A 57671-nucleotide genomic window follows, 5' to 3' on the forward strand; every position below is an offset into this window, starting at 1 on the left:
TGAAAAATAAGTTAGTTAATATATCTAGTGAAGCGGAAGTTCCTGAAGCGATAAATAATGAATTGAGAAAACTTTTAAAAGAAGGCAAGGATGTTAAAGCAGTTAAAGAGGCGAGAGTCGCTTTAGGACTATCATTACTAGAGGCTAAACAACACATTGATGCACTTAAATCAGAGAATAAATAGCTGAAATTGCCAAAGGCTGCAGTAGGGTAGTCTTTTTCTTTTTGTGAAAAATCATTAATAATGTGTAATAGAGATGTTGATGAAAATAGCTCTATTAACAGTCTTATTTGCATTCTCGAGTTAACGTATTGGAATTGCGCATAAACCTAATGTAGACTTATACCATTACAATATTACAGGGAGTGTTTTTATGAATTACTTCGTTAGAACGTGTGATCAACAGAGAATGATTGATCAGCTTACCCCATTGATTCCAGTATTTCAAAAAAGGGAAGCTTTATTAGATAAGAGAAATGCATATCCTGTTCAAAATATAGAGGATTTAAAAAAGCTTCAATACCACACACTTACGCTTCCAGCTGAATTCGGCGGACAAGGCAAGGGCTTATATGAATATATTCTCATGCAGGAACTAATTGCAAAAGGTTGCGGAGCAACGGCGCTCTCCATTGGATGGCATGTTGGGACAATATTGGAATTTAATGAAAACAGACATTGGAATGAAGACGTTACAAAATGGCTGGTTGAAGAAATAAAAAACGGAGCGCTTATCAATGCTGCTGCGACTGAAAGGGATGCAGGCAGTCCGACTCGTGGTGCATTGCCTCGTACTACAGCTGCTCTGTCTGGAGATGAATGGGTGATCAAGGGAGAGAAAACGTACACATCTCTTGCTCCTTTAATTGATTACTTTTTTGTTACTGCCACTATTGACGGAACAGAAGAGGCAGCGATGTTTGTTATCCCTGCTAAATCGAAAGGGGTATCAATTCGGGAAACCTGGGATAGCGTGGCGATGCGCGGAACAGCCAGTCATGATCTAGTTCTAGAAGATGTTGTGATCCCAAGAGAGTATATGCTTAGAAAGCTTGATACAAAAGTAAAACCGTCTCCAGCTGGATGGCTTTTGCATATTCCAGCATGTTATATCGGGATTGCGGGTGCAGCACGCGATTATGCTGTGTCATTTGCTGCTTCTTACGTGCCGTCTTCGCTTGGGAAACCTATTGCAACGTTGCCTTCTATTAAGCACCAAATCGGTGAAATGGAAATAAAGCTGCTTAGCGCTAGACAAGTATTATTTCATACCGCTTTACTTTATGAGGAAGCAAAAAACAAGGAACAAGTTAAGGAGCTTTTGCAATCGGCTAAAGTAATGGTAACCAATGCAGCCATTGAAATTGTTGATCTCGCTTTGCGTATTGTTGGCGCAAGATCGATGTCCGAATCGAACCCAATGCATCGATATTATATGAATGTACGAATGGGACTCCATAACCCGCCAATGGAGGATATGGCAAAAATGAATCTCGCTGATACAGCGATTCGCTCTCTTCAGAATCAAGAAGGCTAATTGTAAAAAGAGAAAGGATGAATATGAACATAAAGAGCTTAAGCGCCTAGTTGTCTTTTCGAACTATATCAGATAGATAGTAGAGGAGTGATAGGATGGCGAAGATTGGGATCGATTTAGGTGGAACAAAACTTAGAGCAGCAGTACTTTCTGAAGAATTTGAGGTTGTGGAATGGTTTGAAAGTCTTTCTGAGGTTCAAAGAGGACCTGCACATACGATTGCTCTCATGATTTCTATGATTCATCAAGGGATGGAAAAGCACTCTATTTCAGGAATCGGCATTGGTGCACCGGGACCTTTGGACAACAAAAAGGGTATTTTATTAGAATCACCTAATTTTCCTGGCTGGAAAGAGGTTTCAATTGTTGATGAGCTGAGTAATGTTTTTTCATTACCAATTCAATTAAATAATGATGCTCAAGCTGCGGCTCTTGCTGAAGCCATTAAAGGAAATGGCAAAGGATATGAAAGTGTATGGTACACCACGGTCAGTACGGGAATCGGCTCTGGCTTTGTTATTAATGAAAGGTTGTTTAGTGGAGCAGCAGGGTGTGCAGGTGAAATAGGGAATATGATAATCCAACCTGGTGGAAGAGAACAATCGAATTTAAATGCTGGGGCGCTTGAAGCGTATGCGAGCGGAACGGCAATCGGTGAAATTGCAAAAGAACGCTATAATTGGCAGGGCGGAGCTGCTGAAGTAATGGAAAGAGCTATAAAGGGGAACGCAGAAGCAATCGGCTTAGTAGATGAGACAATTGGAGCTCTTGCGATTGGGATTGCAAATATTGTTCATACAATTAATCCAGCTGTGTTCGTTATTGGTGGAGGTGTCATGAAGCACCATGATTATTTGCTGCCTCTTCTTCGCCACAAGACCATCCCACTATTATACCCGAGTATGGTGAGCTCCTTTAAGCTGGTTCCGGCGGCTCTGCAAGAGGAGGCTGGGGTAATCGGAGCGGCTTTGTTAGTGAATCATAGCTAAAATGAAGGTATTTTGGGAGGAGCTTTCATGAATCCTTTGTTGGCAAGAATCGTACTTCTTTTGGTCTTAGGAATGCTCACATTAGCGGCTTTTGTGTTCTTTTTCTTTACGTTGTTTCAGGGGAGATGGTTTTTGTTTATGATAGCTGGATTGCTCATGATCTTTGGAGCTGTTTATTTTTCAAAAACAATTGGTTCGTTTTTTAAGCAAGGCAAGGATTAACAAAGCTTAAAAAAACACAGGACCACCCTTATTAATAAACAAGCTGCATCCATTTGATTGGATGCAGCTTGTTTTAAACGATTGGTTAACAGATTGTATCCTTTGGTTTAGGATTCGTTAATCCAAACAGAGGGCGGATAAATAAGGCAAGTCCTGTACCAAGCATGGCCATGATCACCCAAACCCAGCCATGTAAGCTGAATGAAGAAATTCCTCCGAAATATGCGCCTATGTTACAGCCAAACGCAAGACGCGCTCCATATCCCATCAAAAGTCCGCCAATTATAGATCCAACGGCAATGCCGGGCTTGATTTTTTTCGGCTTGAAGGCTCCAGTAGCCGTTGCTGCAATAAAAGCACCGAGCATAATTCCAAAGTTCATAACACTTGTAGAGTCAGCAAGAACGGTTTGTGAAAGCTGTGCTGCATTATTGCCAGTCGTCCAGTAGCCCCAGCTTGACACGTCCACTCCAACGAATTCTAATGCCTTTGAGCCCCATAGTGCAAAAGCAGATGTGATTCCCCAAGGATTTCCGCGAATGGTTAAGGTTAATGCGTTTAAAACGGCTAATACAATGGCAGCTGTTAATAAAGGCCATGAGCCTCTAAACACTTTTTTCCATCCTGTTGTAGTAGGAAGAGGCTTCATGACAGGAGGATTTTTTCTTTTAGCATACTGAACGAGTCCAAAGTATATAACGGCAAAAATGATCATTTGAACGGCCCATGCACCGAAAAATCCGAGATTTGTTGACTCGGCTAAAGAAAGTGGTGGAAGTGCCCATGTTTCTTCCATCCAGAAGGTAAAATGATAGGCACCAACAACAGAACCGATAATAAATCCTAATAGTGTGATCAGCATGGAGGATTGCCCTCCGCCGACACTATATAATGTACCAGATGCACAGCCGCTGCCCAATTGCATCCCGATTCCAAAAATAAAAGCACCAAATATTACGCTGATTCCAACAGGGGATACATATCCTGCCGGGGTTACGCCTGTAAAACTAAATCCAGTTCCAAGTATAAGTGCGAATAATGTAGTCGAAACAGCAAACATGACCATATGTGCTTGCAGTCCTTGAACATTTCCTACTGCCATAAGTCTGCGAAATGCTGAGGTAAAGCCAAATCGTGCATAAAGCAGCGTAAGTCCCAAGGCCATTCCAATTATGTACAAAATACCTTGTGTCCACGTTGTCGTTGAAACAATTAGAACAAATAGAAAGATTGCTGCGATGATTCCTAATGTGACAAGCGGCTTTTGAATTGGATTTAACGGTGCGACAACGGTCGTAGCGCCTTTTTTCCAATTGCTAGGAAGCATAGTTGAGTTTTGTGCCATTTTTTTCTCCTCTTTTCCGATAAGCTAACTAAGTTTAAAAATTTAACACATTAAATCAAAAAATGAAAGAGTGAATGCTTGAATACTAAAAAATGGAGCCCATTATTGGGCCTCATTTTAAAATACACAATTAAACAAAGGTTTGAAAAATGTCCTTTCACTGCGCTTTATAAACTTCTTTATTTGCTATGTTATTGATAATATCAATATTTCGATTTACAGCCACTCCTACACTTATATGCCTTGTAAACTATCGTTCTTCCGAATTGTCTCAAGTATTTATTACGATTACGTCGTAATGAGGAACAGTCACATTTGTATGGTCGATTACATCAATAACCCGACGGCCAAAACCGTAATTATCGAGTTGATTCATAACCCATGTAGCATAATGATTATACTCTTTTCGAGGCATTTCAAATTCCTTAAAAGAGAAAAATTTATATAATCGAATGTGTTCATGCAAATAGTTGAGGAATAAAAATGACTTTTAGGATTTGCATAGCTTACTAGATCAGCAAGGAAAGAAACTTGAAGGTTGGTACCATCAATTAACATTCCCGGATATGACTCGAATGTATTCTCCTGCTCAAAAAAGACTGCATCAAAAGCATCAGCCTCCTGTATGGCCGCAGCCATTTGGAAATGATAAGGTTCAATTCTGATTAAATCTATCATATTCATTTTCAGGACACTTCCTTTGCTGAAAAGTAGATAATATATTGTTAGGATAGCGAAAAATATGAAAATTAGTACGGCTAAGTCATGTAAGAATAGGGGAAGGAGAAAAAACATGGTAGATTAAAATAGGCTATATGCTACAATAAAAAATAAAGTCCGAGGAGTGAACGATGGATGGAAGCATTGGGGAAATTACCTGAAGCAATTCGCGCAGATGATATGCTAAATGGTGTAGAAGAATTTATTATAGTAGCCAATAAAGATTACACAATTTCCTGGTTGAATCCAAGAGCGGTTTCTATAATGAAACGGCTGATTATTCTGTTTGGACTAGAAAATGTAGAACAGCTTATTGGATTAAATATGGATGTTTTTCACCATAATCCAGGGCATCAGCGAAAAATGATGAAAAACTTAAAAGAGACCCATCGTGTCCAAATAAATATTAAAGATAAATATATTGCTGAAACATTAATCAGCCCAATTAAAAACAAGGATCAAGAGATCCAGGGATATTTATTAATGCTACTAGATGTTACTGAACAAGTAAGAGAAGAAAAAATAAAAGAACAGCTCATTCAAGCGCTTTCTGTTCCAATCATGAGAATTTGGGATGATATTGCTGCTCTTCCGATTGTAGGTACACTGGATCATATACGTTTTGATCGAGTAATGGAAGCAATCCTTAATACATGTGTAAAGGATAGAATTAGTCATTTTTTAATTGACTTAAGCGGTGTTGCAGAATTGGATGAGGCAAGTACATATCGATTATCTCAAATGACATCATCCCTTCGATTGATAGGAACTCAGTGCTATCTCGTTGGAATTGGTCCAGAGCTTGCAACAAAGATGACAGGTCAAGCGAGTAATAGCAAAAACTTTAGAAATATACGAAAAGCACTCCAAGTTATTTTAGAAAAAAATCCTGGTACATAAAAAAACGATTCTGTCCTTTTTGGATAGAATCGTTTTTTTACGTACCAGATCCAAAGAAATTAATTTTGAAATGTATCACAGGCTGATGATCCATAAAAGCATGGCTGTAATAAGACCTGTCCCTGCAAATCCAGTTAACACATCATATTTATTATAAGCAATTTTTTCTTCATTCATAATCATCTTCTCCCTTCGTTCTCTTTATTAGACTATTCCTTTATTGGTTGCATTTTAAACATTTTACAATTATAATTTTTCAATTTTATTATTTTAATAGGGCAGTGAAAAAAAGGTTTCAATAACAGGAATAAAGGTAAAAGTACATACAACAATCCATAAGGAGGAGTTCAAATGAGTGATCAAAGAGGACTTGGCGATAAAGTGAAAGGTGCAGTAAACAAAGCAAAGGGTGAAGTAAAGGATCAGGTAGGAAATGCAACCAATGACCGATCTTTGCAAGCAGAAGGTAAAAAGGATAAAGTGAAAGGTGATGCGCAAGAGGGAATAGGGAATTTGAAAGAAAAATAGCATTAATCAAGTAAACGATTAAAGTAAATGAAAGCTGGAGCTTGTCTAATAAATGACGATTTATTAGACAAGCTCTTTTTATTTTTGACTTTGTTAAACGTGTCTATTGATTGCAGCACGCAGGCGCTCGCTTTCCGCGGGGCGGACGGTGAGCCTCCCAGGTCGCAGACACGCATCTGCTTAAATCTCACATGTCCCGCTTCAGTCCGCAGGAGTCTCGCATATCCTTTCTTCCAATCAACGCTGTGCAAAAATCAACAATGGACTTTAACATAGCTTTATTTTTAGAGGAAAAATAAATATTTGAGTATAGCTAACCTGAGGATATTGATAGTATGGTTGTCAATATTTCAGCCCATTTACGACCTTCATCGCTTCGTGATAGTTTTCAGTATACACAGAAGAGGAAAGACCGTACTCTATATTATTACTCAATTAAATTGCTTCATCTATCGTTTTGGAGGTTACAACTGGAAGAACCGCCCGAAGATTTCTTCTTTAATAATTTTCATATCATGAGTAGCATTCACGATCAGTGTCGGCTCGTAGAAAAAACCGATCGAGTCGTTTTCCCAAATAAAAGCACCCTTGTGCCTTCTTGTTTGGCTTCTTCAACCATTTCATGAACAGTATTGAGCCTATCCTCGCTGACAAGAGGACCTAGATCAAGATTGTCTTCTTCATTTGGATTGCCTGCTTTTTCTTTTTTCATTGCATTCTCGATTTTTTCGATGAATGATTCGGCAACAGCCTCTTAAACAAAGACACGTTCTGCGTTTGTACAAGCTTGTCCAGGGCTTGTGTTCGATCATACCTAGCTCCTCCTCTAAAAATTATAATAGTCCATGTATTCCACTTTTTAAGATAAGAAACATAATTGAGCACATTTATCATTGAATGGTCGGTTCTAGTCTGATTTCTACATTTCCTCTTAGAGCTCTGGAAATCATACAGCTTTCTTCAGATTTCTGTATATAGCGAACTATGCGATCGTAGTGATCGTTCCCCCCATTCATGCGCACGTATGGCCGGTGAATAATCGTTTTATATGTGATTACACCTTTAACAACTTCTACAATGCCTTCAGACTCAAGTGACATTTCTGCAACATCAATTTTCGCTCGTTCAAGCATTGCTGCCAGCGTAATAATATAGCAGGTGGCAGCTGCTCCAAGTAGCATTTCATCTGGATTCGTGCCAATACCTGGACCTTCCATTTCTGAAGGGATGGATATCTTTGTTTTAAGGTTTTCAGTTGAGATCGTTCCTACACTATTTCTGCCTCCTGGCCAATCGGCAGTTAAATGAAATGAATGTAAGGCCATTCGATTCGCTTCCTTTCATTTTAGCTATGTTAAAGTCCATTTTTGATTTTTACACAGTGTTGATTGTAGCGGAACGCGAGCAACTGCTTCGGAAATCAACAAGCACGTTTAACAAAGCCTGCATTTTAAAAAATACTTCTCATCATTTTATCATTTCTGCGTGATACGATCATAATTGAGGATTATAAAATGTGAGGTTTATTACTAATTAGAATGGGAAGATTTTTGATCGCCTGTGCTACAATATCGACAAACATAAAAAGAGGCAGGGGAGCCGAAATGCAAGAAAAAGAAAAAATATTAATTGTAGAAGATGAGGAGAAAATTGCAAGAGTCCTAGAGTTAGAGCTGGAGTATGAAGGATACGAGGTGACGAAAGCAGCCACTGGATTTGAAGGATTAGAGAAATATAGAGCACAGGAATGGGATCTCGTTTTACTTGATATCATGCTGCCTGAAATGAGCGGGATTGAAGTACTTAGAAGAATACGAGCAGATCAAAAATTAACACCAGTCATTCTATTAACAGCGAAGGATTCTGTAGAGGATAAAGTGTCAGGCCTAGATCTTGGCGCCAATGACTATATGACGAAACCATTTCAAATTGAAGAGCTGCTGGCAAGAATTCGAGCGGCGCTTCGATTGCGTCCGGCGCGTGCTGGTGAGATAAATCCGAATGAAAAGGAGTGGCTAAAGGTTGCAGACCTTCGTTTAAATGAAAAAACAAGAGAGGTCAATCGGGCTGAAACTTCGATTGAGCTTACCCCTCGTGAGTTTGATCTGCTAGTTTATTTAATGCGCAATCAGCGTCAGGTGATGAATCGTGAGCAAATTTTAAACGCAGTATGGGGCTATGATTATTTTGGTGATACAAATGTAGTAGATGTATATATCCGTTATGTCAGAAAAAAAGTTGATTATGGCCAGCAAACAGCACTTATACATACGGTTCGCGGCGTTGGCTATGTGATCAAGGAGGTCTAATGAAGCTTCAAAACAAAATTCATCTGTATTCTTCTGCTGTATTCGGGATTCTATTAGTTTTGTTGAATGTTTCAATTTATTTATTATTTAGCAGCTTAACGTTAAATAGTGAGCTTGAGCAAACAAAATTTGCGGCAGTAAACGTATTACGTGGAATTAATGCTACTGCAGGAGATATACCAACTGATGAGCTTCTGCGAGCATATGTGCCAGCAAACGGGATAGTTCGAATTGTATCTGATTCGGATGAATTAGTAGGTCAATCTTTATCTCCCTCTGAGCTTGAACTGGGTGGGGTTCCTAATACATTTTATTCAGAAGAAGTAAATGAAATCTTTCCATTTAATAGTAAAAATTATGCATTTGTTTCTATTCCGATCATCTGGAACGATGGCAGTGTTTTTAGTCTTCAATTTATGGAAAGCCTGCAATCGACAGAAGACAACCTTCAAGTGCTAAGAAATATCCTTATTATCGTGACGCTGTTAGCGATGATCCCGGTTGTGCTTTCTGGACGTGTTTTGAGTAATATCATTGTTCGTCCGATCACATCCATGATCCAGACGATGAAGGAAATCCAGCAAAGCGGACAATTCAAACGAATTCAATTAAAAGAGAAATCAAAAGATGAGCTTAACGAAATGGGCAATACATTTAACAGGATGATTGAATTACTTGAATCAAACTATGATAAACAGGAGCAATTCGTATCCAACGCTTCTCACGAACTCAAGACGCCCTTAACAGTCATTGAAAGCTATGCCAGCTTATTGAAAAGAAGGGGAAAGGAACGTCCGGATTTATTTGATGAATCGGTAGAGGCTATTTACTCAGAGGCGATTCGTATGAAGGATATGACTCAGCAGCTTCTGCTTTTAGCAAGACAAGAAGAGCAGTGGAATGTAACAATAGAATCATTAAATCTCAATCAGTTAACCGAAGACTCTATTAAAGCTTTTCAGAATGCCTATCAGCGTGAAGTGGAGCTGGTCATGCTAAGTGAAATTGACATTATGAGTGACCGGCAAAAACTGAAACAACTCATCTTTATTTTTTTAGACAATGCAAAAAAATATAGTGATGAACGGATTACAATTTATGTTGGACAAACAGGTCATGAAGGGTACATTCGAATTGAAGACAAAGGAATTGGTATTCCAAAAGAGGATCTGCCTAAAGTATTTGATCGATTTTATCGAGTTGACAAAGCGAGGAGCAGAAAATCTGGTGGGTCAGGTCTAGGATTATCTCTTGCTAGAGATATTGGGGATGCGCTAAAGGCCAAAATAGAACTTGACAGTCTAGAAGACGTTGGTACAACTGCAACGATCTTTCTGCCAAAGCAATTGGAGCCATCAATTCATCAAAAAGTTTGAAGAAAAAGATGAATATTCTCATTAAAATCTAATATTTTGACCCTATAATGTAAGTATATTGGTAAATGAGGTGAAAAAATGAATAAGCAACGTCTCATTTGGATGGGGGGAGGAGCACTTCTAATTGTTGTATTATTTATCATCGTTCAGCAGCTTATGACAGGATTTGCTTCCGCTTCACCCTTGTCAGAGAAAGAAGTGCAGGAAACCATTCAAGAACGTTATCCAGTTGATGAAATACAACAACTTTCTCTTAATGGCACGACCTATACCATCCAGTTTCTTTCAAGAACGGGATTATACGAGGTAAAGGTGGATGCTGAGTCGAGTGAAATTACCGCCTTAACCTTGCTGGAAGAAAATGATGCCAGTAGTCAGCCGGAAGGTAGAGCGGATACTAAGGAAGATGTGAAAAAAGAAGAATATTTAACGGAGCAGGCGATTAGTGACATTGTTAACCAGCAGATAAGTGGTGAGGCGAAGGTGGAATTAGTAACAGGGCAGGACCCGCACGTCTATAAGGCTGTGGTTCAAGGTGACAATGAAACCACAACACTTACAATAAATGCAGCGGATGGAACGATTCTTACGACCTTAGTAGAGAAAAGTCCAGAACCTCTACCTGAAACGCCTCGCGTGTTAACAGAAGAAGAAGCAGTTAATATAGCCTTGAACCGAGTGAATGGTGAAGTAGAGGGTGTAGACTTTGAACCTTTAGAAGAAGGCTCTTATTATTTAGTGGAAATTGAAACGCTAGATGAACAGGAAGTAATTGTTCAAATTAATGCGATATCTGGTGAGATCAAATCATTAACTTGGGATGAAGATGGCGACGATGACATTGATGACGACCAGGATAATTAATTTTTTCATGGATTGAGAAAGTATTGTCAATCATCAATAGGGCATTTTACTTTCAAGTAGCTCCCATGACCAAAAATAGTGATGGAAGACACCGTTTTTAACAGAACGGTGTTTTTTGCATTTCAAAACTATTCGGAATCGGATAAGGCGTATATTAGTTTGGATAATGAACTCGTAATTTGATACTCATCTACTCAAACCTAAAATAAAGGAGGATCGTCTATATTTGCTAGCCCTTTTTCGGAGGCAAGAGTGGGAGAGTCAGGGAAATCGTTGTTCCTTGTCCAACTTTACTTGAAATATCCAGTGATCCATTATGGTCTTGAATGATTTTTTTTGTAATCATCATTCCAAGGCCGGTGCCTTTCTCCTTTGTTGTAAAGAAGGGATCTCCAATCCGGTTGATGATTTCTTCTGGAATTCCAACGCCTGTATCTGTAATGGCAATAGAGACAAAGGGTTCACCTAGCTGCATAATCTTTTTGTTTTGAAGGCTGATTGTAATTCCATCAGGCATAGCATCAGCAGCATTTTTATACAGATTAAGCAATACTTGCTTTAATTGATTCTCTTCACATCGCAATAGAATATTTCGATAAATGAAAAAAATCGTAAGGATACTTGTAGAGATGCTGGTCAGTAAAATAATGAATCTGTTTTGATATAAGGAGGCTAATATAATGCAAAAGTAAAAAAATAATAGATTTACGAGGCATTGGTAGTACCAATAAAAATAAATAAGGTACGCATAGATGCTGAAAGGATTAACCACATTCCCATACTCGGTTTAGGCATTAACTTTATAACTAAGGATAAAGATAGAACAACTAGCAGCAGTACAAGGGGAAATACGGAACTTGTCTGAGCAACAATGAAAAACGATAAAACCTGAAGAGCTTAGGCAAACCATACAATTTTGAGCAAAAGCCAATTTCGTTCCTTAACAAAATCTTCCTATTTCAACAAATTCACATCCTATGCAAATAGTTGTATTGTGAAATCCTGGGTAAGTTGTTTTAATACGTTATATCCAAAAGCTGCATCATATATTTTTCTGTAGCAACGGTTTGAATGTAGTACACTAAAGACATTGAATGAATTATTTCGTTACTAATTCAAAAGGAGAGTATACATAATGACCTACCCAAATGCAAAAGATACTATGCTGACCATAAAAGAGCTTGTCACTATACCAAGTCCTTCTGGACATACAAAACATGTCATTGATTACGTCCAAGGGTGGTTCAAAGAGCGCGGAATTGATTCCATCACAAATAATAAAGGTAGTCTATTTGTCACCTTGAAAGGGCTAGATACCTCCAAACACAGAGTTTTAACTGCACATGTAGACACCTTAGGCGCAATGGTCAAAGAAATTAAATCAGATGGTCGTTTGAAGCTATCCATGATCGGAGGTTTTCGCTGGAATGCTGTTGAAGGAGAATATTGTGAAGTTGAAACAAGCACTGGTAACATAATTTCAGGAACTATTTTAATGCATCAAACATCTGTGCATGTGTATAAGGACGCCGGGACTGCGGCACGTGATGAGAAAAATATCGAAATTAGACTTGATGAAAAGGTTCAGTCCGCTGATGAAACTTTAGCGCTAGGTATTCAAGTGGGGGATTTTGTATCATTCGATCCTAGAGTGCAAATCACAAAAAGCGGCTTCATTAAATCCAGACATCTTGATGATAAAGCAAGCGTAGGAATGCTGATGAGAGTGATCGAGCACCTCCACGAGAATAATACAACAATCCCTTATACAACACATTTCATTATCGCAAATAACGAAGAAATTGGATACGGCGGGAATTCAAATATTTCAGAAGAAACGGTTGAATATATTGCTGTTGATATGGGAGCACTTGGGGATGGTCAGGCGTCTGATGAATATACGGTTTCAATTTGTGCAAAAGATGGAAGTGGCCCATATCATTATGGTTTGCGTAAGCATCTGGTGAAGCTTGCAGAAAAGCATGATATTGAGTACAAAGTAGACATATACCCATACTATTCATCGGATGCTTCTGCCGCAATCCGTGCCGGCTATGATATTAAACACGGATTAATTGGAGCTGGAATCGATTCGTCACATGCCTATGAACGAACGCATGAAAGTTCATTGTATCATACAGAATCTTTGATCTATGCGTATCTACTATCAAATTTGGCATCAGAATGATGGAGGAATGAGGCTATTTTATCGGACCAAGGAATGATTTTTATGAAAAGCGTTCCCTCTACTACTCATCTGGGCGAACATCCGTTACAATAAATTGTATATTGATTGATACTATGGAGAGTGCGAGGAATCAAGATGAATACACAACTATTATTTGACTCATTAAAAATAAAAAGCATTATTGGCTCATTACCCGAATCCGTTGATCATATCGAGGTTGATTCCAGAGCGGTTCAGCCGAACACCGTGTTTTTTTGCATAAAAGGACATACGACTGACGGACATGATCATGCTCAAAGTGCGATTGAAAAAGGTGCAACAGTAATTGTTGCAGAAAAAGAGCTTGAACTTGATGCAGACCAAGTGGCACTAGTTGTGGTGAGAAACACTTCACGCGCGTTAGCCCATATAGCGAATCATTTTTACCAATTTCCTTCAAAAAATATGAACGTTATTGGTGTGACAGGTACAAATGGAAAGACATCCGTTACAAACTTAATTCATCAGCTTATTCGAAGAGGCGGGGAAGGTTCCGCACTTTCAGGAACGATTGGGTTTGATTTGGATGGAACGCTTTATGCAAGTGCGAATACAACAAGTGACATTATTACAACACAGCGTATGCTCGTGAAAGCGCGAGAGGCAGATGTTTCAAACATGGTCTTTGAGGTTTCATCTCATGGGCTAATTGAAGGTCGATTGTGGGGAGTTGATTTTGATGTCGTAACCTTCACGAACCTAACTCACGATCATCTTGATTTCCATGGAACGATGGAGCATTATGGATATGCAAAAGGTCTCCTTTTTTCACAGCTGGGCCAAGATTTAACAAAGCCAAAATATGCTGTCTTAAACGTAGATGATGAATGGTTTGATCAGTATGCATCCATGACGCCGTTTGAAGTGATAAGCTATAGTATGGAGAAGCCAGCAGACTTTTTTGCAACGAATATTGTTTATTTAGATGACAGAACCGAATTTTTAATGCATTCACCTGAAGGAGAGTTTCAAGTAGAAACGCAGCTTCTTGGAATCTTTAATGTATCGAATGTGCTGGCAGCTATTGCGACTCTATATGCAACAGGTGAATCAGTCTCTTCTTTGGTGGAACGCTTGAAGGAGATTCCGCCGATTTCTGGGAGAATGGAACTTGTTCAAACATCAGCACCTCTTTCAATCTACATAGATTACGCTCATACGCCTGATGCAATAGAAAAAGCCATTCAATCCGTTATGCCTTTTAAGAAAAACCGTATACTTTTCCTAGTAGGCACAGGAGGGAACCGCGATAAATCTAAGAGACCGACAATGGCCGAGAAAGCATCTTTAGCCGATTATGTAGTACTAACAACTGATGATCCACGCTATGAAAGCTACGACAGCATATTAACGGATCTCGAAAAAGGAATGAAGCATGAGCAGTATGCCCTGATTGGTGATCGTGAAGAAGCTGTTCGCCATATCATGGAGATTGCTGAACCAGATGATATCATTATTTTTGCGGGTAAAGGACACGAGGACTACCAAATCATTGAAAACACGAAATATCCTCACAGTGACAGAGAAATCGCCCTCTCAGTAGCTGAAACTCGTTTTTAACATGAAAAAAGGAGCTTCCGAAAATGATCGAAGCTCCTTTTGTTGTACCTTGCGGTTAAAAGAACATTCCAGCAATCGAGGCTGAAAGCATGGAAGCAAGTGCACCAGCTAGTACTGCACGAAGACCAAGACGTGCGATATCCGGGCGACGCTCTGGTGCAAGATTTCCCAGTCCTCCTAGTAAGATACCAAGTGAAGAGATATTAGCAAATCCACATAGTGCAAATGTTATAATCGCAACGGTCTTATCTGAAAAATCCCCCATAATTGGAGCGAAATTTGCATAAGCAACAAACTCGTTTAGCGCCAGCTTCTGACCGATCAGGTTTCCCGCTTGAACAGCTTCATGCCATGGTACACCAATGGCAAATGCAAGCGGTGCAAAAACATACCCTAAAATGAGCTCAAGGGAGAAACTGTTGAATCCAACTAGAGCACCAATCCAGCCTAAAATACCATTTAGCATGGCCACAATGGCGATAAAGGCGATTAACATTGCTGCTACATTCAATGCAAGCTGAAGGCCTGTACTTGCTCCTTTAGCTGCAGCATCTACCACATTGGCCGCGTCATCATCTGCGGCCATTTCAAAATCCTCCGGATCTGGACGGTCGTCTGTTTCAGGGACAAACATTTTTGACATGACAAGACCTGCAGGAGCTGCCATGAAGCTTGCTGCGATCAAGTAATCTAATGGGATACCAAGAAGAGCATATCCAACCAGCACAGAACCAGCTACAGAGGCCAGTCCACCAGTCATCACAGCAAAAAGCTCTGAATTCGTCATCTTCCCAATATATGGTTTGATGACAAGGGGTGCTTCAGTTTGTCCGACAAAAATATTAGCAGCTGCCGACATTGACTCTGCCTTTCGAGTTCCGAGAAGCTTTGAAAGTCCTCCGCCAAGAAGTTTTACGAAAACTTGCATGATTTTTAAATAATACAAGACAGAAATTAAGGAAGAGAAGAAGATAATGACGCATAATACGTTAATCGCAAAAACAATTCTGTTTTCTTGATAAACAAATCCGCCAAGTACAAAATTGATTCCTTCATTGGCATATTGAATAACTGAACTAACACGATTGGTCATCCATTGAAGTACACCGCTTCCGAAATCAGTTTCTAGAACGATGAATGCAAAGAATAGCTGAATGCACAGCCCGACTAAAACTGGTCTCCATTTTATGTTTCTTTTATTATTTGAAAAAGCAAAGGCAATGGCAAGAATAACAATAATTCCGGCAAGTCCCCATAGTATGTTTATCAAATAAAGCCACTCCATTCTTTATTATACTTGTCAAAACACTTTTCCCATTCTACAATGCTAATGCAAGCGATTCAATCACGTTTATGAAAAAGTCACATAAATGTCAGATGTCAGACTACTAAGGGGGGGAGAAGATGAAGATACGTAACAGCATTTCAAGCCATGCGCAAAGAAAAGTATTTATTCACGAAAATAAAAAAGAAGAAACTGTTCTTGTAGCTATTCCTTCATTATCATGGTCTATTTTATTTTCCTACGAAGAGTATGGGGATCGCTTAATTACTGCCTTAAAGGAATCGCTTAAACATCCAGCGGGGGAAGAGTCTGAAGAGCTTGCGCATCGCATTGCTCAGTGGACAGGAGAAATGTGATGAAGCTTAAAAAACCAGTGATTATTCTGGACCCCTATATCCAGCGTAATAAATCGTATTAAGTACTTAATTCTTGTTTAAGTTTATTATTGATCATAAACAACAAAAATATCCCGAGAAATGAATCTGTGATTGTTCATTTCTCGGGATATTTAAACGGAAATTGCAAATTTAATTACATTTTTTCACTATATACACTCCTGAGCTCAGTATTGACAACTATGCACTCTACATAATTTTGAGCTTCACGATCGAAGTGGCATGTACATGTGATCAAATTTAATCGCTTCTTTGAGAAAATACCAAATATTTCTTGAATAGGTGCATGGTTACGGTCATATATTTCTGAATTGGTGACAGTAAACGTTAATGATTTACCGTCTTCATTCTCTACGATGATCTTATCTCCTCGTTTGAGTTCTTTTATGTCCCAATAGATACCAGGTGATTTTTCACCATCCACATGACCGGCAGTACAGCATTTCGCTCTGCATCTGGTTCAAACCACGCAATCTCTTGAGCATTATCAGGGACCTCCATTAAACTGTTTTCATCCAGTCCATATGGGTTCACCTTGGCATCAACATAAATGGATAGAATGATAAGCCTTGAAGGTATGATTCTTATATGCTGGTCAAGATTAAATGGATTTTGCTTTGGGGTTATTGTCTGAAAATGAGTTGACTGATTTAATTCTGGCTCTTTATCTAAAAAGCTAGAAGGGTGAGATGAAATTATTGCTTCTCTTGATTGAGCAGTTGAATCTTTCGGTAACGAAGAGAGCAGTCCCGCTCGCGCACTAAGAAAGAGGACAAGTCCCGTGAATAAAAATGTATATTTTTTAAAATGGTTATTTACCCGCTAACGAGCTGTAAATAGAATAGCTGGTCCACAAGTGCAATTGTTATAGACCAAGCAATTGAATTGTTTTCAGTGGCCATTCTGCCCCATTCCTGTCTCAGGCATGTCAGCTCGTGGGCTGTTAACAAGAGCAATTCAATGGAATCAAGGGTATTCACTGCATAGACACTGTAAGCTGTGCCTGCATCCAATACTGTTTCAGAGAGATCAATAATTTGTGTTCCGTCTGGTGTACGCACTTTAAGATCATACGTACTGGCTTCTAACTCTGCAAAATCTGTAACACCTTGGAATGATGCCCCACTAAATACTGCCTCTCCTCCAAGCAGCCCTACATCAACAGCTGGTGCATCAGGGGAAAAGTGGGCAGCACGGACCATTGTCGTTCTATTGTCTACCATCAAATCATCTTCTGTTGCATTTAGTTTGATTCAAGAAGGTTAATGGCTGAAGCGGTGTAATAATGCCCGGCTTCTACAGTCAAAGTCTTTGAGAATAAAACAGTTGAAGTATCTCCAGCAGGAAATAATTCTACTTCATGTTCACCAGCGGGAAGGGGGAAGTAATTTGTGTAGGCTTTAAATTCTGCTCCCTCAACAACAGCCGTTCCGTTTACATAGACATCTACTGCAGGTGCATCGGGGGAAGCATGTAAAACACGTACCCAGACTTCTTCTCCATTAGCAGACACAGCGCCTGCCATAATGGCTGCCATCATAATAGCTGCAACAATTGAAGATAAAAACATTTTCCATTTCTCCACGCTCCTTTTTTTGTCGTATTAAGCATCATGAACATAAAATGAATAGAATAACGGGATATTAAAATCCATATTTTTTGCAAATTTATGTTCTTTCATAAACAATTCCCTTAGTTTGATTGCATTCCGCGTGATGAAGGACTATCATTTAATGAGGATAAGTTTACAACAGAACGAGAGGATATTAGACGATGACAACATTACAGCAAGAAGTATTGTCCAGAAGGACGTTTGCAATTATTTCTCACCCGGATGCGGGGAAAACGACTTTAACAGAACAACTGCTGTTATTTGGCGGTGCAATTCGCGCTGCAGGAACAGTTAAAGGAAAGAAAACAGGTAAATATGCTACATCAGACTGGATGGAAATCGAAAAGCAGCGTGGAATTTCGGTCACATCTTCTGTTATGCAATTTGATTATGACGGAAAGCGTGTAAATATACTGGATACGCCAGGTCACCAGGATTTCAGTGAAGATACGTATCGAACACTTATGGCAGTAGACAGTGCAGTTATGATTATTGATGCAGCAAAAGGGATCGAAGCCCAAACGTTAAAACTTTTTAAAGTGTGTAAAATGCGCGGTATACCGATCTTTACCTTTATAAACAAGCTTGATCGACAAGGGAGAGAGCCTTTGGAGATCATGGAGGAACTTGAGGAAGTTCTCGGTATTGAGTCTTATGCAATGAACTGGCCGATCGGAATGGGGAAAGAATTTTTAGGGATTTATGATCGTCATCATAAACGGATTGAGCAGTTTAGAGTGGATGAGCAAGATCGTTTTCTTTCACTTAATGAAGAAGGTGAACTAGAAGGAGATTATCTGATTAAACAATCAGGTTTGTATGATCAGGCTCTTGAAGATATCATGCTGCTTAATGAAGCAGGAAATGACTTTTCATATGAACGTCTTGCAAAAGGTGAAATTACTCCTGTATTTTTTGGCAGTGCTTTAACAAATTTTGGTGTTCAAACCTTTTTAGAAACCTATTTGCAATTCGCTCCATCACCGTTGCCTCGCCAGTCAGATATTGGAGCCATTGATCCAGTTGCAGAAGAATTTTCAGGTTTTGTGTTCAAAATCCAAGCCAATATGAATCCTGCACATAGAGATCGTATTGCTTTTTTACGAATTTGCTCAGGGAAATTTGAAAGAGGGATGGCTGTACAGCTTGCAAGAACAGGGAAGACAATAAAGCTGTCATCTTCTACATCCTTTTTAGCAGATGATCGAAGTACTGTAGATGTTGCAGTTAGCGGTGATATTATCGGAATCTATGATACAGGTAATTATCAAATTGGGGATACGATAACAGAAGGAAAAAGAGCTTTTCAATTTGAAAAGCTGCCTCAATTTACACCAGAGCTCTTTATGAGAGTAACGGCTAAGAACGTCATGAAGCAAAAGCATTTCCACAAAGGGATTAATCAGCTCGTACAAGAAGGAGCCATTCAACTGTACAAAACATTACGAACGGAAGACGTCATTCTTGGTGCAGTTGGTCAGCTTCAGTTTGAGGTTTTTGAACACCGTATGAAAAATGAGTACAATGTGGATGTTATGATGGAGAATATTGGTTCTAAAATTGCTCGCTGGATCGAGAATGAGACGGAAGTGACGGAATCAATGTCATCCAGTCGAAGTATGCTCGTAAAGGATCGCCATAATCGTCTTGTATTTCTATTTGAAAATGATTTTGCTATGAGATGGTTTGTAGATAAGCACCCATCTATCAAGCTTTATAGCCTCTTGTAATCAATAAACCCATGGACTTCTAGAAAAATGTCCATGGGTTTATTTCTTTTATCGGAGTAAATCCTTTTTTAAAAGGGTAAAAGAAGATAAAATGAATCAAAACTACCATTAAAAGGAGTAGGTAAAAGGAATGGATAATGCATGTGTTCACTGTGGGAGTTCTATCTATTTTTATGAGGAAGGCATCTTCTATATTCAAGGTTTATCAGAAAGTGATGTTGATCGGCTTTCGTATCCATTTAAGTATTCTAACAGGATGTATAGTTTGTCTTATGATAGCCTTAAAATAGTAGAGGAACTTACAACAAAACTAATGTCAATAAATAGACAAAATGAAATCAAATGTGGGATTTCTCAAACAGAAAAATACATAAATATCGTTGATCTTGGACAGTTTTCAAATCGTATTCATCATCGGAAAGCCGTTGAATATATCCAGAATGGAGAGTTAACCAGTCACCTGCAGCCCATTGTGGAGCTGCAATCTGGAGGAATTTATGGATATGAATCATTGCTTCGTTCTAACAAGAGTCAAGAGCATTTTTCACCAGGGGAATTATTCTCAGTAGCAAGCTCCACCGGGCTTCATTCTATGCTGGATCAGCGGGCAAGAGAAGAAGCAATAAAAGCGAAGAAGAAGTACATTAGACCTGGATTAAAAAGCTTTATTAACTTTCTTCCGTCTACGATTTATAATCCAGAATTTTGCCTGAAGCATACCTTCCAGGTGGTGGATAAATATCAAGTCGATCCTGGTGACCTTGTATTTGAAGTTGTCGAAACGGAAAAAATTGTAGATATCGATCATCTGAAAGCGGTGTTCAAAACCTATAAGCGTGAAGGAATAAAGGTAGCTCTTGATGATGTCGGTGCTGGTTTTTCAACTATTGAAATTCTAAAACTGTTAGAACCTGATTACGTGAAAATTGATCGTTCATATATTTCATTTTGCGACACAGATAGTCAAAAGCAAATATTTCTAAAAGAAGTTCATCATTTATCAAAGGAGCTTGGTATTAAGATTTTAGCAGAGGGAATTGAACGTCAGCAGGAGCTGGAAATTTGCCGGGAAATTGGATTTGATCTAGGTCAGGGATATTTGTTTGGTAAACCTTCAGAAGCTGCAATTGAGCCGGATTGTTCATCCTTATTAATTTCTTAATATTGCGGTTATGTGGATTAGCTTGACCAAGTAATATATTATGATATTATTATATTTACTTTAATACTTAGAAGCGTTTTAGTGTAATAGTAAAATTGGATGTACAATGAAGAGCCTCTTCTTCCTTTAGTGGAATGTTGAGGTTTTTTTCATGAGAAAAATGAAGATGAAGAGGTGTATGAGGTGGAGATTAGTAAACCAATAATAAATCCGCCAAGATGGGAAGCAATTGTATTAATATGCTCCCTGTTTTCAGTAATAAGTGTATGTATGATTGTATTTAAAACCGTGCCTCATATTCCGATTATTGTTGGCATTATGCTGCTGATTGTATATGGAATTTGTAGAAAGGTTTCTTTAAAAGAACTAGAGGAAGGTCTGTCTATGGGGGTTTCTTCAGGTATAGGTGCTGTGTTTATCTTTTTCTTTATCGGGATGATCATTAGTGCTTTTATGATTGCGGGAACGATTCCTACTTTAATGCATATAGGATTAGCAATGGGTGAATGGCCGTTTTTCTTTTCCGCTGTCTTTTTAGTAACAGCATTAATCGGATTAAGTATTGGCAGTTCACTGACGACTGCGGCGACACTTGGAGTAGTTTTTATTGCATTGGCTTCAGCTCTTGACTTGTCGCTTGCTATTACGGCAGGAGCGGTCGTTTCCGGGGCATTTTTTGGGGATAAAATGTCTCCGCTGTCTGATACGACAAATCTGGCATCCAGCATCGTGCAGGTTGATTTATTTGAACATATCCGAAATATGGCATGGACAACGATCCCAGCATTTGTATTTTCTTTCATGGGCTTTGCTTGGCTATCTCCAAGCGAAAGACTTGAAAATACACGCGGTCAAATTGAACCTCTTCGAGAAGCATTAGTAGGAACAGGTCTAATTCACTGGTATGCATTATTGCCTATTCTCCTTTTATTTATTTTTGCCATTAAACGAGTTCCCGCACTTATTTCATTAGCCTCCACAACTATTTTTAGTATAGGATTATCGTTCTTCCATACACGTACTTCATTCGGTGATCTGTCCTCTATTTTATTTAGTGGATACCAATCCAGTACAGGTGTTGAAGCGATTGATTCGCTGCTCTCTCGCGGAGGATTAACTAGCATGATGTTTACCGTTTCACTTGTGTTTCTGGCGCTTGGCTTGGGTGGGCTTTTGTTTACGCTTGGTATTATTGCCTCAATTTTAAACATGCTGGAGAAAATGGTGAAGAAGACTTCTTCTGTATTGATTACCGCTGCAGCTTCTGCAATTGGTATAAATGTATTAATTGGTGAACAGTATCTATCGATCTTACTTACAGGGGAAGCCTATAAGGAGTCAGTAGATCGATTAAATCTTACACGAAAAAATTTATCTAGGGTGCTCGAAGATGCTGGAACAGTTGTGAATCCTCTCGTTCCCTGGGGAGTGAGCGGGGTATTTTTAACAACTGTATTGGGAGTACCAACGCTTGAGTACTTGCCGTTTGCTTTATTTTGTTTGTTTAGTCCTATCCTAACGATTCTTTTTAGTATCACTGGATGGACGATTAGCTATAATAACAAGTAAGTGTCACCCTCAATCCAATTTATCGATTGAGGGTGTTCTTTTTTAGTTAAAAAGGGAAAGATAATTTTGACAAAGCTGTGAAAGTTCTGATCACGGTGTATTAATGATTGAATAACGACACGAGAGTCAGTATAGTGAACATACATAAATCAGTGTAAAAAAATAGGCACAATGGTCTTATTTAGTTACAGTGGAGGGAGAGTTTAGGTTGAACATAAGCGGTTTTTCAATACGAAGGCCAGTCTTTACGATAATCACAATGCTTCTAGTTATTCTTTTAGGTACGATCTCACTAACCAGAATCCCCATCAAGTTAATTCCAGATATTAATCCCCCGGTAGCCGTTGTGGTAACTTCATACCCAGGTGCAAGCCCAACAGAAGTATTAGAAAAGGTCACCAAGCCAATTGAATCACAATTGGCCATGTTGCCGGGTTTGAAAAATGTTCAATCAGCTTCAGAAGAAGGCTCCAATTTAGTATTCTTGGAATTTACATTCGCAACAGATATTGATGAAGCTGAACGGGATATACAGCAAGCGATTCAGCAAGCTCAACTGCCAGATGAGGCGAATGATCCACGGGTTTTAAGGTTTGATCCTTCACAGTTTCCTGTTATCCAATTAAGTCTTCGTTCCTCCGATGAAGCGACTGATATTAGGCAGATAGCTGAAGAGCTGGAGCTTGAATTAACGAGAACGGAAGGTGTTGCGAGCGTTAATATTTCCAACTCACTTTCAGAAGAAGTTCGGATCATGCTGGATCAGGCTCGTTTGGAGGAGTTAGGGTTAACACAAACAGATGTACTCAACATTATTCAAGCGAATAATATCTCTTTTCCTGGAGATACGGTTCAAACTGATGGCAAAGATTTGACAACAAGGATATTAAGTACACTTACTTCGGTAGAAGATATTGAGAATTTAGTCATCACTGTAAATCCTTTAGATGGAGAAAATATTACGGTGCAGGATGTAGGTGAAGTTACATTTGGTGAGCCGCCTGCATCAGTTATTACAAGAGCGAATGATGAACAGGCAGTTCTCATCAGCGTACTTCAAGAATCGGATGCAAATACAGCGGATGTGTCGACGGCTTTTCAAAACGAACTTGAACGCTTGCTAGAAGAAGATCGTTATTCAGCTATTACAGCGGATGTTCTATTTGATCAAGGAGATTACATACGGCTTGCCATTGGAAATATAGGAAATTCACTGATCATCGGTGGACTGCTTGCTATGCTTGTACTCTTTATGTTCCTAAGAAATGTGAAGAGCCCAATCATTATTGGTGTGGCAATCCCGTACTCAGTTATCGTTACATTTGTGCTCATGTTTTTATCCGATTTCTCATTAAATATCTTTACCCTTGGTGCACTAGCGTTAGGAATAGGGATGCTGGTAGATAATGCAATCGTGGTACTTGAAAATATCTATAGACATTTATCAATGAAGAAAGATCCAAAGCGGGCAGCAAGAGAAGGTGCCAAAGAGGTAGCGGGTGCAATAACAGCCTCTACTTTAACAACGGTCGCGGTATTTGTACCTGTTATTTTCATTGAAGGTCTAATTGGTGATCTCTTTACTGAGTTTGCATTAACGATTTCTTTTAGCTTATTTGCTTCTCTTATTGTGGCCTTAACAGTGGTTCCAATGCTGGCCAGTCGCATGCTAAAAGAACCGCCTGCAAACATAGAAATAGAGCGCATGCAGTCAGGATTTATGAAAAAATTTGAAGGCACAGTAAATTGGGCTCTTCGAAAGCGTTGGATTCCTCTTCTTCTCACGATCGTGTTATTTGTGGGTGGTGGATTTAGTTTAACAACGGTAGGGACTCAATTTCTCCCGGCCACAGATGAAGGTTTTTTTAGTATTCGTGTGTCGCTGGAAAATGGAACGGCACTAGAAGAAACTGAACAAGTGGTAGCAGCGATTGAAAAAGAATTAAGAGATGAAGAGATAATTGATGTATATGTCAGTCAGGTGGGTGCCCTGCAGCAAGGCTTATTTACTGGAGATCCAGATGGCAGTATTGCGGATATATCCGTCAAATTAATACCTTTAGGTAACCGTGATACATCTGTATTTGAGTTTGTTGAAGACATTACGCCAGAGCTTGTAAACGCCGCCGCAAATATAAATGAAACAGCAGAAGTGACATTGAATCTGCAAACAGCAACAGGATCAGCTCCACAAACCTTATCTTTTAACGTGCGAGACAATGATGAGGCTAGACTGGAGGATTCAGTTGATAAGATTCAACAAGCATTATTGCAGCTAGAAAATATTACAGATGTAGAGACCGATTTAGAGGATACGGTTGAAGAGGTTCAGTTAACCATTGATCGTGAAGCAGCGAGAGAATATGGATTTGTGCCTGTACAAATTGCCCAATCTGTAAATAATGTTACAAGGGGAGCTTTTGCAACGCAAATTATTTCAGAAAATGCTCAAGTGTATAGTGTATTTGTCCAATATGATACAGATGTAACGAATACGCTGGAGGGGTTACGAACTCTATCCTTACGTGCTCCGAGCGGTCAATTTGTAGAACTCCAGGCACTCGCTGATATTGAAATTTCAGAAGGACCTGTTTCCATTCAACGAATCGACCAACAATCTGCCGTTGGGTTTACTGCGACCTATACCTCTGAAACCAATCTTGGTACGATCTCTACGGAGGTTGACGATGCGATTGCTGCATTGAATCTGGAGAATGAAACTGAAATCGTATTTGGCGGCGACCGTGAGTTATTAGAGGATTCTTTAAATGATATGATTTTAGCTGTTGTGTTAGCTGTGATCCTTGTTTATTTCGTGATGGCGGCCCAATTTGAATCATTTAAGTATCCGTTCGTTATCATGACTACGGTACCATTAATGATAATTGGTGTTGCTGCAGCATTATTTATGACGCAAACACCAATTAGTATTACAGCCATTATTGGTATTCTTATTTTGACGGGGATAGTTGTAAATAATGGGATTGTGCTGGTTGATTATATTAATCAGCGAAAAGCAGAAGGGTTGGCCAGCTACGAAGCGATTGTTACTTCTGTTCGAGATCGGTTACGGCCAATTCTAATGACAGCCCTTACGACCATTTTAGGATTGATTCCATTAGCACTTGGAATTGGAGAAGGTACTGAAATCAACCAGCCAATGGCGATCACGGTTATTGGAGGATTGCTTAGTTCAACCTTATTAACACTTTATATTGTGCCGATTATATACAGTCTCATTGATCCTGAAACGAGAAAGATGAATAAGAAGCATAATCTTAATAAATGACCTCAGTAATGAGTAGATTATACTATCAACAAAATATTCTTCTCTCTATTTACAAGTGAATAAAAACTGCTATAATAATAAAGAATTTAATAATCTTTGACATTTAAGTCAAGGGGGAGTAGCTTTAGTCATCTTTTGCAGATGATTAATTACAGGTCGTCATGACGTGGATATTGAATCCATCGGCCGTAATGGCATATTTTGATGCTTAGCAAGACCTTTGCCTATTTTAGGCAGAGGTCTTTTTTGTTTTCCTGAATATGTTCTTGTTTCTCTTGGCAACAATGATCAATAGGAGGTATATCAAATGGATGCAGGATTAGTACTGGAATATGGCTGGGTTTTACTCATTCTTATTGCCTTGGAAGGAATTTTAGCAGCGGATAATGCAGTTGTAATGGCAGTTATGGTAAAGCATTTACCACCTGAAAAACAAAAAAAGGCCTTGTTTTACGGATTATTTGGGGCATTTGTTTTCCGGTTCGCAGCGTTGTTTATGATTGCGATTCTAATTGATGTGTGGCAATTACAGGCACTCGGTGCTTTGTATCTATTGTACATTTCAATAAGTCATATCGTGAAACAAGCACGATCCAAAAAACAGCAGGCATTAGAGGAAGATCTATCAAAACAAGAAAACAAAGGATCTGGCTTCTGGATGACTGTATTGAAGGTTGAAATTGCAGATATTGCATTTGCGATTGATTCTATGCTTGCAGCAGTTGCACTTGCAATTACGTTGCCTCCTGTTGGAGCATTTGACATTGGCGGAATTGACGGTGGGCAATTTATCGTTATTTTTATCGGCGGACTAGTCGGTTTAATTATAATGCGTTTTGCTGCTCACTGGTTTGTGAGACTCTTAAAGAAGTATCCACTGCTCGAGACGACGGCTTTCTTAATCGTCGGATGGGTAGGTGTGAAACTTTCGGTATTAACACTTGGACACCCGAATGTACAAATTATTGATACACATTTTCCTCATTCAACAACATGGAAACTCATTTTCTGGACAGTCCTTCTTATCATAGCGGTTGGAGGATATATCCTTGCAAAGAGAAAAGGAAGTCAGGAAGCGACTTCATAAAAGAAAAAACCATCGAATTTTCGATGGTTTTTTCTTTTACCCCAAAATAAATAGATTTTTTATCGTACTATTATAGAAATGTTGTATACATTTTATCTTCCTTTTGACATAAGTATTAAACTTTCCTTCTAGTAAAAAAATCGGTACAATTCAACAATAGAGTAAGCTGGATTGAGGTGATACCGATGCTATCATTGCTTCTGTTTTTATTAAATAAGCGTAAAAATATGCTGACTATAGAAGAAATGGCCATTAATATTCAACAAGGAAATGAAGAAGTGTTAACGGATTTGATCAAATCCTATAAACCGTTTGTTAAGCGTACGGTTTCATCCGTTTGTAAAAGATATATTAATGACAGTGATGATGAGTTTAGCATTGGCCTGATGGCATTTCACGAAGCCATCATAAAATATGAACCTGACAAGGGGTCTTCATTACTTGCATTTTCAGAAGTAGTCATCCGCAGAAAAATAATTGACTACATAAGGAAAAATCAAAGAGAGAAAATGATTCGATATGATTTTTTAGCAAATAGTATGGATGAAGATGCAGTGTCTTCCATTATTGAAAAACGCCAAGCGATGGAGGCTTTTAATGAAGAAATAGTTGCAGAAGAACGAAGAGATGAAATTGTTATGTTTACAGTTAAGCTTAAAGAATACGGCATGTCATTTCAGGATATTATTGAGCAAGCACCTAAGCATGAAGATGCAAGGCAAACTGCCATGTCTATTGCAAGGCAGGTTGCAGGCAATTCGGAATGGATGGAGCATTTGAGTAAAAAAAAGCGATTACCTTTAAAATCACTTGAGAATCATGTGTCTGTCAGTCGTAAAACAATGGAGCGCAACCGAAAGTACATTATTGCTATTGCTTTATTATTAGATGGAGATTTTCCACATTTACAGCATTATATTAAGGGGCGGTTTGAACAATGACAAAAGGTGTGATCATGCAAATAGAAAAGAGACATCTAATTGTATTAACGCAAGATGGGCACTTTCTACAAGCAGAGAAGCCTTCTTATTCCATTACTGTTGGTGAAGAGATTGAGGTGATACCATACAAGGGAAAACGATTTGGATTGTCTGGTCAATTTGTTCATTGGCCGGCATCATTTGCTGTCATTGCCGTTCTATTGCTATCATTCTATTTAATATATCTGTCTTTCAACAGAGAACCCTATGCGTATTTATCGGTAGATATTAATCCTAGTCTTATGATTTCGGTAAATAGTAATGGGGAGGCTCAGCATATAGAACCGTTAAATGAAGAGGCAGTAATTTTGCTAAGTGCGCTTGGTGACTGGAAGGGCAATTCAATGGAAAGCGTGATGAATGAGATAATGGAAATAAGTGAAGAAAAAGGGTATTTACTCAATCGAGTCGACTCGATCATTGTGTCGTCTGTCTTCACAAATCAAGCAGATTCATCTTTTCAGTCAAGCTTTAATTCGGAGATTCAACAATGGAAGAATGACATGATAATAAACCATCAATTAGCAGCTATCACACTTTATGAAGCTTCGCTTAAAGATTTGGAACAAGCGAATGAGCATGGCATGTCAGTGGGGAAGTGGATGAATCATCGTGCTTCTTCCACTGAAAATCATTCTTCGGAAGTGAAAATCAAAGAACCTTATCATGAACCTACACCAAGGTTGGATATTCTCCCAACACCGTTACAGCCAGAAGCATCATCTATAAAGGGCCAAAGTGCGGAGCCAGTACCTGAAGCTTCTAAAGAGGTGCAGCCAGCAGAAGAAATTCAAGAACCTGAAAATACGCCTAATAACCAAACGAATGGAGCACCTGTTGCAATACCAGGATCAACGAACGAAAAAAGTCCACAGAATCAAGCTACTCAAAATCAACAGACGAACCAAAATCAAATAGAGCAAGGGAGGAACAAGCCGGAAGACCAAGGAAATGAAACCTATGATAAGAATAATGAAAATGAAGAGAAGTGGAAAGAGAGTGAAGAAGTAAAAGAAGAAAAGAGAAAAGAAAAGGAAGATAGAAAAGAAGAGCGGAATGAAGACAAGGAGGAAAAAAAAGAAGAAAGGAAAGAAGATAAGAGAAAAGAGAAGGAAGAAAAGAAAGAGGAGAAAAGAGAATATAGGGATAACAAGGATGATGAATAGCTCGAGCCATTTCTGCCCTAAGGAAAAAAATAATAGGTAAACCTATATAAGCTTGTCTCGTACGTGGTGCATTCTTTAACGTTGGAGACAAGCCTTTTATTTGATTGGGGTATAGATGCTGTGAGACTTACAAATCTTGAAATATGTAAAAATAAAAGTGATTTAACTTTAATTTACCTATCCAAAAACCGATAATATCATATAAGATAAGTAAAGACTGTTTATGAAAGGATCAATATCATGTGGCGTAATATTTTGAATAAAATACGGAGCTTAAAACCGGCTCAAATGATTGTAGTGTATTACTTCATTGCGATCGCTCTTTCCTTCTTTCTTCTGCGGCTTCCAGGTGTCCATCAAGATGGAAAAGCTATAAACTTAATCGATTCTTTATTCACTGCAGTCAGTGCAGTGAGCGTCACAGGATTGACAGCTATAAATGTATCAGAGACGTATACAACATTTGGTATTATTGTCCTAATGTTTATTTTGCAGCTTGGCGGTATAGGGATTATGTCTCTTGGTACCTTTTTTTGGCTAATTGTTGGAAAACGCATTGGACTAAGAGAACGCCAATTAATCATGACGGACCATAATCAATACAATTTATCTGGTGTCGTGAAGCTAATTATCGAGATCATTAAAATTTTGTTATTAATAGAAGCGATAGGTGCACTAGTACTTGCTATCTATTTTACGCAGTTTTATGACACATGGGGAGAAGCAGTCCTCCATGGAGTATTTGCTTCCATCTCTGCAACTACTAATGGGGGATTTGATATTACTGGTGAATCCTTAATCCCATACGCTAATGATTATTTTGTACAGGTTATTATTATTATTCTGATTATTCTTGGTGCGATTGGTTTTCCCGTGTTAATTGAATTAAAGGGTTTTTTATCAAATAAGAGCGGAGTATTTCGATTTTCTCTTTTTACAAAACTTACAACGATTACGTTTGGAATTATATTATTATTAGGAACAATATTAATTTTTCTTATGGAAATAAACCATCGTTTCCAAGGAATGGACTGGCATGAGGCATTTTTCTATTCCTTTTTCCATTCCACTTCAACACGTTCTGGTGGAATGGTTACATTGGATGTCAGCACCTTTTCAGAGCCAACGCAGCTTGTCATGAGTATGATGATGTTTATCGGAGCCTCTCCAAGCTCAGTTGGAGGGGGAATTCGGACAACCACTTTTGCGATAGCTGTGTTGTTTTTAATTAACTTTGCCAGGGGTAGAGAACAAATACAGGTATTTAATCGTGAGATCCATCTGATCGACGTCTACCGATCATATGCGGTCATTATTTTGGCCATGATTTTGACGATGGCGTCAATTATGACCATGATGATACTTGAACCACGTCATAGTATGATAGAAGTTATTTTTGAGGTAACATCGGCGTTTGGAACCGCAGGAATGTCGTTAGGTATAACATCAGAGCTTTCAACTGCAAGTAAATTCATCCTCATGTTCTTAATGTTTATCGGACGGGTAGGATTGATATCGTTTTTATTTATGATAGGCGGCAACAATAAAAAAGCAAAATACCATTATCCAAAAGAGCGTGTCATTATAGGGTAATGATAGAAAAGCGATGTCAACTACGAATTGACATCGCTTTTTATCTATTCCTATGCTGTGAATTCAAATAATGTTGGATAACCATCCTTTGGATGATAATACGCCATTAAATAGACTTCCAGGGCTGTTCCATCAGATTGAACGGTGATCCCTTTTTCAATAACAGTATGCTTAAACAATTCCTTCTGCTTTAAATTTAGAGAAGCGAATTGTTCACCAGCGATCATTGGCTGGTCTAGAAGCTGCTGATACAGCTCGTGTTTTTGATCGTCAATGATCGAAGCTTTCCACCAAGGTTTTCTAGGTTTGAAACGCTGATTAAGCAGATAGTCCTTTTTCATTAATCCTTCCACAATTGACAACTGTGAAATGTTAAGATCGTTTAAGAATTGAGAAAGGCGAGAAAATAAATCCTCCAACTGATGGCCAATTCTACCCCATCCCTGCTGATCCCAATAGCTTCCAAATGCTTGGAAAAAGTCAAATGGTGTGTCAAATACATGCTCTACTAAATATTCGATCGTGTGATCCATGCGATGATCATTCCAGTATTTTTCCAGAACATCCTCAACGTTTTTGATTCGAACAATATCATCAAATGGAAGTACATTATTACTCAATATTTCATATGGTGCTTGGTCCATATAAACGTATTGATGATCGTTTGCACGAATTCTTAGCCCAGTCCCACGCAGCATTTTTAAAAAGCCAAGCTGCAGTTCCTCAGGACGCATTTCAAAAACATCGTTAAAGGTTTGACGGAATGAATCATAATTCTCTTCAGGAAGGCCTGCAATGAGGTCAAGATGCTGATCGATTTTACCTCCGTCTTTTACCATAGTAACGGTTCTTTTCAGTTTTTCGAAGTTTTGCTTTCTCATAACGAGTTCGTTTGTCTCATCATTGGTAGATTGCACCCCAATTTCAAATCGGAAAAGTCCCACAGGTGCGTGATCGTTTAAATATTGAATAACCTCGGGACGCATAATATCAGCCGTTATTTCAAATTGAAAAACAGTCCCTGGTTTATGCTCCGTAATCAGGAAATTAAACATATCCATAGCATAGCTTCTGCTGATATTAAAAGTCCGGTCAACAAATTTAATTACTTTAGCGCCATTTTCCATTAAATAACGAATTTCCTCTTTAATTACTTCCCGGTCAAAGTATCTAACCCCAACCTCAATTGATGAAAGACAGAATTGACAGCGAAATGGACATCCACGGCTTGTCTCAATGTATACAATTCGTTTAGATAAACCATCAAGATCTTCCTCAAAACGGAAAGGGGAAGGAATTGTTTTTAAATCAATTTTATTGGTTTGTGGGTGAATGACAGGTTTTCCATTCTTTAAATAGGCAATTCCTGCTACTTTTTTAATAGGAATTTGATTTTCAAAGGATTGAAGAAGCTGTTTTAGCGTTTCTTCTCCTTCACCAGTTACAAGATAATCTACATCAGTCAGCCGTTCCAGCCAGTATGGTACGTCATATGAAACCTCAGGGCCTCCAATAATGATTTTGGTATTTGGAGAGATTTTCTTAATCATACTAATTACTTGAATGGTCTCTTCTATATTCCAAATATAGCAGCTGAACCCTAATACATCAGGTTTCTTAGCGTATAGATCTGCAACAATATTCATAACGGGATCTTTAATCGTATATTCACTTATTTCAATAGGGAAAAAAGGTTCAGCATAAGCCTTCAGATACCTAATTGCCAAATTTGTATGAATGTATTTTGCATTTAATGTTGATAAAACAATTTTCATGGTATGTAAACTCCTTCTTTGATCGTACATTCGTATTTATTTTACATGAGGAAATGATAAGAGACAACAAAGGTTGTTCAGGATGTAATGCTTCGTCAATGATGGTGTAAAATAGCATGCTAAAAAAAGGAGTTTATTTCCTTTTAATGAAATGATAAAATTGGAAAAAAGAAAACAGCCCAACAGGGTGGGCTGTTTAGTGAATTATATCATTCCTATTATCCTTTTTATTCATGTTTAGATAGCATTTTTTTTAGACGATTAGCTCTTAACTCAATCAAAGGCTGGGCAATTGCTGTAATCCAATTGGTAGAAAGAAGGATTGTTAGGAATAAGGATGCAACCATAATAAGTAAAAGTGATATAAATGGATTAACAATTAATCCAATTTGTGTTTCTCTAAAGAGCTGGATTATAAATCCATGTAATAAATAGACGTAAAGAGTATTTTTCCCCCAGTTTGTGAAAAAGTATTTCTTTTGTGGGACAATAGAAAAAAATGAAGCAATTAACCAAATGTTTAGGGCATAAATAGTAAATCGAATTAACGGACTAATTTCATAGGGCTGACCCAGATCCTGATATGAATGAGACCCCAATAACCATCGATTACTCCACTCGGGTAGTAATATCATAAGGAATAAAACAAATGAAAGTGAAAAATATGCCGCTAATTTGACTGGCTTTTTATTGAGCATATGGAAGTGCTCTCTCTTTATATAATAGCCCAGTAAAAAGAATGGGAAGAACACAAATGTCCTTGATAAGCTTAAATAGCCCGACACATCATTAAAATAACCTATAAAAAGTCCGAAAACAATGCTCGTGATTAACGTAGGTTTCCATGAAAGCTTAAAGATTTGAACAAATAGCAGAAGCATCAGATTCCAACAAAATAAACTGACTAAAAACCATAGTGACCATTGAGGGTGAAACGGATCAACGGTCAGAGTCGACTCATTCCTCAAATAGAAATAATAAATGCTATAAATAACCTGAAAAATTAAATAGGGTAGGATAAGCTTTTTCACCAATACTCGAGCATAGCCTTTTTCATAGACACCTTTAGCAAAGTAGCCAGCAACAAGAATAAACGCGGGCATATGAAAAGAATAAATGGTCTTATATAAAGATAATAAAAAAGGTTCGTATTCTATATAGGTCTGGATCGCATGACCAAACACAACCAGGAAGATGAGAAAAAATTTTGCATTATCGAAATAATAATCTCTTTTGGACATAATTACACCATCTTTTCTAAAAGATTTTATGATTTCAATTTCCCTTTTTGGTTATAAAGCAATCTAGTGAAAAGGACACAATTATAACAAGTCTTTCTTTTTCAAAAACGAAGAAAATAAAGTTGAGGGATGATGACGTTGCAAAAATATGGGTGGATTCAGAAAGACTGGTCTTTAAAAGATGAGCTGCAAACACCGATTATGGAAGAAGTAACGTTGCATGTGCTTGAAAATATACGAGATGGCGTTCTTCTTTTTAACGAAAAAGGAGAAGTCCTGCATTATAACGCAGCAGCAAATAAGCTGCTGCAAATTGATACGACCGATTCTGTCATTCTAACTACAGAAGATATTCTGCATCAAAAAGATCAACAGAGATTTCATAGGCAGATTGCAGCGCTTTGTCAGTCTAAAAAGCTAACTGATCAGTTTACCTTTGTTACGGGTGAAAATGAATCGGTAGACTGTGCCTGTAATCTGTTTTTGCTTAGTGAAAAATCAATTGTCCTGCTAATACTTACTATCACAGTCAACGAAGATTCGATTTTACCAGTTGTGCCCCATATTTACAAGAAGATTTTTGAGCAAACCATAAATGGATTAATGATTAGTGATCTTAAAGGAAGAATTATTGATATTAACGAAAAAGGCTGTGAATTTTTCGATCAACAAAAAAAGGATCTTATTGGAAAGGATTCATTAAAGGAATTTCAACGGATGGAGACATTTATTCCAGAATACAATCAATATATGCAAAAAATGTCTTCTTCATCGTCTGAGGTCGTGTCAACGCTGATGGGAAAGAGGGGAGATTGTCAATATGAATTTATGATGATTCCACATATTAGTAAAAATATTAATTTAACAATAATCCGGGATGTTACCGATATCGTCCAGATGATGGAGCATTTAAACAAATATGATACGTTAAAAGTGATTGGACAGCTTGCAGCAGGGATTGCACATGAAATTCGCAATCCAATGACCTCGCTAAAAGGGTTTATTCAATTACTTCAGGCAAGTGTAAAGGAAGATCATAGTATGTATTTTGGCGTGATCCTTTCAGAGCTGCAGAGAATTGAAACGATCATGACAGAGTTTTTAATGCTAGCAAAACCAAAAACGGTGGTTTTTGATCTAGTAAGCTTGCCTTCAATAATTAGAGAAACGATTGAACTTATGCAACCGCAAGCTTCTCTTGGAAATATACAGATGAACACGGTAGATGAAGGTAGTAGTGGGCTCGTGTATGGAGAATCAAATCGCTTAAAACAGGTCTTTATCAACATCATTAAAAATTCTATCGAAGCGATGCAAGATGGAGGGGAAATCATATTTACGGTATCTGAGCAGGATGGCATTCAGCACATAGCTATTCAGGATACGGGCTGTGGAATTGAACAAAAACAACTTGATCGGTTGAATGAGCCATTTTATACGACAAAAGAAAATGGCACTGGACTTGGGCTTGTGGTTACCTTTAAAATTATAGAGGAACATCAAGGGAAGGTTGAGGTTGAAAGCAAGGTGGGTGAGGGGACCTGCTTTCATCTGTATTTCCCTGTTAGAGGGGCTGATGATATTGATGAAACGACTGGTAAAGAGTCCGATTGGACCTCTTTTATTAACGATAAATGATGGGTGTTTGACCAAAATTGATTTTGTTGAAGAAAGCATAGTTGAAGAAAACAAAATAGAAACCGTCGATCATGACCATGCTCTTTTTAACCGAGTTGAAAAGCAGCTGATCGAATATTTTGATGGCAAGAGAAAAGTATTTGAGCTACCAATTTTTTTAAATGGGACCATATTCCAGCAAGAAGTATGGCAGGCGCTGCAAACGATTCCCTATGGTCAAAGCTGCTCTTATCAGGATATAGCAAAACGAATTGATCGAGATAAAGCGGTACGTGCTGTTGGGCAGGCTAACCGTAAAAATCCACTGCCTATAATTATTCCTTGTCATCGGGTAAATGGCAAAAATGGAGCCTTAACTGGATATGCAGGGAATCAAACGAACAAAAAAGAATATCTTTTAAAGCTCGAACAAACGTTTTATGTCAATATGTAATAAATCTCAAATGCTTGGCTGCTTGTAACACATATCTTTGTGTTACAAGCAGCCAAGCATTTTTAAAAATAAGGTTATGTTAAAGATAATGGGTTCTTATGGCACGAAGTTGATTGAATTGAACGCCTGTAGCGGAAATTAACAAGCACGGTTTAACAGAATCTAAAATAAAGAAAAAAGTTGACGAAAATAAGGTAATTCGATATAAATCTAATTAGATAAATATGATAGGAGTGAGGGTGTGCAGCTAGATAAGCAAATGCTATTTTTTAAAGCATTAGGGGATCCAACAAGGATGAAAATTCTTCATTTATTATCCTCAGGTCCACTTCATGGACAGGCTGTAGCAGAGAGGCTGGGTTTGACATCCCCAACGATTTCTCACCATCTCTCTAAGCTTCGAGAGAGCGGTGCAATTATTGCTAGACGAGAAAAGAACACAATCTATTTTACTCTTAATGATAAGGCAATTCGTCAGAACGTATCAGGTTTATTGACAATGCTTGAAAAGAAAAAAGAGGAGAAGCAGTCGATGGAAGAAAAAGAGAAAATCATAAAAAACTTTTTTGATCAAGAGGGCCGCCTTAAAACGATCCCTGCTCAGAGGAAGAAAAAACTTTATGTATTAGCATTTTTAGCCTCTCAGCTTGAAATCGGAAAAAAATACACTGAGAAGGAAATAAACCTAATTATCCAGCGTTATCATGAGGATTTTGCTACGATTCGAAGAGAATTCATCAATCATCAATTTATGTTTCGAAATGAGGGTATATATGAGCTGAATCCACCTGAAATGTGGCTGGGAATCAACGAATAGCGGCGCCGCCATTAAAAAAACCTTCCAACTAAGAGGTTATCGCTCATGGTTGGAAGGTTTTTTTATGAAATCAAAGAATTTATACCGGTGATGTATGGTGCTTTAATGATGCCTTTTTCTGTAATGATTGCTGTAATATAATCAGCAGGTGTTACGTCAAAGGCTGGATTATACACGGGTACATTCTCCGGAGCAATGGAGATTCCTTGTATTTTTCGAACTTCATCCGGATGACGCTCTTCTATCGGGATCTCTATTCCACTGTCAATGGTGAGATCAAAGGTCGAAGACGGAGCGGCGACATAGAAAGGAATGTTAAATTCTTTAGCTAATATTGCGAGATTAAATGTACCAATTTTATTAGCGGTATCTCCATTTGAAGCAATACGATCAGCCCCAACAATAATCGCCTTTATACCTTTTGCACGAATTGTTTGGGCAGCCATGGAATCAGTAATCAATGTTACATTTACACCTGATTGCTGAAGCTCCCATGCAGTAAGTCTAGCGCCTTGAAGTACAGGTCTTGTCTCACAAGCATACACTTCAAACTGTGTTCCTCGTTCACTTGCCAGGTGAAAAGGGGCAAGGGCAGTACCGTATTTAGCTGTTGCAATAGAGCCTGCATTACAAATTGTTAAGACCGGTTCACTTGAATTTAACAGCTCTAACGCGTATTCGCCAATGTCTCGGCACATTTGTTCATCTTCAGCTTGGAGCTGAATGGCTTCTTGCAAAAGAGTGGTTTTTGCTTCATTTACCGATGTTGCACTTTCAGCTGCTTTGCTGACACGATCAAGCGCCCAAAATAAATTAACAGCTGTCGGTCTTGAAGAAGCGAGCTTTTCCTTTATTGCAAGAACCTCCTCCTGGAATTCTTCCAATTGATCTTTTGTTGATTGCATCGCCCCCATAGCGAGTCCAAATGCAGCGGTAATGCCGATGGCTGGTGCGCCTCTGACGGTCATGTTGACAATGGCTTCAAATACTTGATCAACGGTTTTTAGATCAACATACTCGATTGTTGCTGGAAGCTTACGCTGATCAAGCAGTTGAATATGATGGTCTTTCCACGTAATAGAGATTGGGATTGTTAATGGTTCAATCATTAATATAACTCCTTTTTGTATCGTAAACAGAATGAATTAATTTGATTCTATTAATACGTTAATAAGTTGGTCGATCGTTTGAATAGAAGATCGTTCAATAATCCATTTTCGCCCTGTTTGAATGGTTTTTTTCTTTGCTTCAATTCGTTTTTCATCATTTGAGATCAAATCAAGGTCCTTCACGTGAGCAAGTCCGATTGTGCGACGAATTAATTCACAGCCTGCAAAGCCAACTGCATCCTGAAAGCTCTTTTCAAGTACAAATTTTAAATAGCCTTCAACATTAGCGTAGGAATCAATGGAATGGGTTTGCCATAAATCACTAAAGTGAGATTCAAAGGTAGTCCAGGTATTTTGGATATGATCGTATATTACTTGTTTATTTCCTTCTTCACGGACGATTGCCTGGAAGGTTAAGTTTGCAATAAATTGGCCAATGTCAAAGCCGATTGGCCCATAGTAAGCAAACTCTGGATCAATTACTTTTGTTGTTGTATCACTCGCAAAAATACTGCCTGTATGCAGGTCACCATGAACCAGTGCCTCAGTTTCAGTTAAAAAGCTTTTCTTTAGCTTTGCTGTTTCAAGCTTTAATTCGTTATCTTCCCATAAAGCCTCAACTAATGGTTGTAAAGTATCTTCAAAGTCATTTGTGTCGCTATTAAAAAAAGGATCAGTAAACACAAGATCTTCAGTTATTTTACATAGTTCAGGGTTGTGAAATGAATGCACTAATTTCTTCTTCTCAAATGGATGAAGCGCATAATCTGATGTATGAAAGAGGGTATGAGCCAAATATTGGCCAATATCTTCTGACAAACGAGGATAAGATTCCCCATTTATTAACCCTTCACGTGAAATGGTTAAATGAGATAAATCCTCCATAACGGTTACAGCAAGTACGCTGTCTGTGTGATATACCTTAGGGACAAGATGAGGTACAAACTCCCCATGCTTAATTAATGCATTCGCTTCAATTGTTGCCCGGTGCAGCGTAAGCGGCCAGCTTTCTCCAACAACCTTTGCATACGGAAGGGCTTGTTTAACAATAATTTTTTTTCCATTATTCGCTTGAATGCGAAAAACATAATTTAAATTGCCATCGCCAATTTCTTCTGCGGTTAATTCAGCTTCCTTCGGAAATAGCTCTAATTGATAGGCAAGTTCGATTGCGGTTTGTTCGGTTAATGGTGAGTATTCTTTTGTTTGTACAATTGCCATAATGAAAGGGCCTCCTAGATAAATAGTGGTTACTAGATTGAGGCCAATATTTAGAAAATAAATAAAAGCCTCTTTCAGTTTGAAAGAGGCTTAAAGATCGGATCTTCAAACCTCTTATCTTTCAGAAACAACCGTTTCTGATGGATGTAGCACCGTGCCTTAAGAGGGGATTCCTGCTAGCGCTATTTATAGCGCCCCATCTCACAATGGTTTTATGGTCGGTTGCTGGGTTTCATCGGGCCAATTCCCTCCACCTGCTCTTGATAAGAGTGTATGCTTGCAATTCAGTTGTCATGGATTGAGTCGTTATGATAGAGACAATTATGAATAGAATGGTAACATTCATTTTTCGAATTTGTCAAACTGTTTTCCCTATAAAAATAATTGCTGGGAGATTAATTATAGAATGAAGGGCGTCTATCATCAAAGATAGGTATTCTAGTTCGAATTTCAGCCACTTTTTCTGCATCAATAATTCCGCTTACAATCTCTTCCTGATCAGAACCTTGGGCAATCATTTCACCCCAAGGATCAATGATCATGGAATTTCCGCCAAACGTATTATTCGGATCTGCGCCCACTCGGTTACAGGCAATCACATAACTTTGATTTTCAATAGCTCTTGCGCGAAGCAAGGTAATCCAATGGTCGATTCTTGCAGTTGGCCATTCAGCCACTACCACCAAAACAGTAGCCCCTTCGAGTACGGGCTTTCGTATCCACTCAGGGAAACGAATATCATAGCATATAAAACCGCCAAATTTTATATTTGCCAGGGTAAAAGAAGGGCTGTCTTTTCCTGCTTCCAAATGGTGATGCTCATCCATTAGTTTAAATAAATGAAGCTTACTGTATTCGTGGATAAGTTCACCATTGCGATTAATGACGATCATCGTATTATATACACCGTCTTCTTTTTGATTGGCAACAGATCCTCCAATAACATCGACTTGGTATTTTTTTGCTAAGCCTTGTATAAACGCGATCGATTCCTCTGCATTTTTATCACTGATCTCATCGAGTCGAGTAAGATCATAGCCAGTTGTCCAAAGCTCTGGCAGCAAAATTAAATCATAATTCTTGTTTGCAAGATCACTGAAGGCTTTTGCAACCTTTGTCCGATTATGCTCAGGAGATCCAAACTCGATATTCATTTGAATAATTCCTACTTTGATATTCATTTATTCACCCCGGTTATCTGTATTATCACAAAATTGGTACTTTACAAGTATGCTATTTCGTTATACCATTTGTGACTAGTATTTGAAAAGGCTAACGGTGGGTGAAGAGATGAAACAGTTTATGAAATCAGATCTATTGCATGCACTACCAGATCAATTTTTTGCAGCGTTGACAAAGAAAGTAGCAGCACGTATGGCAGCAGGACATGATGTTATCAATCTTGGACAGGGTAATCCAGATTTACCAACGCCTCCTCATATTATTGAAAGGCTTAAAAAAGCTGCTGAAAATCCGATGAATCACAAATATCCTCCGTTTAGAGGACAAAATTATTTAAAACAGGCTGTTGCGTCATTTTATAAAAGGGAGCATGGTGTCGAGTTGGATGGCGATACAGAGGTTGCCATCCTATTCGGAGGGAAGGCAGGGCTGGTAGAGCTGCCGCTTTGCCTAACCAACCCTGGTGATACAGTGCTTGTACCGGATCCTGGCTATCCTGATTACTGGTCTGGTGTGGAGCTTGCAAAAGCAGAAATGCTTATGATGCCTTTGGAAGAAAAGAACGATTTTCTTCCAGACTATTCGCTTATTCCAATAGACAAGGCTGAAAAGGCGAAACTGATGTTTATTAATTATCCAAATAATCCAACGGGTGCTATTGCGAATGAGGCTTTCTTTGAGGAAACGATTCAATTTGCCAATGAACATGATATTTGTGTCGTTCATGACTTTGCATACGGTTCCATTGGGTTTGATGGAAAAAAACCATTAAGCTACCTGCAGTTTCCCGGTGCGAAGGAAACAGGAATTGAAATCTATACATTATCTAAAACCTTTAATATGGCAGGTTGGAGAGTAGGATTTGCTGTTGGTAACCCTTCTGTCATTGACGCGATTAATTTATATCAGGATCATTTGTATGTTAGTATTTTTGGTGCGATCCAGGAAGCAGCAGAGGAAGCCCTTCTCTCTTCATTTGAGAGTGCTGAAAAACTTCGTGAAACATACGAGAGCAGAAGAAATGTCTTAATAGCTGGATTGCAATCCATTGACTGGGAAGTGACAGCACCAAAAGGCTCATTTTTTGCCTGGTTGAAGGTTCCGAATGATTTCACTTCTGTAACATTTTCTGACTATTTATTGGAGCGTGCAAATGTGGTAGTTGCACCAGGTGTAGGTTTTGGCCAATACGGTGAAGGCTATGTTCGAGTTGGTTTACTAACATCAGAAGAAAGAATAGTAGAAGCTGTTGAACGAATTAAAAAGCTTGGATTATTCTGAAAAATAATTTGACATGGGATACCAAGCATGTCATAATGCAACTGACATTTATAAATCAATATCCTTTCTTATTGAGAGCAGGTGGAGGGACTAGCCCTATGAAACCCGGCAACCGACTTCTTTTGTATAAAGAAGCACGGTGCTAAATCTTGCAGCAATTGTGCTGAGTAATAAGGAGAAGGTGTGAACTGATAACAGCCTCTTCTTATTATAAAGAAGAGGCTGTTTTTTTTTAGAATAGAGTATTGGAGTGGCTAAGATGAGCAATGTTATTGCTACTTATCAAGTTTTTGGTGACCAGGAAAGCTTTGAAAAAAAAGCAGAGGGAATTGCATTGGGGCTCACAGTAGGCTCATGGACTGATTTACCGGCACTGGATCAGGAACAGCTAAAAAAATATCGAGGGACAGTGGTTTCCATTCAGGACTTGGGCTTTCATGAACTTGCATCTTTTGCTAAGAATAAAAAAACAGCTTCAGCTCATGTGAAAATATCATACCCGAGCAGAAATTTTTCAGCGGATATCCCAGCAATCTTAACAACAGTTTTTGGCAAGTTGTCATTGGATGGCATGGTGAGATTGATAGATTTGGAGTTTGAGGGTGAAATAGCCAGAGCATTTCCTGGACCGAGGTATGGGATCGAAGGGATTCGGGATCTTGTAGGTGTCTACCATCGCCCGCTTGTGATGAGCATTTTTAAAGGGGTATTAGGAAGAGACATGGAGTTTTTAAGCAAACAGCTTAAAGACCAGGCGCTTGGCGGCATGGATCTTGTTAAGGATGATGAAATCTTATTCGATAACGTATTAACTCCTTTTATTGAGCGTATAAAAAAAGGAAAACATGTATTAAATCAAGTTTATGAGGAAACCGGACATAGAACCTTGTATGCTGTTAATCTCTCGGGCAGAACCTCGCTTTTAAAGGATCAAGCAAAGCGAGCGAAAGAAGCCGGAGCCGACGCATTCTTATTTAATGTATTTACGTATGGATTGGATGTACTTCAGGAGCTTAGGGAAGATAGCGAAATCGCTCTTCCGATTATGACCCATCCTTCCTTTAGCGGTGCAATTAGTGGATCAAGCTTATTTGGTGTTCACTACCAGCTGATTCTTGGTAAACTGGTCCGGCTTACTGGAGCTGATTTATCTTTATTTCCATCCCCATATGGAAGTGTTGCTCTACCGAAAGAGGATGCATTATTGATAGCTGAAGCGTTAACGGGAGAATCCCCTTTTAAGACATCCTTCCCTGTGCCATCGGCCGGGATTCATCCGGGGCTGGTTCCGCAGCTCATTCATGACTTTGGAAAAGATCAGGTAATTAATGCTGGCGGAGGCGTTCATGGGCATCCTGATGGTGCTGTTGCTGGAGGAAAGTCGTTCAGACAAGCGGTGGATAGCATTATTGAAGGGAAATCACTAGAGGATGTGCTGGATGAAAAAAAAGAATTAAAAACGGCCATAGCAACATGGGGAAGTGTTGAGGTGAAAAAATGAGCCGTCTTGTTATTTATTGTGATTTCGATGGAACCATTACTGAGAGTGATAACATTATCGCGATTATGAAAAAATTCGCTCCACCAGAATGGGTGACAATCAAGGATCAAATATTATCACAGGAAATATCCATTCAAGAAGGGGTTTCGTTGTTATTTCAATTAATTCCCTCTACCAGAAAACAAGAAATGATTGATTTTCTATTGACACAGGGTGTGATTCGAGAAGGCTTTTCAGACTTTGTTAAATGGACAAAAGAACAGGAAATTCCTTTTTACGTTGTAAGCGGTGGAATGGATTTCTTTATTGATGAGCTCCTAAAGCCTTATGGCCCATTTGATGGTGTGTATTGCAACAAAGCTCACTTTGACGAAGAATATGTCCAAATTAGCTGGCCGCATTCATGTGATGAAAATTGTGACAGCAAGGAATGCGGATGCTGCAAGCCGTCTATCATGAGAGATATTGGTTCAAAGAACGATTTTTCAATTGTGATTGGCGACTCGGTAACGGACCTTCGTGCAGCCAGAGAAGCGGATTTTGTATTAGCACGAGATTATTTAAAGGATGTCTGTGAAAAGGAAAATATTCCATTCTCAGCATTTACCACTTTTCATGAATGCAGAGCATTAATCGAACAAAAATGGGGGGTGAAGCCATGACAAATATAGAATCTCCTCAGTGGAAAGAACTTGCAGATATTAAGGATGAGCTAGCTGTACGTGACTGGTTTATGGGGACTAGCGGGAATTTGTCTATTAGAATAACCGAGCAGCCTGTTGCCTTTTTAGTTACAGCCAGCGGCAAGGATAAGCGTAAGCGAACCAGTGAAGATTTTCTGCTTGTAAATGGCCAAGGAGAAAAAGCGGAAGCTACTCATTTAAAGCCTTCTGCTGAAACGCTGCTTCACTGTGAAATTTATAATCGTACATCAGCAGGCTGTTCTTTGCATGTGCATACAGTGGCAAACAACGTGATCTCAGAGCTATATGGAGATCAAGGCAGCATCACCTTTCAGGGACAGGAACTGATCAAAGCGTTTGATTATTGGGAGGAAGATGCAGCTTTAACAATCCCAATCATAAAAAACGATGCTGATATTCCAACACTGGCGGAATCATTCTCACGCTTTGTTAATGAAGACAGCGGGGCCGTATTAATTCGAAACCATGGAATTACGGTATGGGGGAAAAATGCGCTTGAAGCCAAAAAAAGACTTGAAGCAGCAGAATTTTTATTCCAATATCATTTAACTTTGCAATCTCTTAGAACATCACCATCTGTAATTCAACGCACAACCTATTAAAACTCAAGAGGAGGAAAAGACATGACAACAATTAAAATTCAAGGAACAGACCGTGTAATTGATAACCAAGAGGAAGTAATCTCTTATTTAGATCAGCAAGGTGTTATCTATGAAGGATGGAATATTGAAAAGCTGCCTTCTTCACTTATAGAGAAATTTGATTTATCCGATGAAGATAAGCAAGCGATTTTAGATGCTTTTTCTGCTGAAATTAAAGATATTTCCGCACGCAGAAATTATCAAGCGGCCGATGTTATTTCATTGTCCAGTTCAACCCCAAATTTGGATCAGCTATTGCAAAACTTCCAGCAAGAGCATCATCATACAGATGATGAAGTGCGTTTTATTATTAGTGGACATGGGGTATTTGTTATTCAGTCTAATGAAGGTGAATTCTTCGAAGTTCATTTAAATCCTGGAGATTTGATTTCTGTGCCTGTAAATACTCGCCACTATTTCACTCTTTCTGAAGATCGTCAAGTAGTAGCTGTACGTATCTTCGTAACAACAGAAGGATGGGTTCCTATTTACGACCAAGACGCAGTTGAAACAAACTAATGATAGGATCAAAAAGGAGTCTTTCCGGTATGCGGAAAGACTCCTTTTTAAAATGATTCAATTAAAATAACCATAAAGAGTATTCCGATAATAAAGGAATACGTTGAAGGTCGTTCATGACCGTCTCCATGACTTTCTGGTATCAATTCTTTGTAGATAATAAACAGCATGGCACCGGCAGCAAAAGCTAATCCGTATGATATAAGAAACTCAACGTATGTCGTTAAATAATAGCCCATTAGTCCTGATACAATTTCGATTGCACCAGTTGCTGTTGCGATAAGAAACGCTTTAAACTTATGCATTTTTTGATTCATTAGGAATAATGCCACTAAAAATCCTTCAGGAGCATTTTGTAATCCGATTGCAAATGCAATGAGGTTTCCTGTATCCGCATCGCCGAGTGCGTAGCTTACTCCAACAGATAAGCCCTCAGGAATGTTATGAAGTGTAATGGCTGCAACGATCAGCATTGCTTTTGGATCGATCTCCATATTACTTTTACCATGATCCAGATCGATATGAGGAATCATCTTTTCCATCGCTGTAAGAACAATAACCCCAAGCAATAATCCCACTGCTACAGGAACCAAGCCTCCCGCTGCGATCGATTCTGGAATCAAGCTTAGCATGGATGCCGCCATCATGATCCCAGCTGTAAAGGCTAGCAGCATATCTCTCCATCTATGTGTGATATTTCCTTGCAAAAATAAAACAATCAGTGCTCCTAGGCCTGTGGCCATTGCGGAGAGCGTTGTGCCGACTAAAACATTATCCATGGGTATCCAACTTTCTTTTTGCAAATTGAATTATTTTTCACTCATTTTATCATACAAAAGTAATACCTAAACGTCACGAAACTTGTTTTATAGCTAAATCAAGTTTCCAGGCTTTTTTAGAATGTTATCGGATTGTAAGATTATATAAAAAACAAAAAAATAAGACGGCTTTTACGCAAATACCTCGGGTGTCAAATTTGATGCCCGTTTTAAGGATAAAGGAATTATTAAAATGTTCTAAGTTTTATAGAAGTTTGTCGTAAAATGCTGTATATTGGTCAATGGCAAGACGTCTTAAACATGTTTAAAATAGAGGGCCGTGCGTTGGCTTTTAAAAACAAAAAACGTGTAAACATTGAAGAGAAGCTCTACAATCATGCGAACGAACTGAGTGGAGGACAGCATCAGCACGTGACTATTGCGCGAGTAATCAGACAAAAGCCTATATATATATATTAGTGATGAGCCAGCGGGAATAGAGACGCTGATTTTCTTTGCTTCCAGCAATCGTAACTGGAACGAAATAGGGAAGATTATTATTGTCATCATTATCATTGTTACGCTTATTGATTTTTTATCCTCAGCGATTCGTAGAAGAATTGTGTAACAATACTTGGAGTTAAGCCAAAGGAAACTTCCTTTGGCTTTCCTTAACGTAAAAAGAACAATAAATGAAAAGAGGTATTAACATATGGTGCTTGATCGAGTAACATTCACTGTTCTAGAGACTAGTGATGTCCATGGACATGTCACGCCTACCAGCTACGCAACAAAATTACCTGTTCCCTCAGGGCTTGCTAGGGCATCTTCCTTTATTAAAAGGGTAAGGGAAGAAGCACAACCTGTTTTGTTAATTGATAATGGTGATATGATTCAAGGAACCCCTTTAATGTATCACTATGTTAAATTTCGTCAACATTTACCAAACCCTACAATTTCAGTAATGAATTATATGAACTATGATAGCGCAACAATTGGCAATCATGAATTCAATTATGGAATGAGTGTTTTAAGTAAGGCGATTAGTCAGTCCAATTTTCCATGGCTGTCTGCAAATATTGTACATAAGGTAACAAAGGAATCTTACTTTGGTTTTCCCTACTGTGTGAAAATATTAGATGGAAACGTTAAAGTCGTTATTCTTGGCATTACGACGCATTACATACCAAATTGGGAAAATCCCTCTTATATTAAAGAATTATCTTTTGAAGACGCTCTAGTAGCAATGAAAAATTGGGTGAATTTTATTCATGAAACGGAAAAACCGGACTTTGTGATTGTCAGCTATCACGGAGGATTAGAAAGGGATCCAGAAACAGGAGAACAAACTGAAGAACTAACTGGCGAAAACCAAGGATATCAAATATGCCAGGAAATTGATGGGATTGATTTGTTACTAACAGGTCACCAACACCGTGAGCTAACAACTAGAATAAACCGAACCTTCGTTATGCAGCCAGGTTATAGTGCTCAGTCAATTGGTAAAATTGATGTTACATTAAAACGAAATGGAACTTCCTGGAGCATTGAAACGATTGATGGTGAAGTGGTTAGTCTTCAGGATGAACAACCTGATCCAGAAGTATTAAAGATCGTTCATTACCATGAGCTTGAAACACAAAAATGGCTTGATCAACCACTCGGATTGATTGAAGGCGACATGACCATTAAAGATCCAATGGGAGTTAGGTTAAAAGAGCATCCCATGATTGAATGGATCAATCAAGTGCAAATGGAGGCAGCGGGTGTATCGATCTCCAACACTTCTTTATTTAATAATGAATCACTTGGGTTTCCATCTAACGTAACGATGAGAGATATTGTTTCAAACTATATTTATCCAAATACTTTAACTGTTCTTGAATTATCATACGAGGATATTAAGGAAGCGCTTGAGAAATCTGCTTCTTATTTTATGATAGAAAAAAATGAGATTATTGTTAACCCAGCCTTTACAACACCAAAGCCACAGCATTATAACTATGATATGTGGGAAGGGATAACTTATACAATTAATGTATCAAAACCTATAGGAGAGCGGATTGTAGAGTTAATGATTGAAGATGAAAAACAGAATGCTTCAGGACGTTATCATGTAGTGATGAATAATTATCGTGCGGGTGGCGGAGGCGATTATTCCATGTTTAAAGGAAAGCCTATTATAAAAGAAATTCTTACCGATATGGCAGAACTTCTTGCTGATCACTTGGAACATCATAAAAAAATAAAAGCCACAGTCAATAATAATTGGCAGGTCACTCAATCAAGTCTTAAATCGGATAATTGACAGTTCTAAGAAGTGATGGCTATACTTATCCTCATATTGATACATTAAAAAGGACTGACAATTATGACAGAATCAACCGATTCAAAGCAATCATTAAAATTATTTATTGTTTTATCCCGTGCTTATAAAGCAATGAATGAAATGAGTAATCGCTTTATTCAAGAGCAGGGATTAAATCCGACTGAATTTGCTGTATTGGAGCTCCTTTATCATAAAGGAAAGCAGCCATTACAAAAAATTGGAGGAAAAATCTTGCTTGCCAGCGGAAGTATCACGTATGTAGTCGATAAGCTTGAGAAAAAAGGATATATTAGACGTGTGGCGTCACCAAATGATCGCCGTGTAACGTATGCTGAAACAACAGAAGCAGGCGATACGTTTATGTCAAATATATTCCCGATTCATGAAGAAAAAATTCATGAGCTAATGACTGTTTTGACATCAGAGGAGCAAGAACAAACTATTGAGCTCTTAAAAAAGCTAGGACTATCAATAAAAGATTTATCCTATTAATCAACTGCTGCGAATACGCAGCAGTTTTTTTTCAAAAAAGAAGGAGTTTTAAAAATGCATAGAGAAAGGCTATATGTCGAAGGAGGAATAGAATGAAAACATTTGATCAGTATACGTATAAACGTCCAGTTTTTGAAGAAGAAAAGATTCGATTTGAAAATCTGTTGAATAAATTTAAAAATGCAGCCACTGCAGATGAGCAGATAAAGGCAATTGAAGAAATCAATCGTTTTAGAAATGCCCTTTCAACTCAGTCAAACCTTGTGTACATTCGTGCATCCATCGATACAAATGATGATTTTTATCAAAAGGAACGCGATTATTTTGATGAAATAGAACCTCAGCTTAAGGAATTAGATACTGAATTTTATAAAGAATTAATCGCTTCAAAATGGCGTAAGGAATTGGAAGAAAAGTGGGGAAGTCAGCTTTTTGGAATTGCTGAATCTGAAATAAAGTCATTTTCACCTGAGGTCATCTCTTTATTACAAAAGGAGAATAAGCTATCCTCTGAGTATTCAAAGCTAGTAGCTTCTGCAGAAGTAGAGTTCAATGGTGAAACGCTAACCCTTGCTCAGTTGGATACATACACAGAATCAACGGATAGGGAAACTCGAAAAAAAGCGATGACCACGAAATTTGATTTTTTCCAGCAGCATGAAAAGAAGTTTGATGATCTTTATGACCAGCTTGTAAAAGTAAGAGATGAGATTGCGACTACGCTTGGTTATAAAAACTTTGTTGAGCTTGGTTATGTTCGAATGCTCCGTATTGATTATAACGCAGAGATGGTAAAAGCATTTAGAGACCAAGTGCGTGATTACATTGTCCCGCTTACGTCAAAGCTACGTAAGCGTCAGGCTGAACGTATTGGTGTACAGCCATTTAACTACTACGACGAGCCGTTGAAATTTCTTACAGGGAATGCAGTTCCTAAAGGCACTCCAGATTGGATCATCAACAACGGCAAACAAATGTATAAAGAGCTTTCACCTGAAACAGATGAGTTTTTTACCTTTATGACAGAGCGAAAGCTGATGGATTTAGAGGCAAAAAAAGGAAAAGAATCAGGTGGATATTGTACCTTTATCGAAGAATATCAATCACCATTTATCTTCTCTAACTTTAATGGAACGAGTGGAGACATTGATGTATTAACTCACGAGGCAGGACATGCCTTCCAGGTTTATTCAAGCCGAAATATTGGAATCCCTGAGTATTTGTGGCCAACATATGAGTCAGCCGAGATTCATTCCATGAGTATGGAATTTTTCACATGGCCATGGATGAGCTTGTTTTTTGAGGAACAAACGGAAAAATATAAATTTTCTCATTTAAGTGATGGGCTTCTCTTTTTACCTTATGGAGTAGCAGTTGATGAATTTCAGCATGTTGTATATGAAAATCCTGAAATGACGCCAGCTGAAAGAAAGGAAGCCTGGAAGAAAATTGAACAAATTTATTTACCGGACCGTGATTATGGTGGTCATGTGTATTTAGAGGCGGGGGGCTTTTGGCAAAGACAAGCTCATATTTACAACTCCCCATTTTATTATATTGATTATACGCTAGCTCAGATTTGTGCATTTCAATTTTGGAAGCGTTCAAGAGAAAATCATGAGGATGCCTGGAAGGATTATCTTCATTTATGCCAGCTGGGCGGCTCAAAATCATTTACTGCACTTGTTAAAGAGGCAAATTTAATCTCTCCATTTGAAGAGGGCTGTGTAGAGTCCGTCATTGATTCAATCGAGGATTGGTTAAATTCAGTCGATGATAAATCCTTGTAATTATAAAAAAGGGATGCAGTCAAAGCATCCCTTTTTTATTATGCCTGTTGAATTTGAATGTTTCCTTCAACCAGCACAGCTTTTATTGATTTGTGGTCAGGCTCTTCATACATAAAGTCAGTAATACCATCTTCAAGATGCTCTTGGATAGCACGGCGCAATGGGCGGGCGCCAAATGATGGGTGGTATCCAAGCTCCGCAAGTTTTTCTTTTACTTCATCAGATACTGTGAGTGTCAGATCCTGCTCAGAAATGATTTCCTGTAGGTCTTTTAGCATAATATCGATGATCTCAAGAAGGTGTGGCTTTTCTAAGGATGAGAATTCAATGATGCTGTCGAAACGGTTTAAAAATTCCGGTTTGAAAAACTGCCCAAGTGAGTCAAGTAAACCCGCTTCATTAATCGCTTCGCTTGTTCCGAATCCGACTGCTTGTTTTTTCATTCCGACACCAGCATTACTTGTCATAATAATAACCGTGTCCTTGAAATTAACCGTTCTTCCCTGACTGTCAGTTAAACGGCCGTCCTCTAATATTTGAAGGAACATATGCATAACATCAGGGTGTGCTTTTTCAATCTCATCAAGCAATATGATGCTGTATGGAGATCGTCTAACCTTTTCTGTCAATTGACCTGCTTCATCATGACCAACATACCCTGGAGGAGAACCGATTAGCTTGGCGACACTATGTTTTTCCATATATTCACTCATATCCAGTCGAATCATTTGATCTTTAGAGCCAAACAATTCTTCCGCTAGAGTTTTTGACAGTTCGGTTTTACCGACACCTGTTGGACCAACGAATAAAAAGGAACCGGTAGGACGATTTTTAGATTTCAGACCAGCACGGCTTCTTCGCACAGCTTTTGCCACTTTACGCACAGCTTCTTTCTGACCAATAACCTTCTTATTAAGATTATTTTCAAGCTGCTTCATTTTAATTTGCTCATCTTCTTCAAGCTTGCCAACAGGAATTCCTGTTTTTTGTTCAATTAACTGTTGAATAACATTTTTAGTGACGATAGGACGTTCTGTCTTCCGATCTTCTTGTAGTGTTTTTTCAAGCTTTTCCTCTTCGTCACGAAGTAGAGCTGCAGCTTCATAGTTTTCTTCTGCTAAAGCTTCTTCTTTTTCTTTGTAAATCTGTTTAAGTCTTTTATTGATCGATTCAACGTCTGCAGCATCAATTGTAAGATTTAGCTTAGAGCCAGATTCATCAATCAGATCAATCGCTTTATCCGGCAAAAATCGGTCCTGAATATAGCGATGTGATAGAGATACGGCTGCTTGTAGAGCCTCCTCATCATATTTTACTTGATGAAACTCCTCATAACGAGAAGCAAGACCTTGCAAGATGGACAATGCTTCTTCTAAAGAAGGCTCATTTATTTGAATTGGCTGGAACCGTCGTTCAAGAGCAGCATCCTTTTCGATCTTTCGATATTCTTTAAGGGTTGTCGCCCCTACGAGCTGAAGCTCACCGCGTGCTAGAGCAGGCTTTAATATATTTCCTGCGTCCATCGAACCTTCTGCAGATCCTGCGCCGACAAGCTGATGGATCTCGTCAATAAAGAGAATGATATTCTTACGTGATTGAAGCTCATTTACGAGCTGCTGCATTCTTTCTTCAAATTGGCCGCGAACGCCAGTGTTTGAAACAAGTGAAGTAACGTCTAATAGGATGACTTCTTTTGTTTTGAGCTTAGCAGGAACCTTGCCTTCTGATATTCTTAATGCGAGTCCTTCAGCAACGGCTGTCTTACCGACACCTGGTTCTCCAATCAATACAGGATTATTCTTATTACGACGATTTAATACTTCTATCATACGATCAATTTCTTTATCTCGACCAATTACGGGGTCAATGACTCCTGCTTTTGCTAGATGAGAAATGTTACGGCCATATTGCTCCAAAAGACCTTCTTGTTTTTTTAATGGTGCTGATTTTGCTGACGGATATCCTTGATTAAAGGAAGACAAAAAGTCATCGATTGGTGATTGATTTGATGGTGAACTATTTTGGCCGTTCATAGCTGAACGTAGTTTTGCTTTTTCTTCTTTATAACAACTGGAGCACAAATTGAAATCCTGCTGTTGACTATTGATTTGAAGACGTAGCTGAACATTCGCTTGATTTGTTTGACATTTTTCACAAACCATTGTGACTCCCCCTTAATGATGAATTATTAGAATGTTTTGTTATTGTATCGAACGTAAAGTCAGGTGTCTATTTTTCTGCTTGTTTGACAATCTTTGACCTTATATGAATAGTATAGTTTGACCTAATTTGACTTTCAACTATTTTGCTTGAATCTTAATTAAGGGGGAGATAGCAAATGATGATTAAGTAGAGTGGGTGGAGTTGTGCTGCGGGGGAAATGGTTTAAAAGTATCTTGAATAATAGGCCTTCTATTTGACAACATTGCATTAAAAAAGCACAAAGGAGCTTGCCCTCTGTGCTTTAAAAATTCTTATGCAATTGACTCTGTTAATACAATATTCTTTATACCATATATGTTGACACTATATTTTTAAAAAATGTTCCTTAATATAATTCTTCTTAGATGGAAATAATCAGGAATGATCCATTAAAGAAACGGTATGACATAAAAAAATAATAAATCAAATGTAAGATGTGATACGATGACTAAAGGAATGCTTCTCTTCCAAGCGTATAACATTCCCCAAAATAGGCCGCCCACCATTGCAGCCATTATCCATACCCACTCCCCCGAGAAAATAAATACAGATCCTGCAAGAACTGCGGTAAGGATAATGGCCATTGAGGTAGATAAATGCCGATGAAGGCACTTTTGAACAAAGCCACGCCAAAATATTTCTTCGCCCGGTATAATAATCAGGAAAAGTACAATATATTTCCATAAATGATCAGGTTCAATTCGCTGATACAGATCCGATATTGTGTTATCTGCATTTCCTGGTATAAAGGTCATAAGCTGATAGCCTATAAGAAATATTCCGTACATTAGTATCCCTGAAGAAATGCCATACAACAAGTATTGACCAACAGAGAGTTCATGGTCTAGCTTCGTTTGTATGATGCTTAATGCAATCATAACAAGTGCTGTACCCGAATAAAGGTACCAAAAAATAGAACGGTCCATAAAAGTAATGTACATTAGGACATGGACAACAAACAGGCTTAACCCTAGTCCAATTATTTGTTGTTTCATCGCTCTTACAACTCCTTTATCCCCTGGCATTCTCATTTATTGAATAATTTGATTGATCATTGAACAAGTAAATGAGATCTTTTCTGTAAAAACAATAATTAAACATAAAGTCCATTTTACCAAAAAAAGATCAATGGGAATAGGGGATAAAGTATTTTTAAAATCGTGAATCAATTCGTGCAATAAAGAAAAATCCCACCAATGCGCTTATATAGATTCTTCTTTGCGCAATGGGGAGAAGAGTTTTAGCTAGCTGATTCTGCAATAATTTTATATTTTTTATGATTAACGACTGTTTTGTCCTCAAGCTCAAGCTCTAGATAGTTGTCCATAATCGTTAAATCAACAATAACTGAATTCTCATTTACTTTTTCAACGATGCCTCTTAATCCGTTTCGAAATTCGATTACATTTCCCACTTCTGCTACTTTCATATGTGATCGTCCTTTCCACAATGTAAAATGAAGATTACTAAAAGCCCTTCAAACACTTTATTGAACAAAGAGTTTGATGGTAATGGAATTTGTTGTCCATTTTCGGGTAATTAGGTATAGTGTGCATGAAAACAATACAAAAAGAAAGATATTTATTCAAAATAATATTATTTTTATGAAAGCCTATTCATGACAGATCTAACAAGGAGAAATTCATTAAATGAATAAAGAAGAAATGATCGAAATGCTAAATGAACTAAAAGAGAAAAAGATTGAACAATTATTTATTAGTAAAGAGGATTTTCCTGTGTGTAGGGAGCTGATCCTCGCAAGAGACGATTTTAAGCATTTCAGAGGAATCGCTCAAAGAAATGGTGATATTATTTATCACTATATGAATGAACCGAGAAGCTAAGGAGGAAATTAATGATGGATCATAAGAGAACCATTGTCGTATCAGGTGCAGCAAAAGGAATCGGTCTGGAAATCGCTAAGGCTTTTGCTGATCAAAAAGAAATGGTCTATATGCTTGATGTCGATACAGCTAAAGGAAAAGAAGAAGCAGCGGCTTTAAATGAGAAAGGTTATAATGTAATATTTAAAACATGTAATGTAGGTCACTTAGCCGAAGTCGAAAATGTGATGAAAGAAATTTATAACGAGTCTGGCAGAATTGATGTCCTTATTAATAACGCTGGTAAGTCTAAATTCACATCAATATGGGATGTAACAGAGGATGAGTGGGATGATGTTTTATCCAGCAACTTAAGCAGCATATTCTTTTGTTCCAGGGAGGCTGCAAAGTACATGAAGAGTGGTTCAATCGTTAATATGAGTTCCACGAGAGCGTTCATGTCAGAACCCGATACGGAAGCCTATTCCGCCACAAAGGGAGGCATTATCGCTTTAACTCACTCGTTGGCCGTTACTTTATCGGAAAATGGGATTACCGTTAATGCGATAAGTCCTGGATGGATTGAGACGGAAGCATACGAGGAATTAAGAGAGATTGACCACGCTCAGCATCTTTCCCATCGTGTGGGAAAACCAAGCGATATCGCTCGTGCATGTATTTTCCTTACAGACCCTAAAAATACATTCATTACAGGAGAAAATCTGATAATAGACGGTGGAATGACAAGAAAAATGATATATGAGCACTAAATTAGTAATGGGTCGGTCTCTGACATGAAAGAGACTGATCTTTTTTACGATCATATTATCTGAATATTCCATGTGAATTCAAGGTATCATACGATAATTACCGGATATTTTTTATTATTATAATGTAGCGGCAATTTTGGCTAGCGGGTTTCTTCTGATAAATAAACAGGATTTTGTACATTTTAAAAAAGAGTCAAGATATAAATTGCAGAGTGACAATACCGATTGTTCGGTTACCATTATAAAGAAGTAATTGGCATGTGAGGCAACAAGAACCGAATTTTAAGGGAAATTGATCATATTAGGACAAGGAAGACACAGGCATGAAAGTATTCGCGCTTGATTCTCATGAATGGGTTTAATGTGCAATGATGATTTTTTGATCTTATGAAATGATCAGACATGGTCTACAGGAGATTTCAAATGATAAAGTTGTCATTCTTAAACCGGAAGTTAAGCAACTAGCCCGTCAAATCATTCACAAAAAATAAATAATTTAAGACAAACGAGATGAAAACGCTTTTATTTATCAAATTAATTGTGCTACTCGAGAGTACATGCTATTCTTATTTCTTGAGAGATTATAAAACAAGTTCACTGGATAAATAACCATTTAATTCACTTGATTGACTAGTTAATTGAAATCGTTTAATTTATTACGGTGACATTGTAAATACAAGTTAAAAGGAGACGATTTAACATGGCACAAAAACAATTTACAGTAACAGCAGAAACGGGAATTCACGCACGCCCGGCAACACTTTTGGTTCAAACTGCAAGCAAGTTTGACTCTGATATTCAATTAGAGTACAAAGGTAAAAAAGTAAACTTAAAATCCATCATGGGTGTTATGTCTCTTGGTGTTGGCAAAGACGCTGAAATCATCATTTATGCTGAAGGAAGCGATGAGCAGGAAGCTCTAAACAGCCTTGAAGAAACACTTAAAAAAGAAGGTTTGGCTGAGTAATGTCTTCTATATTAAAGGGTATTGCAGCGTCTAGCGGTATTGCGATTGCAAAAGCTTATCGTCTAGTAGAGCCAGATTTGTCGTTTGAAACAAAAAAAGTAAGCGATACAGTCAGTGAAGTAAAGCGCTTTAAGGAAGCGGTTGCGCTATCAACTTCTGAACTTGAAGCCATTCGTGACCGTGCGAAGGTAGAACTAGGAGAAGACAAAGCTGCGATTTTTGAAGCACATCTTCTTGTTTTAAGTGATCCAGAACTTCTTGGTCCAATTGAAGACAAAATCACACAAGAGGCAGTTAATGCGGAAGCGTCACTCAAAGAAACTGCTGATATGTTTATTGTGATGTTCGAGCAAATGGATAATGAATACATGAGAGAACGTGCTGCTGACATTCGAGATGTAAAAAAGCGTGTGCTTTCTCATCTATTAGGTGTGAAGGTGTTAAACCCAAGCATGATTTCTGAAGAAGTGATCGTAATCGCGGAGGACTTAACACCATCTGATACAGCACAGCTTAATCGTCAGTTCGTAAAAGGATTCACAACAAATATTGGGGGAAGAACATCTCACTCAGCTATCATGGCCCGTTCTATGGAGATTCCAGCTGTCGTAGGTACAAAAGAAGCGACTGTTGAAATTGAAAATGGCGATCTTGTCATTGTAGATGGATTAAACGGTGAAGTTCATGTAAATCCAACAGAAGAAGTTGTAAAGCAGTATGAAAAGAAAGCGGCACAATTTGAAGAGCAAAAAGCTGAATGGGCAAAGCTTGTTAATGAGCCGACTGTTTCAGCTGATGGTCATCATGTAGAATTGGCTGCCAATATTGGAACGCCTGCAGACCTTGAAGGCGTGCGTAATAATGGTGGAGAAGCGGTTGGTCTTTATCGTACGGAATTTCTTTATATGGGAAGAACAGAACTTCCAACTGAGGACGAACAGTTTGAATCCTATAAAGCTGTACTTGAAGGCATGAAAGGCAAACCAGTTGTTGTACGTACATTAGATATTGGTGGAGACAAAGAGCTTCCATACCTTGACCTTCCTCACGAAATGAATCCATTCCTTGGGTTTAGAGCAATTCGTCTATGCTTAGAAGAACAGGATATGTTTAGAGTACAACTCCGCGCACTATTGCGTGCAAGTGAGTACGGCAATTTGAAAATTATGTTCCCAATGATTTCAAATTTGGATGAATTCCGCCAAGCAAAAGCGATTCTTTTAGAGGAAAAAGAACTTCTTGTTGAAAAAGGTGTAAACGTTTCTTCTGAGATAGAAGTTGGAATCATGGTGGAAATCCCTTCCACAGCTGTTTTAGCTGACCAATTTGCGAAAGAAGTTGACTTCTTCAGTATTGGTACAAATGATTTAATTCAATATACAATGGCAGCAGACCGCATGAACGAACGTATTTCTTACCTGTATCAGCCATATAATCCAGCGATTTTACGTCTGGTGAAAATGGTTATTGATGCAGCTCATAAAGAAGGAAAATGGGCAGGCATGTGTGGAGAAATGGCTGGAGATGAGATTGCCATTCCGATTCTTCTTGGATTAGGATTAGATGAGTTCTCAATGAGCGCAACGTCAATTTTGCCGGCGCGTACACAAATTCGTCAGCTTTCAAAAGAGGATATGAAAAAACTGGCTGATGAAGTGCTTCAGTTAACAACGAATGATGAAGTGATGACAGCTGTAAAAAAAGCAATTAAATTGTAACAATAATGATATACAAAGATTGAATAAATCTTTGTGAAAAGGGAATAATGATACTAGTACAAGCATACTTTTTCATTCTGATCTCCCTTTTTGAACCGGATAACCCCCATTATCCGGTTTTTTTATGCCGTTTTTTAATTTTATGCAATGTTAAAGACCATTGTTGACTTTGGCACGATGTTGATTGGTGCGGATAAGTGAGACTCCTGCTTAGAAAAGCGAGTCAAAGTGAGACCCAACAGGCGCATAGCGCCCGCGGAAAGCGAGCATCTGAACCGGACATCAACAGGCAAGTTAACCAGAGATTAATTTC

Annotated in this window: 53 protein-coding genes, 2 pseudogenes and 2 riboswitches (1 of these 57 only partly in view); of the genes and pseudogenes, 36 read left to right on the forward strand and 19 right to left on the reverse strand. The window is 38.4% G+C overall.

The genetic code is table 11. The features are described 5' to 3' along the window. The 4 genes from KP78_RS10155 to KP78_RS10170 form a co-directional block, all read left to right on the forward strand. A protein-coding gene (locus KP78_RS10155) for a hypothetical protein (protein WP_041088599.1) crosses the window boundary here: on the forward strand, positions 1-185 show its 3' portion. Its footprint begins 91 nt before the window's first position; the window shows 185 of its 276 coding nt (coding positions 92-276); the start codon falls outside the window, past its left edge; its stop codon occupies positions 183-185. A 190-nt stretch (positions 186-375) separates the two neighbouring features. Then, positions 376-1539: an acyl-CoA dehydrogenase family protein gene (locus tag KP78_RS10160; RefSeq protein ID WP_041088601.1), complete on the forward strand. Its 1164-nt coding sequence runs from the start codon at positions 376-378 to the stop codon at positions 1537-1539. A 95-nt stretch (positions 1540-1634) separates the two neighbouring features. Further along, positions 1635-2528, forward strand: a complete 894-nt coding sequence (locus KP78_RS10165) for an ROK family protein (protein WP_041088603.1) — start codon at positions 1635-1637, stop codon at positions 2526-2528. Positions 2529-2555: 27 nt separating this feature from the next. Next, positions 2556-2750 (forward strand): hypothetical protein, encoded by a 195-nt coding sequence (locus tag KP78_RS10170; RefSeq protein ID WP_041088605.1) that lies wholly within the window; start codon positions 2556-2558, stop codon positions 2748-2750. A gap of 85 nt (positions 2751-2835) precedes the next feature. Here KP78_RS10170 and KP78_RS10175 read toward each other — a convergent pair whose 3' ends face one another. Together KP78_RS10175 and KP78_RS21210 are read right to left on the reverse strand one after the other, a co-directional pair. Further along, a complete protein-coding gene (locus tag KP78_RS10175; RefSeq protein ID WP_041088607.1) occupies positions 2836-4095 on the reverse strand; it encodes a YeeE/YedE family protein in 1260 nt (419 codons plus the stop codon). Positions 4096-4366: 271 nt separating this feature from the next. After that, positions 4367-4890: pseudogene (locus KP78_RS21210) on the reverse strand (SidA/IucD/PvdA family monooxygenase). A gap of 60 nt (positions 4891-4950) precedes the next feature. On the opposite strand from KP78_RS21210, the gene KP78_RS10185 reads away from it, so the two are divergent. Continuing rightward, a complete protein-coding gene (locus KP78_RS10185; protein WP_041088609.1) occupies positions 4951-5715 on the forward strand; it encodes an STAS domain-containing protein in 765 nt (254 codons plus the stop codon). A 351-nt stretch (positions 5716-6066) separates the two neighbouring features. Beyond that, a complete protein-coding gene (locus KP78_RS19160) occupies positions 6067-6243 on the forward strand; it encodes a CsbD family protein (protein ID WP_084219955.1) in 177 nt (58 codons plus the stop codon). 464 nt (positions 6244-6707) lie between these two features. On the opposite strand, the pseudogene KP78_RS10190 reads toward KP78_RS19160, so the two are convergent. Both KP78_RS10190 and KP78_RS10200 read right to left on the reverse strand, forming a co-directional pair. Further along, a pseudogene (locus KP78_RS10190) lies at positions 6708-6955 on the reverse strand (aldehyde dehydrogenase family protein). A gap of 178 nt (positions 6956-7133) precedes the next feature. Continuing rightward, positions 7134-7568, reverse strand: a complete 435-nt coding sequence (locus KP78_RS10200) for an SACOL1771 family peroxiredoxin (RefSeq protein WP_041088615.1) — start codon at positions 7566-7568, stop codon at positions 7134-7136. A 279-nt stretch (positions 7569-7847) separates the two neighbouring features. Between KP78_RS10200 and KP78_RS10210 the strand changes: the two genes are divergently transcribed. The 3 genes from KP78_RS10210 to KP78_RS18645 all read left to right on the forward strand — a co-directional run bounded on the left by KP78_RS10210 (position 7848) and on the right by KP78_RS18645 (position 10792). Then, complete coding sequence (locus KP78_RS10210; protein WP_041088619.1) at positions 7848-8552, forward strand: response regulator transcription factor; 705 nt, start codon at positions 7848-7850, stop codon at positions 8550-8552. After that, complete coding sequence (locus tag KP78_RS10215) at positions 8552-9928, forward strand: sensor histidine kinase (RefSeq protein WP_041088621.1); 1377 nt, start codon at positions 8552-8554, stop codon at positions 9926-9928. Before KP78_RS10210 ends, KP78_RS10215 begins: the two co-directional genes overlap by 1 nt. Positions 9929-10006: 78 nt before the next feature. Next, the gene (locus KP78_RS18645; RefSeq protein ID WP_052474753.1) at positions 10007-10792 is read left to right on the forward strand and encodes a PepSY domain-containing protein; all 786 of its coding nucleotides are present in this window, start codon (positions 10007-10009) and stop codon (positions 10790-10792) included. Between the two features lie 229 nt (positions 10793-11021). On the opposite strand, the gene KP78_RS20985 is transcribed toward KP78_RS18645, so the two are convergent. After that, a complete protein-coding gene (locus tag KP78_RS20985; RefSeq protein WP_084219957.1) occupies positions 11022-11564 on the reverse strand; it encodes an ATP-binding protein in 543 nt (180 codons plus the stop codon). Positions 11565-11927: 363 nt separating this feature from the next. Between KP78_RS20985 and KP78_RS10230 the strand changes: the two genes are divergently transcribed. Continuing rightward, positions 11928-12980, forward strand: coding sequence for a M42 family metallopeptidase (locus tag KP78_RS10230; protein WP_041088625.1), 1053 nt, complete (start codon positions 11928-11930; stop codon positions 12978-12980). Between the two features lie 135 nt (positions 12981-13115). Beyond that, positions 13116-14579, forward strand: coding sequence for a UDP-N-acetylmuramoyl-L-alanyl-D-glutamate--2,6-diaminopimelate ligase (locus tag KP78_RS10235; protein WP_041088627.1), 1464 nt, complete (start codon positions 13116-13118; stop codon positions 14577-14579). Positions 14580-14634: 55 nt separating this feature from the next. Here KP78_RS10235 and KP78_RS10240 read toward each other — a convergent pair whose 3' ends face one another. Beyond that, positions 14635-15846, reverse strand: coding sequence for a NupC/NupG family nucleoside CNT transporter (locus tag KP78_RS10240; protein WP_041088722.1), 1212 nt, complete (start codon positions 15844-15846; stop codon positions 14635-14637). A gap of 137 nt (positions 15847-15983) precedes the next feature. Between KP78_RS10240 and KP78_RS10245 the strand changes: the two genes are divergently transcribed. Continuing rightward, on the forward strand, positions 15984-16220 hold the full coding sequence (locus KP78_RS10245; RefSeq protein ID WP_041088629.1) for a YueH family protein: 237 nt from the start codon (positions 15984-15986) through the stop codon (positions 16218-16220). Positions 16221-16395: 175 nt separating this feature from the next. On the opposite strand, the gene KP78_RS21215 is transcribed toward KP78_RS10245, so the two are convergent. From KP78_RS21215 to KP78_RS18655, 4 genes are all read right to left on the reverse strand, one after another. Next, positions 16396-16683 (reverse strand): class F sortase, encoded by a 288-nt coding sequence (locus tag KP78_RS21215; protein ID WP_084219958.1) that lies wholly within the window; start codon positions 16681-16683, stop codon positions 16396-16398. Then, complete coding sequence (locus KP78_RS20080; protein ID WP_157841487.1) at positions 16644-16793, reverse strand: sortase family protein; 150 nt, start codon at positions 16791-16793, stop codon at positions 16644-16646. The genes KP78_RS21215 and KP78_RS20080 overlap by 40 nt, the downstream gene beginning before the upstream one ends. A gap of 281 nt (positions 16794-17074) precedes the next feature. Continuing rightward, positions 17075-17482, reverse strand: a complete 408-nt coding sequence (locus tag KP78_RS18650) for a DUF4397 domain-containing protein (RefSeq protein ID WP_052474754.1) — start codon at positions 17480-17482, stop codon at positions 17075-17077. 20 nt (positions 17483-17502) lie between these two features. After that, positions 17503-17829, reverse strand: coding sequence for a DUF4397 domain-containing protein (locus KP78_RS18655; RefSeq protein WP_052474755.1), 327 nt, complete (start codon positions 17827-17829; stop codon positions 17503-17505). Between the two features lie 203 nt (positions 17830-18032). On the opposite strand from KP78_RS18655, the gene KP78_RS10255 reads away from it, so the two are divergent. From KP78_RS10255 to KP78_RS10290, 8 genes are all read left to right on the forward strand, one after another. Beyond that, positions 18033-19601: a peptide chain release factor 3 gene (locus KP78_RS10255; protein WP_041088631.1), complete on the forward strand. Its 1569-nt coding sequence runs from the start codon at positions 18033-18035 to the stop codon at positions 19599-19601. 130 nt (positions 19602-19731) lie between these two features. Beyond that, positions 19732-20763: an EAL domain-containing protein gene (locus tag KP78_RS10260; protein WP_052474756.1), complete on the forward strand. Its 1032-nt coding sequence runs from the start codon at positions 19732-19734 to the stop codon at positions 20761-20763. Between the two features lie 183 nt (positions 20764-20946). Beyond that, a complete protein-coding gene (gene nhaC / locus KP78_RS10265) occupies positions 20947-22332 on the forward strand; it encodes a Na+/H+ antiporter NhaC (protein WP_052474757.1) in 1386 nt (461 codons plus the stop codon). A gap of 208 nt (positions 22333-22540) precedes the next feature. After that, positions 22541-25621, forward strand: a complete 3081-nt coding sequence (locus KP78_RS10270) for an efflux RND transporter permease subunit (protein WP_041088633.1) — start codon at positions 22541-22543, stop codon at positions 25619-25621. 307 nt (positions 25622-25928) lie between these two features. Further along, a complete protein-coding gene (locus tag KP78_RS10275) occupies positions 25929-26708 on the forward strand; it encodes a TerC family protein (protein ID WP_041088635.1) in 780 nt (259 codons plus the stop codon). 185 nt (positions 26709-26893) lie between these two features. Beyond that, positions 26894-27649 (forward strand): RNA polymerase sigma-I factor, encoded by a 756-nt coding sequence (sigI, locus tag KP78_RS10280; RefSeq protein WP_084219960.1) that lies wholly within the window; start codon positions 26894-26896, stop codon positions 27647-27649. After that, positions 27646-28854, forward strand: a complete 1209-nt coding sequence (locus KP78_RS10285; RefSeq protein WP_041088639.1) for an anti-sigma factor domain-containing protein — start codon at positions 27646-27648, stop codon at positions 28852-28854. Before sigI ends, KP78_RS10285 begins: the two co-directional genes overlap by 4 nt. A 288-nt stretch (positions 28855-29142) precedes the next feature. Further along, the gene (locus KP78_RS10290) at positions 29143-30447 is read left to right on the forward strand and encodes a TrkH family potassium uptake protein (protein ID WP_327063172.1); all 1305 of its coding nucleotides are present in this window, start codon (positions 29143-29145) and stop codon (positions 30445-30447) included. Positions 30448-30497: 50 nt separating this feature from the next. Here KP78_RS10290 and KP78_RS10295 read toward each other — a convergent pair whose 3' ends face one another. Next, the gene (locus KP78_RS10295; protein ID WP_052474758.1) at positions 30498-32222 is read right to left on the reverse strand and encodes a B12-binding domain-containing radical SAM protein; all 1725 of its coding nucleotides are present in this window, start codon (positions 32220-32222) and stop codon (positions 30498-30500) included. A gap of 227 nt (positions 32223-32449) precedes the next feature. Beyond that, entirely contained in the window at positions 32450-33463 is a 1014-nt protein-coding gene (locus KP78_RS10300; protein ID WP_041088642.1) for an acyltransferase family protein, read from the reverse strand. Between the two features lie 132 nt (positions 33464-33595). Here KP78_RS10300 and KP78_RS10305 point away from each other — a divergent pair, with 132 nt between their 5' ends. The 3 genes from KP78_RS10305 (at position 33596) to KP78_RS10315 (ending at position 36351) form a co-directional block, all read left to right on the forward strand. Continuing rightward, positions 33596-35101, forward strand: a complete 1506-nt coding sequence (locus KP78_RS10305; RefSeq protein ID WP_162835593.1) for an ATP-binding protein — start codon at positions 33596-33598, stop codon at positions 35099-35101. Then, positions 35049-35534, forward strand: coding sequence for a methylated-DNA--[protein]-cysteine S-methyltransferase (locus KP78_RS10310; RefSeq protein WP_041088647.1), 486 nt, complete (start codon positions 35049-35051; stop codon positions 35532-35534). The genes KP78_RS10305 and KP78_RS10310 overlap by 53 nt, the downstream gene beginning before the upstream one ends. A 241-nt stretch (positions 35535-35775) precedes the next feature. Beyond that, positions 35776-36351, forward strand: a complete 576-nt coding sequence (locus tag KP78_RS10315; protein ID WP_041088648.1) for a DUF2087 domain-containing protein — start codon at positions 35776-35778, stop codon at positions 36349-36351. A gap of 62 nt (positions 36352-36413) precedes the next feature. Here KP78_RS10315 and mtnA read toward each other — a convergent pair whose 3' ends face one another. The 3 genes from mtnA to KP78_RS10330 all read right to left on the reverse strand — a co-directional run bounded on the left by mtnA (position 36414) and on the right by KP78_RS10330 (position 39862). Beyond that, on the reverse strand, positions 36414-37460 hold the full coding sequence (gene mtnA / locus KP78_RS10320; RefSeq protein WP_041088650.1) for an S-methyl-5-thioribose-1-phosphate isomerase: 1047 nt from the start codon (positions 37458-37460) through the stop codon (positions 36414-36416). A gap of 36 nt (positions 37461-37496) precedes the next feature. Continuing rightward, positions 37497-38681 carry an S-methyl-5-thioribose kinase gene (mtnK, locus tag KP78_RS10325; protein ID WP_041088652.1) on the reverse strand — a complete coding sequence of 395 codons (1185 nt, stop codon included), beginning with the start codon at positions 38679-38681 and terminating at the stop codon, positions 37497-37499. Between the two features lie 111 nt (positions 38682-38792). Then, positions 38793-38951, reverse strand: a riboswitch (SAM riboswitch). Between the two features lie 125 nt (positions 38952-39076). Continuing rightward, on the reverse strand, positions 39077-39862 hold the full coding sequence (locus tag KP78_RS10330) for a carbon-nitrogen family hydrolase (protein WP_041088654.1): 786 nt from the start codon (positions 39860-39862) through the stop codon (positions 39077-39079). A gap of 109 nt (positions 39863-39971) precedes the next feature. Here KP78_RS10330 and KP78_RS10335 point away from each other — a divergent pair, with 109 nt between their 5' ends. From KP78_RS10335 to KP78_RS10355, 5 genes are all read left to right on the forward strand, one after another. Beyond that, positions 39972-41144, forward strand: coding sequence for a pyridoxal phosphate-dependent aminotransferase (locus KP78_RS10335; RefSeq protein WP_041088657.1), 1173 nt, complete (start codon positions 39972-39974; stop codon positions 41142-41144). Between the two features lie 65 nt (positions 41145-41209). Further along, positions 41210-41321: riboswitch (SAM riboswitch) on the forward strand. Positions 41322-41403: 82 nt separating this feature from the next. Continuing rightward, positions 41404-42645, forward strand: coding sequence for a 2,3-diketo-5-methylthiopentyl-1-phosphate enolase (locus KP78_RS10340; RefSeq protein WP_041088659.1), 1242 nt, complete (start codon positions 41404-41406; stop codon positions 42643-42645). Further along, on the forward strand, positions 42642-43307 hold the full coding sequence (locus KP78_RS10345) for a 2-hydroxy-3-keto-5-methylthiopentenyl-1-phosphate phosphatase (protein ID WP_041088660.1): 666 nt from the start codon (positions 42642-42644) through the stop codon (positions 43305-43307). The genes KP78_RS10340 and KP78_RS10345 overlap by 4 nt, the downstream gene beginning before the upstream one ends. Beyond that, positions 43304-43951: a methylthioribulose 1-phosphate dehydratase gene (locus tag KP78_RS10350; RefSeq protein WP_041088662.1), complete on the forward strand. Its 648-nt coding sequence runs from the start codon at positions 43304-43306 to the stop codon at positions 43949-43951. Before KP78_RS10345 ends, KP78_RS10350 begins: the two co-directional genes overlap by 4 nt. A 21-nt stretch (positions 43952-43972) precedes the next feature. Further along, positions 43973-44509, forward strand: a complete 537-nt coding sequence (locus KP78_RS10355; RefSeq protein WP_041088664.1) for a cupin domain-containing protein — start codon at positions 43973-43975, stop codon at positions 44507-44509. A gap of 47 nt (positions 44510-44556) precedes the next feature. Here the strand turns inward: KP78_RS10355 and KP78_RS10360 are convergent, their stop codons facing one another. Beyond that, positions 44557-45288 (reverse strand): ZIP family metal transporter, encoded by a 732-nt coding sequence (locus KP78_RS10360; RefSeq protein WP_041088666.1) that lies wholly within the window; start codon positions 45286-45288, stop codon positions 44557-44559. A gap of 300 nt (positions 45289-45588) precedes the next feature. Between KP78_RS10360 and KP78_RS20085 the strand changes: the two genes are divergently transcribed. The 4 genes from KP78_RS20085 (at position 45589) to KP78_RS10380 (ending at position 49878) form a co-directional block, all read left to right on the forward strand. Continuing rightward, the gene (locus KP78_RS20085; RefSeq protein ID WP_157841489.1) at positions 45589-45747 is read left to right on the forward strand and encodes a hypothetical protein; all 159 of its coding nucleotides are present in this window, start codon (positions 45589-45591) and stop codon (positions 45745-45747) included. A gap of 232 nt (positions 45748-45979) precedes the next feature. Further along, entirely contained in the window at positions 45980-47575 is a 1596-nt protein-coding gene (locus KP78_RS10370; RefSeq protein ID WP_041088669.1) for a bifunctional metallophosphatase/5'-nucleotidase, read from the forward strand. A gap of 63 nt (positions 47576-47638) precedes the next feature. Beyond that, a complete protein-coding gene (locus KP78_RS10375; protein ID WP_041088670.1) occupies positions 47639-48088 on the forward strand; it encodes a MarR family winged helix-turn-helix transcriptional regulator in 450 nt (149 codons plus the stop codon). A 92-nt stretch (positions 48089-48180) separates the two neighbouring features. Beyond that, the gene (locus KP78_RS10380) at positions 48181-49878 is read left to right on the forward strand and encodes a M3 family oligoendopeptidase (protein WP_041088672.1); all 1698 of its coding nucleotides are present in this window, start codon (positions 48181-48183) and stop codon (positions 49876-49878) included. A 38-nt stretch (positions 49879-49916) separates the two neighbouring features. Here KP78_RS10380 and KP78_RS10385 read toward each other — a convergent pair whose 3' ends face one another. The 3 genes from KP78_RS10385 to KP78_RS10395 all read right to left on the reverse strand — a co-directional run bounded on the left by KP78_RS10385 (position 49917) and on the right by KP78_RS10395 (position 53509). Further along, positions 49917-52040 (reverse strand): ATP-dependent Clp protease ATP-binding subunit, encoded by a 2124-nt coding sequence (locus KP78_RS10385; protein WP_041088674.1) that lies wholly within the window; start codon positions 52038-52040, stop codon positions 49917-49919. Positions 52041-52469: 429 nt separating this feature from the next. Beyond that, positions 52470-53075: a CPBP family intramembrane glutamic endopeptidase gene (locus KP78_RS10390; RefSeq protein WP_041088675.1), complete on the reverse strand. Its 606-nt coding sequence runs from the start codon at positions 53073-53075 to the stop codon at positions 52470-52472. Between the two features lie 245 nt (positions 53076-53320). Further along, positions 53321-53509 (reverse strand): YkvS family protein, encoded by a 189-nt coding sequence (locus KP78_RS10395; protein ID WP_041088676.1) that lies wholly within the window; start codon positions 53507-53509, stop codon positions 53321-53323. Between the two features lie 220 nt (positions 53510-53729). Between KP78_RS10395 and KP78_RS10400 the strand changes: the two genes are divergently transcribed. The 4 genes from KP78_RS10400 (at position 53730) to ptsP (ending at position 57358) form a co-directional block, all read left to right on the forward strand. Next, the gene (locus KP78_RS10400) at positions 53730-53924 is read left to right on the forward strand and encodes a hypothetical protein (protein ID WP_041088677.1); all 195 of its coding nucleotides are present in this window, start codon (positions 53730-53732) and stop codon (positions 53922-53924) included. Positions 53925-53935: 11 nt separating this feature from the next. Next, on the forward strand, positions 53936-54673 hold the full coding sequence (locus KP78_RS10405) for an SDR family NAD(P)-dependent oxidoreductase (protein WP_041088678.1): 738 nt from the start codon (positions 53936-53938) through the stop codon (positions 54671-54673). Between the two features lie 700 nt (positions 54674-55373). After that, positions 55374-55640, forward strand: coding sequence for a phosphocarrier protein HPr (locus tag KP78_RS10410; protein WP_041088679.1), 267 nt, complete (start codon positions 55374-55376; stop codon positions 55638-55640). Further along, entirely contained in the window at positions 55640-57358 is a 1719-nt protein-coding gene (gene ptsP / locus KP78_RS10415) for a phosphoenolpyruvate--protein phosphotransferase (RefSeq protein WP_041088680.1), read from the forward strand. Before KP78_RS10410 ends, ptsP begins: the two co-directional genes overlap by 1 nt. Positions 57359-57671 lie beyond the last annotated feature (313 nt).

Origin of the sequence: Jeotgalibacillus soli, from assembly GCF_000829435.1 — a bacterium.
Classification (GTDB): domain Bacteria; phylum Bacillota; class Bacilli; order Bacillales; family Jeotgalibacillaceae; genus Jeotgalibacillus; species Jeotgalibacillus soli.

What these genes read in the sequence shown, in the direction of transcription:
- KP78_RS18655 (WP_052474755.1), bottom strand. Translation starts at nt 17,829, where the DNA reads ATGTTTTTATCTTCAATTGTTGCAGCTATTATGATGGCAGCCATTATG.
- KP78_RS10370 (WP_041088669.1), top strand. Translation starts at nt 45,980, where the DNA reads ATGGTGCTTGATCGAGTAACATTCACTGTTCTAGAGACTAGTGATGTC.
- KP78_RS10405 (WP_041088678.1), top strand. Translation starts at nt 53,936, where the DNA reads ATGATGGATCATAAGAGAACCATTGTCGTATCAGGTGCAGCAAAAGGA.
- KP78_RS18645 (WP_052474753.1), top strand. Translation starts at nt 10,007, where the DNA reads ATGAATAAGCAACGTCTCATTTGGATGGGGGGAGGAGCACTTCTAATT.
- KP78_RS10230 (WP_041088625.1), top strand. Translation starts at nt 11,928, where the DNA reads ATGACCTACCCAAATGCAAAAGATACTATGCTGACCATAAAAGAGCTT.
- KP78_RS10340 (WP_041088659.1), top strand. Translation starts at nt 41,404, where the DNA reads ATGAGCAATGTTATTGCTACTTATCAAGTTTTTGGTGACCAGGAAAGC.
- KP78_RS10300 (WP_041088642.1), bottom strand. Translation starts at nt 33,463, where the DNA reads ATGTCCAAAAGAGATTATTATTTCGATAATGCAAAATTTTTTCTCATC.
- KP78_RS10215 (WP_041088621.1), top strand. Translation starts at nt 8,552, where the DNA reads ATGAAGCTTCAAAACAAAATTCATCTGTATTCTTCTGCTGTATTCGGG.
- ptsP (WP_041088680.1), top strand. Translation starts at nt 55,640, where the DNA reads ATGTCTTCTATATTAAAGGGTATTGCAGCGTCTAGCGGTATTGCGATT.
- KP78_RS10330 (WP_041088654.1), bottom strand. Translation starts at nt 39,862, where the DNA reads ATGAATATCAAAGTAGGAATTATTCAAATGAATATCGAGTTTGGATCT.
- KP78_RS10175 (WP_041088607.1), bottom strand. Translation starts at nt 4,095, where the DNA reads ATGGCACAAAACTCAACTATGCTTCCTAGCAATTGGAAAAAAGGCGCT.
- KP78_RS10235 (WP_041088627.1), top strand. Translation starts at nt 13,116, where the DNA reads ATGAATACACAACTATTATTTGACTCATTAAAAATAAAAAGCATTATT.
- KP78_RS10245 (WP_041088629.1), top strand. Translation starts at nt 15,984, where the DNA reads ATGAAGATACGTAACAGCATTTCAAGCCATGCGCAAAGAAAAGTATTT.
- KP78_RS10375 (WP_041088670.1), top strand. Translation starts at nt 47,639, where the DNA reads ATGACAGAATCAACCGATTCAAAGCAATCATTAAAATTATTTATTGTT.
- KP78_RS10160 (WP_041088601.1), top strand. Translation starts at nt 376, where the DNA reads ATGAATTACTTCGTTAGAACGTGTGATCAACAGAGAATGATTGATCAG.
- KP78_RS10350 (WP_041088662.1), top strand. Translation starts at nt 43,304, where the DNA reads ATGACAAATATAGAATCTCCTCAGTGGAAAGAACTTGCAGATATTAAG.
- sigI (WP_084219960.1), top strand. Translation starts at nt 26,894, where the DNA reads ATGCTATCATTGCTTCTGTTTTTATTAAATAAGCGTAAAAATATGCTG.
- KP78_RS10310 (WP_041088647.1), top strand. Translation starts at nt 35,049, where the DNA reads ATGAAACGACTGGTAAAGAGTCCGATTGGACCTCTTTTATTAACGATA.
- KP78_RS10335 (WP_041088657.1), top strand. Translation starts at nt 39,972, where the DNA reads ATGAAACAGTTTATGAAATCAGATCTATTGCATGCACTACCAGATCAA.
- KP78_RS10390 (WP_041088675.1), bottom strand. Translation starts at nt 53,075, where the DNA reads ATGAAACAACAAATAATTGGACTAGGGTTAAGCCTGTTTGTTGTCCAT.
- KP78_RS10260 (WP_052474756.1), top strand. Translation starts at nt 19,732, where the DNA reads ATGGATAATGCATGTGTTCACTGTGGGAGTTCTATCTATTTTTATGAG.
- KP78_RS19160 (WP_084219955.1), top strand. Translation starts at nt 6,067, where the DNA reads ATGAGTGATCAAAGAGGACTTGGCGATAAAGTGAAAGGTGCAGTAAAC.
- KP78_RS10275 (WP_041088635.1), top strand. Translation starts at nt 25,929, where the DNA reads ATGGATGCAGGATTAGTACTGGAATATGGCTGGGTTTTACTCATTCTT.
- KP78_RS10345 (WP_041088660.1), top strand. Translation starts at nt 42,642, where the DNA reads ATGAGCCGTCTTGTTATTTATTGTGATTTCGATGGAACCATTACTGAG.
- KP78_RS20085 (WP_157841489.1), top strand. Translation starts at nt 45,589, where the DNA reads ATGTTTAAAATAGAGGGCCGTGCGTTGGCTTTTAAAAACAAAAAACGT.
- mtnA (WP_041088650.1), bottom strand. Translation starts at nt 37,460, where the DNA reads ATGATTGAACCATTAACAATCCCAATCTCTATTACGTGGAAAGACCAT.
- KP78_RS18650 (WP_052474754.1), bottom strand. Translation starts at nt 17,482, where the DNA reads ATGGTAGACAATAGAACGACAATGGTCCGTGCTGCCCACTTTTCCCCT.
- KP78_RS10355 (WP_041088664.1), top strand. Translation starts at nt 43,973, where the DNA reads ATGACAACAATTAAAATTCAAGGAACAGACCGTGTAATTGATAACCAA.
- KP78_RS10255 (WP_041088631.1), top strand. Translation starts at nt 18,033, where the DNA reads ATGACAACATTACAGCAAGAAGTATTGTCCAGAAGGACGTTTGCAATT.
- KP78_RS10185 (WP_041088609.1), top strand. Translation starts at nt 4,951, where the DNA reads ATGGAAGCATTGGGGAAATTACCTGAAGCAATTCGCGCAGATGATATG.
- KP78_RS10210 (WP_041088619.1), top strand. Translation starts at nt 7,848, where the DNA reads ATGCAAGAAAAAGAAAAAATATTAATTGTAGAAGATGAGGAGAAAATT.
- mtnK (WP_041088652.1), bottom strand. Translation starts at nt 38,681, where the DNA reads ATGGCAATTGTACAAACAAAAGAATACTCACCATTAACCGAACAAACC.
- KP78_RS10290 (WP_327063172.1), top strand. Translation starts at nt 29,143, where the DNA reads ATGATTGTAGTGTATTACTTCATTGCGATCGCTCTTTCCTTCTTTCTT.
- KP78_RS10170 (WP_041088605.1), top strand. Translation starts at nt 2,556, where the DNA reads ATGAATCCTTTGTTGGCAAGAATCGTACTTCTTTTGGTCTTAGGAATG.
- KP78_RS10295 (WP_052474758.1), bottom strand. Translation starts at nt 32,222, where the DNA reads ATGAAAATTGTTTTATCAACATTAAATGCAAAATACATTCATACAAAT.
- KP78_RS10165 (WP_041088603.1), top strand. Translation starts at nt 1,635, where the DNA reads ATGGCGAAGATTGGGATCGATTTAGGTGGAACAAAACTTAGAGCAGCA.
- KP78_RS10395 (WP_041088676.1), bottom strand. Translation starts at nt 53,509, where the DNA reads ATGAAAGTAGCAGAAGTGGGAAATGTAATCGAATTTCGAAACGGATTA.
- KP78_RS10410 (WP_041088679.1), top strand. Translation starts at nt 55,374, where the DNA reads ATGGCACAAAAACAATTTACAGTAACAGCAGAAACGGGAATTCACGCA.
- KP78_RS10285 (WP_041088639.1), top strand. Translation starts at nt 27,646, where the DNA reads ATGACAAAAGGTGTGATCATGCAAATAGAAAAGAGACATCTAATTGTA.
- KP78_RS10360 (WP_041088666.1), bottom strand. Translation starts at nt 45,288, where the DNA reads ATGGATAATGTTTTAGTCGGCACAACGCTCTCCGCAATGGCCACAGGC.
- KP78_RS10400 (WP_041088677.1), top strand. Translation starts at nt 53,730, where the DNA reads ATGAATAAAGAAGAAATGATCGAAATGCTAAATGAACTAAAAGAGAAA.
- KP78_RS10385 (WP_041088674.1), bottom strand. Translation starts at nt 52,040, where the DNA reads ATGGTTTGTGAAAAATGTCAAACAAATCAAGCGAATGTTCAGCTACGT.
- KP78_RS10200 (WP_041088615.1), bottom strand. Translation starts at nt 7,568, where the DNA reads ATGGCCTTACATTCATTTCATTTAACTGCCGATTGGCCAGGAGGCAGA.
- KP78_RS10305 (WP_162835593.1), top strand. Translation starts at nt 33,596, where the DNA reads ATGACGTTGCAAAAATATGGGTGGATTCAGAAAGACTGGTCTTTAAAA.
- KP78_RS10380 (WP_041088672.1), top strand. Translation starts at nt 48,181, where the DNA reads ATGAAAACATTTGATCAGTATACGTATAAACGTCCAGTTTTTGAAGAA.